General features: G+C 65.2%; 54 protein-coding genes, 1 tRNA gene and 1 riboswitch (2 of these 56 running past the window's edge). Of the genes, 26 read left to right on the forward strand and 29 right to left on the reverse strand.

From position 1 onward, the window contains the following. The 3 genes from KBY57_RS01255 to KBY57_RS01265 all read left to right on the forward strand — a co-directional run. A protein-coding gene (locus KBY57_RS01255) for a SpoIID/LytB domain-containing protein (RefSeq protein ID WP_254994072.1) crosses the window boundary here: on the forward strand, positions 1-24 show its 3' end. 921 nt of this gene lie to the left of the window's left edge; the window shows 24 of its 945 coding nt (coding positions 922-945); its start codon lies beyond the left edge, outside the window; its stop codon occupies positions 22-24. Beyond that, positions 14-871: an ATP adenylyltransferase gene (locus tag KBY57_RS01260; protein WP_254994073.1), complete on the forward strand. Its 858-nt coding sequence runs from the start codon at positions 14-16 to the stop codon at positions 869-871. Before KBY57_RS01255 ends, KBY57_RS01260 begins: the two co-directional genes overlap by 11 nt. A 111-nt stretch (positions 872-982) precedes the next feature. After that, positions 983-1,795 (forward strand): sigma-70 family RNA polymerase sigma factor, encoded by an 813-nt coding sequence (locus KBY57_RS01265; protein WP_254994074.1) that lies wholly within the window; start codon positions 983-985, stop codon positions 1,793-1,795. Here the strand turns inward: KBY57_RS01265 and KBY57_RS01270 are convergent. After that, complete coding sequence (locus KBY57_RS01270; RefSeq protein ID WP_254994269.1) at positions 1,743-1,937, reverse strand: sigma factor SigF; 195 nt, start codon at positions 1,935-1,937, stop codon at positions 1,743-1,745. The genes KBY57_RS01265 and KBY57_RS01270 overlap by 53 nt on opposite strands. 215 nt (positions 1,938-2,152) lie before the next feature. On the opposite strand from KBY57_RS01270, the gene KBY57_RS01275 reads away from it, so the two are divergent. Both KBY57_RS01275 and KBY57_RS01280 read left to right on the forward strand, forming a co-directional pair. Continuing rightward, complete coding sequence (locus KBY57_RS01275; protein ID WP_254994075.1) at positions 2,153-3,769, forward strand: DUF3370 family protein; 1,617 nt, start codon at positions 2,153-2,155, stop codon at positions 3,767-3,769. Positions 3,770-3,771: 2 nt separating this feature from the next. After that, positions 3,772-4,809 carry a J domain-containing protein gene (locus KBY57_RS01280; protein ID WP_254994076.1) on the forward strand — a complete coding sequence of 346 codons (1,038 nt, stop codon included), beginning with the start codon at positions 3,772-3,774 and terminating at the stop codon, positions 4,807-4,809. Positions 4,810-5,842: 1,033 nt separating this feature from the next. Here the strand turns inward: KBY57_RS01280 and KBY57_RS01285 are convergent. Continuing rightward, complete coding sequence (locus KBY57_RS01285; protein WP_254994077.1) at positions 5,843-6,337, reverse strand: allophycocyanin subunit alpha-B; 495 nt, start codon at positions 6,335-6,337, stop codon at positions 5,843-5,845. A 114-nt stretch (positions 6,338-6,451) separates the two neighbouring features. Here KBY57_RS01285 and rlmD point away from each other — a divergent pair, with 114 nt between their 5' ends. After that, a complete protein-coding gene (gene rlmD / locus KBY57_RS01290; RefSeq protein WP_254994078.1) occupies positions 6,452-7,897 on the forward strand; it encodes a 23S rRNA (uracil(1939)-C(5))-methyltransferase RlmD in 1,446 nt (481 codons plus the stop codon). Here the strand turns inward: rlmD and pheT are convergent. Beyond that, positions 7,882-10,335, reverse strand: coding sequence for a phenylalanine--tRNA ligase subunit beta (pheT, locus tag KBY57_RS01295; RefSeq protein WP_254994079.1), 2,454 nt, complete (start codon positions 10,333-10,335; stop codon positions 7,882-7,884). The genes rlmD and pheT overlap by 16 nt on opposite strands. 111 nt (positions 10,336-10,446) lie before the next feature. On the opposite strand from pheT, the gene rpmG reads away from it, so the two are divergent. The 3 genes from rpmG to KBY57_RS01310 all read left to right on the forward strand — a co-directional run bounded on the left by rpmG (position 10,447) and on the right by KBY57_RS01310 (position 13,047). After that, complete coding sequence (gene rpmG / locus KBY57_RS01300) at positions 10,447-10,641, forward strand: 50S ribosomal protein L33 (protein WP_094559626.1); 195 nt, start codon at positions 10,447-10,449, stop codon at positions 10,639-10,641. A gap of 140 nt (positions 10,642-10,781) precedes the next feature. After that, on the forward strand, positions 10,782-11,003 hold the full coding sequence (rpsR, locus tag KBY57_RS01305) for a 30S ribosomal protein S18 (protein ID WP_006041316.1): 222 nt from the start codon (positions 10,782-10,784) through the stop codon (positions 11,001-11,003). Between the two features lie 43 nt (positions 11,004-11,046). Further along, a complete protein-coding gene (locus tag KBY57_RS01310) occupies positions 11,047-13,047 on the forward strand; it encodes a ribonuclease catalytic domain-containing protein (RefSeq protein WP_315859763.1) in 2,001 nt (666 codons plus the stop codon). Here the strand turns inward: KBY57_RS01310 and KBY57_RS01315 are convergent. Continuing rightward, positions 13,044-14,873 carry an FAD-dependent oxidoreductase gene (locus tag KBY57_RS01315; RefSeq protein ID WP_254994080.1) on the reverse strand — a complete coding sequence of 610 codons (1,830 nt, stop codon included), beginning with the start codon at positions 14,871-14,873 and terminating at the stop codon, positions 13,044-13,046. The genes KBY57_RS01310 and KBY57_RS01315 overlap by 4 nt on opposite strands. 83 nt (positions 14,874-14,956) lie before the next feature. On the opposite strand from KBY57_RS01315, the gene KBY57_RS01320 reads away from it, so the two are divergent. Both KBY57_RS01320 and KBY57_RS01325 read left to right on the forward strand, forming a co-directional pair. Continuing rightward, positions 14,957-16,531, forward strand: coding sequence for a methionine--tRNA ligase (locus KBY57_RS01320; RefSeq protein WP_254994081.1), 1,575 nt, complete (start codon positions 14,957-14,959; stop codon positions 16,529-16,531). Positions 16,532-16,533: 2 nt separating this feature from the next. After that, on the forward strand, positions 16,534-17,706 hold the full coding sequence (locus KBY57_RS01325) for an LPS export ABC transporter periplasmic protein LptC (RefSeq protein ID WP_254994256.1): 1,173 nt from the start codon (positions 16,534-16,536) through the stop codon (positions 17,704-17,706). Here the strand turns inward: KBY57_RS01325 and KBY57_RS01330 are convergent. Beyond that, positions 17,606-18,307 carry a cofactor assembly of complex C subunit B gene (locus tag KBY57_RS01330; RefSeq protein ID WP_254994082.1) on the reverse strand — a complete coding sequence of 234 codons (702 nt, stop codon included), beginning with the start codon at positions 18,305-18,307 and terminating at the stop codon, positions 17,606-17,608. The two genes, KBY57_RS01325 and KBY57_RS01330, sit on opposite strands and share 101 nt — an antisense overlap. A 113-nt stretch (positions 18,308-18,420) precedes the next feature. Here KBY57_RS01330 and psb32 point away from each other — a divergent pair, with 113 nt between their 5' ends. The 6 genes from psb32 to KBY57_RS01360 all read left to right on the forward strand — a co-directional run bounded on the left by psb32 (position 18,421) and on the right by KBY57_RS01360 (position 22,539). Continuing rightward, positions 18,421-19,068, forward strand: a complete 648-nt coding sequence (gene psb32, locus KBY57_RS01335; protein ID WP_254994083.1) for a photosystem II repair protein Psb32 — start codon at positions 18,421-18,423, stop codon at positions 19,066-19,068. A gap of 4 nt (positions 19,069-19,072) precedes the next feature. Next, entirely contained in the window at positions 19,073-20,218 is a 1,146-nt protein-coding gene (pxcA, locus tag KBY57_RS01340; protein WP_254994084.1) for a proton extrusion protein PcxA, read from the forward strand. Then, on the forward strand, positions 20,205-20,768 hold the full coding sequence (gene cobU / locus KBY57_RS01345) for a bifunctional adenosylcobinamide kinase/adenosylcobinamide-phosphate guanylyltransferase (protein ID WP_254994085.1): 564 nt from the start codon (positions 20,205-20,207) through the stop codon (positions 20,766-20,768). The genes pxcA and cobU overlap by 14 nt, the downstream gene beginning before the upstream one ends. Before the next feature lie 2 nt (positions 20,769-20,770). Further along, entirely contained in the window at positions 20,771-21,280 is a 510-nt protein-coding gene (locus tag KBY57_RS01350) for a tRNA (cytidine(34)-2'-O)-methyltransferase (protein WP_254994257.1), read from the forward strand. A 165-nt stretch (positions 21,281-21,445) separates the two neighbouring features. Further along, positions 21,446-22,423, forward strand: coding sequence for a M23 family metallopeptidase (locus tag KBY57_RS01355; RefSeq protein WP_254994086.1), 978 nt, complete (start codon positions 21,446-21,448; stop codon positions 22,421-22,423). 42 nt (positions 22,424-22,465) lie between these two features. Further along, positions 22,466-22,539: transfer RNA gene (locus tag KBY57_RS01360), tRNA-Met, on the forward strand. 84 nt (positions 22,540-22,623) lie between these two features. Here the strand turns inward: KBY57_RS01360 and KBY57_RS01365 are convergent. Continuing rightward, positions 22,624-22,926, reverse strand: coding sequence for a hypothetical protein (locus KBY57_RS01365; RefSeq protein ID WP_254994087.1), 303 nt, complete (start codon positions 22,924-22,926; stop codon positions 22,624-22,626). A gap of 219 nt (positions 22,927-23,145) precedes the next feature. Between KBY57_RS01365 and KBY57_RS01370 the strand changes: the two genes are divergently transcribed. Next, entirely contained in the window at positions 23,146-23,736 is a 591-nt protein-coding gene (locus KBY57_RS01370; RefSeq protein WP_254994088.1) for a peroxiredoxin, read from the forward strand. Between the two features lie 72 nt (positions 23,737-23,808). Here KBY57_RS01370 and purQ read toward each other — a convergent pair whose 3' ends face one another. Both purQ and purS read right to left on the reverse strand, forming a co-directional pair. Next, the gene (gene purQ, locus KBY57_RS01375) at positions 23,809-24,462 is read right to left on the reverse strand and encodes a phosphoribosylformylglycinamidine synthase subunit PurQ (RefSeq protein ID WP_254994089.1); all 654 of its coding nucleotides are present in this window, start codon (positions 24,460-24,462) and stop codon (positions 23,809-23,811) included. Next, positions 24,459-24,731 carry a phosphoribosylformylglycinamidine synthase subunit PurS gene (gene purS, locus KBY57_RS01380; RefSeq protein WP_254994090.1) on the reverse strand — a complete coding sequence of 91 codons (273 nt, stop codon included), beginning with the start codon at positions 24,729-24,731 and terminating at the stop codon, positions 24,459-24,461. The genes purQ and purS overlap by 4 nt, the downstream gene beginning before the upstream one ends. Before the next feature lie 309 nt (positions 24,732-25,040). Between purS and KBY57_RS01385 the strand changes: the two genes are divergently transcribed. After that, a complete protein-coding gene (locus KBY57_RS01385; RefSeq protein ID WP_254994091.1) occupies positions 25,041-25,265 on the forward strand; it encodes a hypothetical protein in 225 nt (74 codons plus the stop codon). On the opposite strand, the gene cobW is transcribed toward KBY57_RS01385, so the two are convergent. The 3 genes from cobW to KBY57_RS01400 form a co-directional block, all read right to left on the reverse strand. Further along, a complete protein-coding gene (cobW, locus tag KBY57_RS01390; RefSeq protein ID WP_254994092.1) occupies positions 25,262-26,380 on the reverse strand; it encodes a cobalamin biosynthesis protein CobW in 1,119 nt (372 codons plus the stop codon). The two genes, KBY57_RS01385 and cobW, sit on opposite strands and share 4 nt — an antisense overlap. Position 26,381: 1 nt before the next feature. After that, complete coding sequence (locus tag KBY57_RS01395) at positions 26,382-27,023, reverse strand: HupE/UreJ family protein (RefSeq protein WP_254994093.1); 642 nt, start codon at positions 27,021-27,023, stop codon at positions 26,382-26,384. A gap of 15 nt (positions 27,024-27,038) precedes the next feature. Continuing rightward, a riboswitch (cobalamin riboswitch) is annotated at positions 27,039-27,221 on the reverse strand. Positions 27,222-27,231: 10 nt separating this feature from the next. Next, entirely contained in the window at positions 27,232-27,756 is a 525-nt protein-coding gene (locus tag KBY57_RS01400) for a pentapeptide repeat-containing protein (protein WP_254994094.1), read from the reverse strand. A 39-nt stretch (positions 27,757-27,795) separates the two neighbouring features. On the opposite strand from KBY57_RS01400, the gene KBY57_RS01405 reads away from it, so the two are divergent. From KBY57_RS01405 to ilvD, 3 genes are read left to right on the forward strand one after another with little or no spacing between them, the layout of a single operon-like run. Beyond that, on the forward strand, positions 27,796-28,440 hold the full coding sequence (locus KBY57_RS01405; protein WP_254994095.1) for a uracil phosphoribosyltransferase: 645 nt from the start codon (positions 27,796-27,798) through the stop codon (positions 28,438-28,440). Between the two features lie 51 nt (positions 28,441-28,491). Beyond that, entirely contained in the window at positions 28,492-28,800 is a 309-nt protein-coding gene (locus KBY57_RS01410) for a hypothetical protein (RefSeq protein ID WP_254994096.1), read from the forward strand. Between the two features lie 60 nt (positions 28,801-28,860). Continuing rightward, entirely contained in the window at positions 28,861-30,531 is a 1,671-nt protein-coding gene (ilvD, locus tag KBY57_RS01415; RefSeq protein ID WP_254994097.1) for a dihydroxy-acid dehydratase, read from the forward strand. A gap of 3 nt (positions 30,532-30,534) precedes the next feature. Here ilvD and KBY57_RS01420 read toward each other — a convergent pair whose 3' ends face one another. From KBY57_RS01420 to glpX, 7 genes are all read right to left on the reverse strand, one after another. Continuing rightward, positions 30,535-30,921: a hypothetical protein gene (locus tag KBY57_RS01420; RefSeq protein WP_254994098.1), complete on the reverse strand. Its 387-nt coding sequence runs from the start codon at positions 30,919-30,921 to the stop codon at positions 30,535-30,537. After that, positions 30,908-31,450 carry a CIA30 family protein gene (locus tag KBY57_RS01425; RefSeq protein WP_254994099.1) on the reverse strand — a complete coding sequence of 181 codons (543 nt, stop codon included), beginning with the start codon at positions 31,448-31,450 and terminating at the stop codon, positions 30,908-30,910. The genes KBY57_RS01420 and KBY57_RS01425 overlap by 14 nt, the downstream gene beginning before the upstream one ends. Further along, entirely contained in the window at positions 31,447-32,196 is a 750-nt protein-coding gene (gene pgl / locus KBY57_RS01430; protein ID WP_254994100.1) for a 6-phosphogluconolactonase, read from the reverse strand. The genes KBY57_RS01425 and pgl overlap by 4 nt, the downstream gene beginning before the upstream one ends. Beyond that, complete coding sequence (gene gndA / locus KBY57_RS01435; RefSeq protein WP_254994101.1) at positions 32,196-33,614, reverse strand: NADP-dependent phosphogluconate dehydrogenase; 1,419 nt, start codon at positions 33,612-33,614, stop codon at positions 32,196-32,198. Before gndA ends, pgl begins: the two co-directional genes overlap by 1 nt. A 182-nt stretch (positions 33,615-33,796) precedes the next feature. Beyond that, positions 33,797-35,092 (reverse strand): glucose-1-phosphate adenylyltransferase, encoded by a 1,296-nt coding sequence (locus KBY57_RS01440; protein ID WP_254994102.1) that lies wholly within the window; start codon positions 35,090-35,092, stop codon positions 33,797-33,799. 111 nt (positions 35,093-35,203) lie between these two features. Then, complete coding sequence (locus tag KBY57_RS01445; protein WP_254994103.1) at positions 35,204-36,514, reverse strand: glutamyl-tRNA reductase; 1,311 nt, start codon at positions 36,512-36,514, stop codon at positions 35,204-35,206. Between the two features lie 34 nt (positions 36,515-36,548). Beyond that, positions 36,549-37,529 carry a class II fructose-bisphosphatase gene (glpX, locus tag KBY57_RS01450; protein ID WP_254994258.1) on the reverse strand — a complete coding sequence of 327 codons (981 nt, stop codon included), beginning with the start codon at positions 37,527-37,529 and terminating at the stop codon, positions 36,549-36,551. Between the two features lie 215 nt (positions 37,530-37,744). Between glpX and rpe the strand changes: the two genes are divergently transcribed. Then, the gene (gene rpe / locus KBY57_RS01455; RefSeq protein WP_254987324.1) at positions 37,745-38,428 is read left to right on the forward strand and encodes a ribulose-phosphate 3-epimerase; all 684 of its coding nucleotides are present in this window, start codon (positions 37,745-37,747) and stop codon (positions 38,426-38,428) included. Between the two features lie 123 nt (positions 38,429-38,551). On the opposite strand, the gene ccsB is transcribed toward rpe, so the two are convergent. The 8 genes from ccsB to KBY57_RS01495 all read right to left on the reverse strand — a co-directional run bounded on the left by ccsB (position 38,552) and on the right by KBY57_RS01495 (position 47,537). Continuing rightward, positions 38,552-39,499: a c-type cytochrome biogenesis protein CcsB gene (ccsB, locus tag KBY57_RS01460; protein WP_254994104.1), complete on the reverse strand. Its 948-nt coding sequence runs from the start codon at positions 39,497-39,499 to the stop codon at positions 38,552-38,554. A gap of 40 nt (positions 39,500-39,539) precedes the next feature. Beyond that, positions 39,540-40,718: an LptF/LptG family permease gene (locus KBY57_RS01465; protein WP_254994105.1), complete on the reverse strand. Its 1,179-nt coding sequence runs from the start codon at positions 40,716-40,718 to the stop codon at positions 39,540-39,542. Continuing rightward, on the reverse strand, positions 40,715-41,443 hold the full coding sequence (lptB, locus tag KBY57_RS01470; protein WP_254994106.1) for an LPS export ABC transporter ATP-binding protein: 729 nt from the start codon (positions 41,441-41,443) through the stop codon (positions 40,715-40,717). The genes KBY57_RS01465 and lptB overlap by 4 nt, the downstream gene beginning before the upstream one ends. Further along, positions 41,440-41,904: an LptA/OstA family protein gene (locus KBY57_RS01475; RefSeq protein ID WP_254994107.1), complete on the reverse strand. Its 465-nt coding sequence runs from the start codon at positions 41,902-41,904 to the stop codon at positions 41,440-41,442. Before KBY57_RS01475 ends, lptB begins: the two co-directional genes overlap by 4 nt. 26 nt (positions 41,905-41,930) lie before the next feature. Further along, positions 41,931-42,302, reverse strand: a complete 372-nt coding sequence (locus KBY57_RS01480; protein WP_254994259.1) for a DUF309 domain-containing protein — start codon at positions 42,300-42,302, stop codon at positions 41,931-41,933. A gap of 33 nt (positions 42,303-42,335) precedes the next feature. Next, positions 42,336-44,144: a translational GTPase TypA gene (gene typA, locus KBY57_RS01485; RefSeq protein ID WP_254987319.1), complete on the reverse strand. Its 1,809-nt coding sequence runs from the start codon at positions 44,142-44,144 to the stop codon at positions 42,336-42,338. 118 nt (positions 44,145-44,262) lie between these two features. Continuing rightward, positions 44,263-46,815, reverse strand: coding sequence for a U32 family peptidase (locus KBY57_RS01490; protein ID WP_254994108.1), 2,553 nt, complete (start codon positions 46,813-46,815; stop codon positions 44,263-44,265). Next, positions 46,815-47,537 carry a D-alanyl-D-alanine carboxypeptidase family protein gene (locus KBY57_RS01495; protein WP_254994109.1) on the reverse strand — a complete coding sequence of 241 codons (723 nt, stop codon included), beginning with the start codon at positions 47,535-47,537 and terminating at the stop codon, positions 46,815-46,817. Before KBY57_RS01495 ends, KBY57_RS01490 begins: the two co-directional genes overlap by 1 nt. A gap of 202 nt (positions 47,538-47,739) precedes the next feature. Here KBY57_RS01495 and chlP point away from each other — a divergent pair, with 202 nt between their 5' ends. Beyond that, the gene (gene chlP / locus KBY57_RS01500) at positions 47,740-49,134 is read left to right on the forward strand and encodes a geranylgeranyl reductase (protein ID WP_254994110.1); all 1,395 of its coding nucleotides are present in this window, start codon (positions 47,740-47,742) and stop codon (positions 49,132-49,134) included. Positions 49,135-49,199: 65 nt separating this feature from the next. On the opposite strand, the gene glyS is transcribed toward chlP, so the two are convergent. After that, positions 49,200-51,365, reverse strand: a complete 2,166-nt coding sequence (gene glyS, locus KBY57_RS01505) for a glycine--tRNA ligase subunit beta (protein WP_254994111.1) — start codon at positions 51,363-51,365, stop codon at positions 49,200-49,202. Positions 51,366-51,458: 93 nt separating this feature from the next. Here glyS and sir point away from each other — a divergent pair, with 93 nt between their 5' ends. Together sir and KBY57_RS01515 are read left to right on the forward strand one after the other, a co-directional pair. Next, positions 51,459-53,258, forward strand: a complete 1,800-nt coding sequence (sir, locus tag KBY57_RS01510; protein ID WP_254994112.1) for a sulfite reductase, ferredoxin dependent — start codon at positions 51,459-51,461, stop codon at positions 53,256-53,258. Beyond that, positions 53,212-53,589: a hypothetical protein gene (locus KBY57_RS01515; RefSeq protein WP_254994113.1), complete on the forward strand. Its 378-nt coding sequence runs from the start codon at positions 53,212-53,214 to the stop codon at positions 53,587-53,589. Before sir ends, KBY57_RS01515 begins: the two co-directional genes overlap by 47 nt. Here KBY57_RS01515 and KBY57_RS01520 read toward each other — a convergent pair. Further along, positions 53,547-54,275 carry a M15 family metallopeptidase gene (locus tag KBY57_RS01520; protein WP_254994114.1) on the reverse strand — a complete coding sequence of 243 codons (729 nt, stop codon included), beginning with the start codon at positions 54,273-54,275 and terminating at the stop codon, positions 53,547-53,549. The genes KBY57_RS01515 and KBY57_RS01520 overlap by 43 nt on opposite strands. Positions 54,276-54,296: 21 nt before the next feature. Next, a protein-coding gene (gene recG, locus KBY57_RS01525; protein WP_254994115.1) for an ATP-dependent DNA helicase RecG crosses the window boundary here: on the reverse strand, positions 54,297-55,737 show its 3' portion. The gene runs 1,070 nt beyond the window's last position; only the last 1,441 of its 2,511 coding nucleotides appear in the window; the start codon falls outside the window, past its right edge; the stop codon is at positions 54,297-54,299.

Raw genomic sequence — 55,737 nt, forward strand, 5'->3', positions numbered from 1 at the left:
CGTCTCAAGGCCGGTGCGGGCTGAGCGCACCTGGCAGCGCGCCCTGGAGCGTTGCGGGGAGGCCCAGCGCTGTGGAGCCCTGGTGCCCCTGGCCACAGAGGTGGTGCAGGCCCCCGAGCTGGGACCCTTCGTGCTGCGCCGTCTGCTCAGCCGTACCCCCAAACACCTACGGGGTGGGGGACCCAAACCGAACCCCTTCCTCCCCTGGGAACCAGCCCTGGAGGTGGACCGTCTGGGATCCAGCCATGTGGTGCTGCTCAACAAATACCCCGTGCAACCGGGCCACCTGTTGCTGATTACCCAAGCTTGGCAGCCCCAGTCCGGCTGGCTGACAGCCGTCGACTGGCAGGCCGTGGCAGCGCTTGACGCGGATACGGGGGGGTTGTGGTTCTTCAACAGCTGCGCCGCCGCGGGTGCCAGCCAGCCCCATCGCCATCTTCAGGTGTTGCCACGCCATGCCGGAGAACCCAGTTGCCCGCTGGCCGCGCTGTTTGCGGCCGAACTGGAGCCCCCAGGGGAGTTGGTGCCTGGCGCCGCGCCGATGCCCTGGGCCTATCGGCTGAGCCGGCGACTCGATCCCCTAGGCAACAGCGATCTGGAGGGCCTGTACCGGGAGCATGCGGCGCAGCTGGGCCTGGGTAGCCCCCAGCACGACCCCCAGCCCCTCCATCCCTACAACCTGCTCTTCGACGATCACTGGTTGCTAACGGTGCGGCGCCGCCAGGAGCACTGTGCGGGCTTCAGCCTCAACGCCCTGGCCTTTGCGGGCTATTTGCTGTGCACCGAGCGCTCGGATCTCACGTGGCTGGCACGGGAAGGGCCCTGGGCCTTGCTGCAGGCGGTGGCCAGTGCGCCGCTGCCGATCCGTTGAACGCTGATCCGTTGAGCGCCGTTCCGTAATTTCTCGGTTGCCAAAGCCGTTGCGGCTGGGGCTGGTTGGAAAGGAAGGGGTTGCGGCCCCTTGCCGAACGACCACTGACCCATGACCGACCGCTCCAAGTTCCCAATCCGCCCCACCGGCAACCTGTCACGTCGGGCCCTGCAACAGCGCAACCAGCGGGTGAACCACTACCGCGAACTGGTCACGCCCATCGCTGTCCACTACGGACGCCGTTGCCCAGAACCCCTCGACGATCTAGTTCAGGTGGGCCTGCTCGGCCTGCTTCGGGCGGCGGAGCTCTACCAGCCCCAGACCACCACCCCCTTTGAAGCCTTTGCCAGGCCGCACATCCGGGGCGCGATCCTCCACTACCTGCGGGATTCAGCCCTGGCGGTGCGCCTGCCGCGCCGTCAGATGGAGCTGCACGACAAGCTGCGGCACCTCAAAGCCAGCTGGTGTGCCCAGCATGGCCAGGAGCCCAGTGCCAACGATCTGCGCACGGCTCTCGAGCTCAGCCCAACCCAGTGGCACGATCTGCTGCGGGGTCAGGCGATGGGACGCCCCATGGCCTTTGAGCCCGGAGGGGATGAACCTTTGAGCCTTTGCCGACTCGGCAGCGGCTGCGCTGATGATGAATCCCGCCTGGACCATGAGCCAGAGGAGCAGCGGGAGCACCTGCAGCAGCAACTTCTGAGCCTGGAGCCTGGCGTGCGGCAGGTGATTCAGAAGGTGGTGCTGTCGGGTTGGACCTATCGGCGCACGGCGGCCTGGTTGCAGGTGAGTCCGATGACCGTTCAGCGTCGGCTGAAGCGGGGCTTGGCATTGCTGCGGGCGGCGCTCACCCCGACCGCAGCAGTTGACATCAGCTCTCGGCGGAGGCCGCATCCCGCTGCATCTGTTGCTCCAGCGTGCTGATCGCCGCGTTGACGGCGGCCAGTTGGCGCTCCACACCATCACGCCAGAACTGCAGCATGCGCAGCTTGCGTTGCTGGTGACGCCTCCAGCTGTCGCGACCGCCTTCGTCGCCGATGCCGCAGCAGCCCAGGGGGGGAAGCATGAGAAAGTGGAAGAGTGCCCGAAGGTTCTAGCGAGCTGCGCCGGTCACCCGAGTGTCGTGTTTCCTCTCCAGCAATGGCCTTGAAACACGTCTGGGCAAGGCTCTGTTTCCCGCTTGCGAGAGGCCTTCCGCGTCCATTGGGAAGGCATTCCATCGATTCCTCAGTTCAGTTGTTTCAGCGCTCCAGCGTGGGGGCAGTCGGTCACGGAGCTCTGATGCGTCCGTTCCCCTTGTTGATGGCGGCTGCCCTGGGAGCGCCCATGGTGCTGCTTCAGGTGCAGCCCGCCTCCGCCTATGTGGCGCTGATGGCTGGACAGCAGGCCCGCCCCCTGAATGGCACCTTCAACAAAGTGCCGGTGCTGCATTCCAACCAACCCGAGGAAGTGGAGGGCGCCGGCATCCTGATCAACACGGCACCGGGCTATGCCTATGCCGCCGAAACCGGCCAACCCCTGCGCAACGCTGAATACACCTTCAACGGGGAGTTCGGCGTGCACATGCACCACAAATACTTCCCCCCCAACCGTGGCCAGATTTCAGCCTCGGTGCGGCGTCCCGAACTCACCCTTGGTCTGATTCTGATCAACCCGGGGGCGCGTCCTGTGCACATCCGTTTTGAGAATGGAGCGGTGCGCAACAGCTTTGAAGCCCCCTACCTCCAGCAGTACAAGATGGGGGTGAGGCCGTTGGGGCCAAGGCCGTGGAACACAGGCCCGGGTGATGCCACAGCGATACAGGTTCTGCGGGGCCGTCTCGATTCCAAACTCAGCCAAGAGATCACCATTCCGGCACGCAGCCGCATCGTGCTGTTCCAGACCCAACTGCCTGCCTTGGGGATCGCCAATGCCCTGCTGAAGGGACGCAGTGATGGGCCCTTCCAAATGGCGGTGGTGGCAGCCAAAAACCCCCAAAGCGATTGGGATCTGCTGGCTGTACTCGACCGGGGCCGCTTAGCCCCAGGCCGCGTTTATCTCAACAGGATCGCTGATATCAATGGGCGGCGTGTGTTCTCCCGGGTGGGTGGTGTTGCCATTGGTGATGCCTATCTGGCCAACCTCAACCATGATCTGAGCCAGCAGGGGCCATTGCATGTGCCCCTCACCAGCACCCACCGCCACAACTTCGGCACCCGAGAGGTTCAGGTCAATCCCCTGGTGAGTCGCATGGTCGACTCCTCCTTGGACAACGTCGGCACCTACGGCGTCCGTTTTGACGTCGATCTCAACCTCAAGGGTTCCGGCCCCTACGAGCTGGTGCTGAGCCATCCCTCCAGCACCGGCAGCAGTAAGCCCTTCACCGCGTTTCGGGGATCCTTACAGGTGCGTACTGAGGATGGGTTGCAGGAAATGCACGCAGGCCTACGCTCCGGTCAGAGTGTGGCCCTCACCACCTTGAACCTGCGCCCTGGAGTTTCCAATCCGGTGCGTGTAAGCCTGGTTTATCCCGCGGACGCCACACCCGGCCATTTGCTCAGTGTGGTGCCTGCAAGCCAACTCGCCATGGTGCAAAACCAGGAGCGCCAGCTCGAGATAGCCCGCAGCAGCGCAGCCACCACCGCTCCGGCCCGGATTCCGATCCCCCCCGCTGTCCCCGATCCCACGGATGGTGATGCGGATCCAGCTCAGAGGATGGCCCCACTTGTCCTGCAGCCTCCCCTCCCGGCCCTTCCGCCGTTACGGTCCAATCCGCCACCACCACCACCCCCGGCAATCCTGTCACCGCGTTCCGGCGCTGGGGCCACGTCACCAGCTCTGAGTCCGTCGCTGGTGGATCGCTACCAGCAGGCGCTTGAGGCGCAACAACAGATGATGCGCGGCTTGATGGACCGTTAGGGATGGCTTCCCCGGGTGATCCCCAACGCCGTCGGTTCAGCCTGGAGCTACCGGTTGAGCTGCTGGGGAAAATTGACGGCCTCAAGGCGGAGTGGGGCCTGCGCAGCCGCGGTGACATTGTCGAGCGCCTGCTGCAAGAACTCTTCCCCAGCAATGAGGATGGGGAAAACGACTTAACGGCTGATCAGGCTTCTGCCACGGGCACGCTCGCCTCGGGCGATGCCGATCATGAGTCGACATTCAACGAGCAGGGTGCGTTGGTGCTCGTCAGCCGAGGTTCGGGGGGCGAGCTGTGCCTCGATCTGGAAGACATCGACTTCGCCGTTGGAGAGACGATGCGCGTCAGCGCTCCACCGCGTTCGGGCGGGATCGACCTGCCGGGGTTTGTGAGGCGTCAGTCGGATCAACTCAAGCGCAGTCTTCAGCCCCGCCAGCAGACGGTCGAAGCGTCCGTCGAACCCCTGCCGCATGTGGGTGGAGAGATGGTGGAGAGGGCCCTGGTGCGGGCCCGCAACCACTGGATCGAGCTCTACGGAAAGGATGCCAATGACGCCGTGCTGGAGGCGGCGATGGTCTGGTTGGCCCAAGACATCTGGGCCCAGAGTGATCAAAGTGACAACAGACCATTCACTTGGTCGTTGGCCTGCGAGGTGGTGGCCAACACGGCGCCCAGTTGGGGGCACGAGCCTGCCAGTTTTGAACGGGTGATGGTGATGGCCGGTCTGCTGGAAGATCCTTTCAGCACGTCCACCCTGGAGGTGCGACTGCCCACCCTGATCCGTCGCTTTGTGCATCGCTTCCGCAAGCGACGCAAAGGCACATCGTTCCAGACCCTTGAGCACACCATGACCCTGCACGGGGCGCTCAAGCTGTTGCAGTTACCCACCGCTCCAGGCCATCGACTCACCCTGGCTGAGATCCGTGAGGCCTATCGCGACCTGGCGATGAGCCATCATCCCGATTCCGGCGGCAGCGAAGAGACGATGCGCCGGCTGAATGAGGCCTATCAACTCCTCAAGGAGCTGTACCGCAATCATTAATGCGTCTCCTATGGCTCACTAGAGCCACATGCCAAGACTCTAGACGGGTCTTGCATGAGACGTCTGAGAGCATTAGCAGCGCCACTCGCGTCACCACTCGCTCCGCTGCGCCATGCTCATTGGCGCAGCCTTCCCGTCCACGACGCAGGCTTGGTCTTGCTACAAGACTCAAATAGGCCTACAGAGCTCCCTTCAGCTGCGCTGCTCAGCCTGCTCGCGCGGGTCTCGCCGCATTGATCACCCACCATTGAATTGGGCATCTCATCTGTGTTTTATTCTGAGTCTTAGAAACAGACTCAGATCGGATAGCCAAATTCGCGCTCGCCCCGGGGTCGTCGTGCTGCGTGGAGCTGGCTGATTCGATTGGCGAACAGATGCTGATCTCGAATACTGTCGCTTGAGACTTGAATATTTCAGTGATTCTGCCTGGGTTAACTAACCCTGTTAGCAGTCCTTCGCAGACAGCCAGCTGGTGTTTCGGGGTTCGCGGCTGCAGCCCCCAGGGCCTGTCCAGGATGGGGGCAGTACCCTGGCCAGTGGGTCCAGCCAGTGCTATGCCCCTGTACTGATGGGCTTTTTGGGTATCGAGTATCTGTGTCTAATGCAGGTACGCAAGTTGGTTGGCAACCAGAACGACAGGCGCGACGACCACGGCATCGCAGGCGCGACCAACAGTCACAGGCAGTGAAGACGAGACTTGATACAGGACTAGGCGCGAGACATAGTTGCAATAAATGAGACAGTTTTGAGGGTTGTCGGATCGTGGTTTGAAACTTTGAATCCGGCGAGGTGCGATTTGGCGGCTTAATGGGAAGCGTGATGGCGAGCCGACCACGCATCACAACACCACTCGTCCTCGCCGATCAGGCACGCATCAGTCGGCGCAGGAGTATATGCAGTGATGGGTGGATCGACGACAGCATTCGCTTCGACCACCGTCTCACCAATCCCATTCGGGATTCTCACCGGGTCCAATAAAAAGCCCCGGTTGAGACGGATGCTCAACCGGGGCAGAAGGGAAGCGGGGGTGGGTTCAGGTGCTGGTTTGCATGCCCTGGATCAGATAGTCAAAGTAAGGGCCGGCCATTGCTGCTTGCTCGGTGCTGAGCAGGCCAATCGCGGCGTCCTTCATGGTGCGCATCGCTTCAACCATGCCCGGCATCGGCACGCCGAGACTGTTGTACATCTCGCGGGCACCCACCAGACCGATCTGCTGAATCATCTCGGTGCTGCCAGCCAAAACGCCGTAGGTGACAAGGCGCAGATACCAGCTGTAATCCCGCAGGCACTGGGCCCGCTGCTTTTGGCCGTAGGCGTTGCCGCCAGGGGCCACATAGTCGGGGTTGCGCTGGAATAGCTGCTTGGCCGCTTCGTCAACGATCTTTTTTTCGTTGTCGGTGAGCACCCGCACAACAGCAAGGCGCTCGGCCCCGCCGCTGAGGAACTCCACCATGGAGCGCAGCTCGCCGCCGCTGGGATAGCGCAGCTGATCATCTGCCTGGAGGATCAGATCCCGAACGACGCTCATCGCAGCGGCCACACGCGAGCAACACTGTATCGACCCCGCAGCAGGAACTCCCTCCCTGGCTGCAACGTGTAACGCCCCTTTGCACGGCGTAGGGTGAAGGATTGGCGGGTGGGCGTGGCGTCGAGCAGCAGCATCAACAGCAACAGCAGCAACAGCACCCCCGACCCGGCCACCGGCAGCCGGGTCACGGTGTCGATCACCGGCCTGTCCCACGATGGTCAGGGGGTGGCCAGGCTGTCCGATCGGGTGCTGTTTGTCGCCGGCGCCCTGCCAGGCGAACAGGTGCAGGTGCGCTTGACCCACAAGGCACGCCGCCACTGGTTGGCAGAGCTGGAGCAGGTGCTGGTGTCGGCTCCGGATCGGCGCCGCCCGCCTTGCATCCTGGCCGAGCATTGCGGTGGCTGCAGCCTGCAACACCTTGAGGATGCTGGCCAGCAGCACTGGAAACACCAGAAGGTGGTGGATGCCATCCGTCGCATTGCCCACCTCGACCATCCTGTGGCCCCCCTGTTGGCGGCCCCCGAGGGCCTGGGGTACCGCAACCGGGCAATCATTCCGCTGGAGCGCTGTGAAGACGGCCGCCTGCGTGCGGGTTTCTACCGCCGTGGCACCCACCGGATCGTCAACATGAACCACTGTCCGGTGCTCGATCCGCGCCTGGATGCCTTGATCGCGCCGTTGAAAGCCGATCTGGAGTCCAGCGACTGGCCCGTCGATCGCGATTGCCAGGAGGGTGGTGGCCTGCGCCATCTGGCGTTGCGTCTGGGCAGCCACAGCGGCGAGCTGCTGATCACCCTGGTGAGCAGTCACGACGAGCTCGACGGCCTGGAGATCCTGGCGGCCCAGTGGATGCAGCGCTGGCCCGCGCTGGTGGGTGTTTGCCTCAACCTGCAACCACTCCCCACCAATACCCTGCTGGGCCCTGAGACCCGGGTGGTGGTGGGACGCGGCTGGGTGGAGGAGCGGTTCTGCGATCTCAGCCTGCGCATCTCAGCCGACACCTTTTTCCAGGTGCACACCCAGCAAGCGCAACGGGTGGTGCCGCTCGTGTTGGCAGCCCTCGACGGCCTACCGGCCGGCGTGATGGTGGATGCGTATTGCGGCATCGGCACTTACAGCCTGCCGGTGGCGGCGGCAGGGTGGCAGGTGCATGGCATCGAACTCGGCCCCGAGGCGGTGCATCAAGCCAAGACCAACGCCAAGGAGAACGGACTCGGAGAACGGGCGTCCTTTGAGGCGGGGGTGGTTTCCGCGTGCCTTGGAGAGCACCTCGCCCACTGCGACGTGCTGTTCCTCGACCCGCCCCGCAAAGGTCTCGAACCCGCCACCCTCCAGGCCATCGTGGCGAATCCTCCGGCCCATCTCCTCTATCTCAGCTGCGATCCCGCCACCCTCGCCCGGGACTTGGCCCAGTTGGTGGAGAGCTGCCACTACCAGCTGGCGAGTCTTCAGCCGATCGATTTCTTCCCCCAGACCAGCCACGTTGAAACGTTGGCCGTGTTGCACCGTGGGGCACCACCGCAGGGTGCAGCAGCCGGTGCGGATCAGGCCCTCAGTTGAGCCCCCAGCTGCTGTTCCAGGGCGGAGCGAATGGCGGTATGGGCCCGCTCCACGTCCTCGTCGGTCAGGGTGCGCTTGGGGTCGCGGTAGCGCAGGCGGAAGGCCTGGCTGCATTGGCCGGCGGCCAGCTGGTCGCCGGAATAGCGATCCACCAGCTCGGCCTGCTCCAGCAGGGGCTTGCCGGCCTTGCGAATCACCTGCAGCAGGTCGGCCGAGCGGATCTCAGCCGGCACCACCACGGCCAGATCGCGCTCTGAGGCGGGCACGGTGGCGTAGGGAGCAAAGGCGGGTTGCCTGCGGTTGCGACGCGTGGCGGCGGTGAGCAGGGCCGCCAGCTCCAGTTCAAACACGTAGGTGGCCTCCGGCAGGTCGAGCGCTTCGGCCTGCTCAGGATGCAGCTGACCAAACCAACCCTGGGGCCGGCCCTCCACCACCAGTTCGGCCGCCCGGCCCGGATGCAGCAAGGGGTGGCTCGTCAGAGGCCGATCCTCGATGGGAATCGCCGAGGCCACCAATGCCTGCTGCACCACGCCGCGGGCCTGGTGGTAGCTGGGCGCTTGAGGTTTGCCACTGCTGCTCCAGCGCTCACCGCGGCGCTCCCCGCAGATCACCCCCACCAGCAGCTGGCGATCGGGTTGGGCGGCCGCCGTGCTGAACACCTGGCCGATCTCGAAGGCCCAGAAGCCGGATTGGCCGCTTTGCAGATTGCGGCGCGCTGCCGCCAGCAGCTCTCCGTGCAAGTTGTCGCGCAGGTGGCCGTAGTCGGCCAGCAGGGGGTTGGCCAGGGGGATGCGCCCTGCAGCGGCGGCAACAAGGGAGAAGCTGCAGGCTTCCTGCAGCCCAGCCCCGCAAAGCTGACGGCGCAAGCGGCGCTCCACCTGTTGGGCTGGGTCCAAACCGCCGGGTTCGAGGGGATCGGGCAGATGGCAGGCGAATTGGTCGTAACCAACCAGGCGAGCCACTTCCTCAATCAGATCGACTTCCCGCTGCAGGTCCATCGAACGGGAGGGCGGCACGGTCACCAGCCAACCCTCGTCGTCGGCATCGGCCTCAAGGCTGCAGCCCAGGGCGGTGAGGGTTTGCAGGATGCGGTCATCGCTGAGGTCGCAGAGCGCGTCTCCTTCATGCACGGGCCCCAGCAGGTTGTGAAGAGCATCCCGCCTTAACTGCAGGGGCTTGGTGGCCAGCTGCGGGCTCTGATGCAGCCAGCGCCCGATCACCGTGGCGCCGCAGAGCTGCTGCAGCAGTGCCACGGCGCGGTTGGCCGCTGCCAGGGTGCTGTCCCGGGGCAAGCCCTTCTCAAAGCGACTGCTGGCCTCGGTGCGCAGTCCGACGCTGCGGGCTGAGCGGCGCACGGCCTGGGGTGCAAACACCGCGGCTTCCAGCCAGATGGCGCCGGTGCCCTCACCGACCGCTTCCTCGGCACCACCCATCACGCCGGCCAGGGCGATGGGCCGACCGCTGTAGGTCACCACAAGGGCCTCGGGGCTGAGCTGGTGCTCGCTGCCATCCAGGGCCGTGAACGGTTCCCCGTCGTGGGCTTGTCTGAGGCCCAGGGCGTTGGGCTGGGGGGCGGATGTGGCACTGATGGCCGCCAGCTGCTGGCTGTCAAAGGCATGCAGGGGCTGCCCTGTTTCCAACATCACCAGATTGGTGATGTCGACGACGTTGTTGATCGGGCGTACGCCGGCCTTTTCGAGGCGCTGTTGCAGCCAGCGGGGCGACGGAGCCACATGGAGGCCCTCCAGGGCCGTCACGCTGAACAATCCGCCGGCTTCTATCGCGGCTTTATCCGCTGCGGCCACGGGCAACGGCTGGCTGTCAAGGGCGGCGCCAGCCGGCTCAGGGGTGTGGGTCTGTCCGCCAACGAGGGCCGCCACCTCCCGGGCGATGCCCAGCATGGAGAGCCCGTCGGGGCGGTTGGCGGTGATGGCCAACTCCAGCACTTGGTCGTCGAGGCCGAGGCACGGGCCCACGGGGCTACCGACCGGTGGCACCTGCTCCAGCAGCTGATCGAGCTCGGCGATGCCATCGGCATCGCTGCTCAGGCCTAGTTCCGCCAGGGAGCAGATCATGCCGCTGCTGGCCACGCCACGCAGTTCGGCGGGCTTGATCGTCAGGTTGACGGCAGGCAGGGTGGACCCCACCAGGGCCACCGGCACGTGGATGCCAGCCCGCACGTTGGCGGCTCCGCAGACGATCTGCAGCGCTTCAGCGGCACCGACATCCACCTGGCAGACGCTGAGTTTGTCGGCGTTGGGATGGCCTTGCCGGTCGCGCACGTAGCCCACCACGACCCCCTGGGCCTGGGCCGCCAGGTCGTCGATGGCGTCCACCTCAAAGCCAGCCATCGAAAGCCGCTCGGCCAGCACCTCAACAGCGAGGGCCTGCTCAGGGCCGGTCACCAGCTCCTGCAACCATTGGAGCGAGACCCGCATCAGCCCTTCCCTTCAAGAAGGGGGATCCTAGAGATCAACAGGTAGCGGAACTGCCAGAAGGTATGGTGGCAACTTGTCCTTTCGCATCGCACCAGCGGCGCAACGTCCTTCATGGCTAAAAACAAGGGCGTCCGGATCGTGATCACTCTCGAGTGCACGGAATGCCGGTCCAACCCCGCCAAGCGGTCTCCAGGTGTGTCCCGCTACACCACCGAGAAGAACCGCCGCAACACCACCGAACGGCTCGAGCTGAAGAAGTTCTGCCCCCATTGCAACGCCTCGACGACGCACAAGGAAATCAAGTGATCTTCAACTGACCTGGCCCTCTAGCGCTCCGTTTACTCGGCTGCGCTTGCACCAGCGTCAACTTGAAACCGATTTCCTTCGTCTCCGTCGCGCCTCTGCACGGTTAGGTACCAGTTCGTTTTTTCTCTCCGTTCGATCCCATGTCCAGCTCCTTCTTTAAAAAGCGTCTGTCGCCGATCAAGCCCGGCGATCCGATCGATTACAAGGACGTCGATCTGCTCAAGAAATTCATCACCGAGCGCGGCAAGATCCTGCCCCGCCGTCTCACTGGCCTCACCGCCAAGCAGCAGCGGGATCTCACCAATGCGGTCAAGCGGGCTCGCATCGTGGCCCTGCTGCCCTTTGTGAATCCGGAAGGCTGAGGCGCGACCGCTGGCCGCAGCAACCTTCCAAACCGGCGATCTGGTGGGCCTCAGCGACGAGCGCGGCCCCCAGCTTGCTGTTGTTCTCAGCGTTCAATCCAACAAGGCTTCGCTGGCGATCGGTGCATCCGGTCGTCAACAGATTCAACCGCTGCGCCAGCTGCAACTGCTCGGTGCGTCCCCAGGCGATGGCGCGACGCCCCTGCGTTTGGAGCAACCGCCGTGGCACATCACGGAAGACGCGTTAACGGCAGCCGCGCCCTCCAGGCGTGATGTTGCTGCGGCCTGGTTGTTGATGCAGGTGGATGGGCAGCCGTTGGCCCTACCCGATTGGGTGGATCTGGTGTGCTCCCGCCGCGACGGCCTCACCGTGGCGGCCTGCTGGCGTTGGTGCCACGGACCGCAGACCCTGTTTCGCTTGCGCCAGGGCCAGGTGGAAGCCCGCGGCCTCAACGATTTGCGGCAGCTCCGCCGAGAGCGGCGTCATCAGCAACTGCAGGCCGAGGCGGAGCTGCGCTGGCACCAAGCCCTGCGCCTCCGCCAGCCCCTGGATCCCCAAGGTCTGGCCAGCGAGCACCAGCAGCAACTCGAGCTCCTGGAGCGCTGGGCCGGGGGCGACTGCACCAGCCCCTTGCCGACGCAGCTCAAACAGGCCCTCCACGCGGCCCAGTGCACGGCTGACACCGGCTCGATCCGCCATCTGCTGGTTGACCTGGGCCTGTGGCAGGCCCATCACCTGCCGTCGCTGCGCGCCACCACCTGGGAGCAAGGCTTTTCGGCGGAGCTGTTGGCGGAGGCTGATCGACTGCTGGAGATGGCCGATGCTGATCGCCCCGGCGACATCGACCGTGTGGATCTGATGGGCCAGCGCAGCGTCACCATCGACGATGCCGACACCCGCGACATCGACGACGGCCTGGCGTTGGAAACCACCCCAACCGGGCAGCAGCGCATCTGGATCCACGTGGCGGATCCCGGCCGCCTGATTGAAGCCCATTCGCCCTTGGATCAGGAGGCACGACGCCGGGGCAGCAGCCTCTACCTGGCCGGTGGCATCCTGCCGATGTTCCCCGAGCAGCTTGGAACCGGCCCGATGAGTCTGAGAGCTGGCTGCCGCAGTGCCGCCTGGAGCCTCTGGGTGGAGCTCGATGCCGAGGGTGCCATCGCCGCATCCGGCGTGCAGCGCAGCTGGGTGAAGCCCACCTACCGGCTCTCCTACGGAGATGCCGACGACCTGATCGACCTGGCGCCCCCCCAGGAGCGCGATCTAGCCGATTTGCACGGCTTGTTGCAGCGACGCCGCCAGTGGCGGGTGCGTCAAGGCGCCCTGCTGCTCGACCAACCGGAGGGGCGCATCCAGGCTGCTGGTGAGGAGCCATTGCTCGAGATCACTGAACCCAGCCCGGCTCGGCTGCTCGTGGCCGAGGCCATGATCCTGGCGGGTGCGGTGGTGGCCGAAATCGGCCGTGAGCACAACCTCGCCCTGCCCTACCGGAGCCAGTTGCCGGCTGCCTTGCCCCCGGAGGCGGAGCTGGCCGCCCTGCCAGCCGGACCCGTGCGTCATGCGGCCATCAAGCGCTGCCTGAGCCGCGGGCACACCGGCACCCAGCCGAGTGGCCACTTCAGCCTGGGGCTTCCCGCCTATGTGCAGGCCACCTCGCCGATCCGCCGCTACGCCGACCTGGTGGTGCAACGTCAACTGCTAGCCCTGCAGCAGCAACGCCAGCCCCTGGAGTCCGAGGCCCTTCAGGCCCTCCTGACCGACCTTGAGGGTCCGCTGCGGCAGGGGCAGCAGATCAGTCGGGAAGACCAGCGCCACTGGCAACAGGTGTGGTTCGATGCCCATCGCAGCGACCACTGGCCGGCCACCTTCCTGCGCTGGCTACGGCCCCAGGATCGCCTCGGCCTGGTGCATGTCGAGAGCCTGGCGATGGATCTGGCCGCCGACTGCCCGGCCGGGTCCGATCCGGGCGATCTGCTGCAGCTGCGGGTTCATACGGTGGATCCGCTGCGGGATCAGCTGCGCCTGCTGGCCAGCGGCTAATCCCCCGCCAGCCGCGAGGCCCGCAGCCATGGGCCCCAGGGATTGAGGCAACCCACCAACGTGGTGGTTGTGGGCCGCTCCAGATCCTGAAGCCAACGGTTCAGCCCTGGTTCCAGGGTGATCAATGGCCAAGCGGTGCTGCCTGTGCTGAATAGAAAGCCCCCCTGGCCGTCGGGTTGCACCGTGCCGCGCCAGGCTGCTTCACCAGACTCGGCTGCACCTGCCCTGGGATCGTTGGCTCGCGCCACACGGCGCTGCAGCTGTCCATCGCCCTGGAGCAGATCTGGAGACTCCAGCAACAGCAGCTGGCGATCGGCCCAGTCGCCCGCATGCCAGGGCGTATCCCAGAGCGGCAGCACCGCTGCCGGGGACAGCCGATCGTGGATGAGCCGCTCCTGCAGCTCGCGCACTGGCAGATCGCAGGGGGGAAGGCCCCGCTGCACCGCCAGGGCGGCCGCTGCGCCGGCCGCCTGACCGATGTTGAGGATCAGCGGCTGCAGGCGTGTGGCGCCATTGGCCATGTGGCTGACGCTGAAGCATTTGTCGGCCGCCAGCAGGTTGTCGAAATCGGCACTCAGCAGGGCCCGGTAGGGGACGGTGAAGGGGGTGCCGCTCCAGCGGCCACCCCAGCGGATGCTTTTGGTTGCCAGGGGCCAATCGGGGCCTGGGTAGTGGTGGTCGTTGGCGTAGTTGCCCACCGCCACGGCATCGAGTGCGCCGGTGCCATCCCAGGGCAAGGGGCCTTGGGATTCGCCGCCACCCAGCGGCAGCAGATGTTGTTCCAGCACCACCGTGTGCCCCACCAGGCGGCGGCCTTCGCGCCAGTAGGGCATCAGGGCCAGGGGTGAGGGCCCGCTCACGGCGCTGGCGCCAAGCCCCCCCGCTGTTGGAAAGCAGGCGGCTGGCTTGAGCCAGCCTTCGGAGGCCTGCTCCAGGGCATGGGCAAAGGCGAGGCTGTGGGCCTGCATCGCCGCTCCGATCGGCCCATCAGCGGCCTCGAGCTCCAGCAGCTCCAGGCCATGGCCATGCCAATCGTTGCCGTGGAGCGGCCAATTGAGCATCACCAGCCCGCCGGGCAGACGGCCGTAGCTGATGGTGCGCTCCAGGCCAAAGGCCTGGTCGGCCTGCTCGAACGGGGGCGGCAAGGTTGCGGGGCCAGCGGTCTGGAGCCCGGGCATGGTGCCGGCACCGGCCTCATCCGCCAGTTGCCCCATCACCACCCAGGTGGGGGATTGCAGCGGATGCTCCGCAAAAAAAGGGTCCTGATCGAGACGTGCCTGGAGCGGGGCACTGGGCTCCTGCCACAGCTCCTGCGCTTCCCAACCCTGTCGGTAGCTGGCATCGCAGATCGGCAGCAGGTCGCCGCGATCGCTGCCATCGATCACCACTTGCAGCTGAATGCGATGCGCCTCTCCTGCGATCTCCACATCGAGCGCCGTGAGACGCCGACCCTGGCGATGGGCACCGGTCACCCGTGCCCCCGCGGACCAGTGCAGCAGCGGCTCTGCCGAACACCACTCGCGCAGGAGGGTTTCGGCGGTGGCGGGGCGGTAGCCGAAACAGCTCACCCAATTGTGGTCGAGTCCTTCGGGCTCCCGCCGCTGCAGTTCGCGCAGAAAGGCTCCCCACAGCCCGGTTTGCCAGGGCGTGAGCTCATTGCCATCGGGAGCGCAGACGCCGGCTGCGCTCACCATGCCCCCCAGCCAGGGCCCAGGCGTGAGCAGCAACACGGTGGCACCGCCGCGGGCGGCCTGCAGGGCAGCGGCCACCCCACCGGTGCCGCCGCCCCACACCAGCACGTCAACCTGCGCGGGGGGGATCGCCATGGCTACCGGCACGGGGGATGGTGCAGCCCAGCGTGGCAGGGTGGGTCGCGGTCGCGGCGCCGCGAGCCCCCCTTCCCGGTCGCATGTCTTACACCCTCACCACACCCCTCTATTACGTCAACGATCGCGCCCATCTCGGCAGTGCTTACACCACGCTGGCCTGCGATGCGGTGGCCCGCTACCAGCGGCTCAAGGGGGAGCAGGTGCTGTTCATCACGGGTTGTGACGAGCACGGGCAGAAGATTCAACGCACCGCTGAAGCCGCGGGGCTGAGTCCCCAGGCCCACTGCGATGCCGTGAGCGAGGGCTACCGCGCCCTCTGGAACCGCTGGCAGATCAGCAACGACCGGTTTGTGCGCACCACCGACCCTCGCCATCAGGCGCTGGTTGAGCAGTTTTTTGCCCGGGTCGAGGCCAACGGCGATGTGGTGGAAGGCCGCCAACAGGGCTGGTACTGCGTGGCCTGTGAGGAGTTCAAGGACGACGCCCCGGGAAGTGAAGACCCGGAATGCGCCATTCACCGCAAACCACTGGAGTGGCGCGATGAGGTGAATCTGTTTTTTCGCCTCTCCCGCTATCAGAGCCAGATCGAGGAGCTGATCCGCAGCCCTGGTTTCATCGCTCCGGCCAGTCGACAGAAAGAGGTTGAAAACTTTGTTGCCCAGGGCCTGCGTGACTTTTCCATCTCCCGGATCGATCTGCCCTGGGGGATCCCGGTGCCTGGCCATGACGGCCACACCTTTTACGTGTGGTTTGACGCCCTGCTGGGCTATCTCACGGCCCTGATGCCCCAAGAGGATCCGGTCAACCTGGAGCTGGTCACCCAGTGCGGCTGGCCGGCCCAGCTGCATGTGATTGGCAAGGACATTCTGCGTTTCCACGCGGTCTACTGGCCGGCGATGCTGCTGTCGGCGGGGCTCCCGCTGCCGGAGCGGGTGTTTGGCCATGGCTTCCTGACCCGGGAGGGTCAGAAGATGGGCAAGTCCCTCGGCAACGTGCTCGATCCGGAGGTGTTGCTCGAGCGCTGTGGGCGTGATGCGGTGCGCTGGTATCTGCTGCGCGATATCCCCTTCGGCGACGACGGCGACTTTCAGCAGCAACGCTTCACCGATCTGGTCAACAACGACCTGGCCAACACGATCGGCAACCTGCTGAACCGCACCTCATCGATGGCGCGGCGCTGGTTTGCTGATGCGGTGCCCCCCGCCGGGCCTGCCGCCCAACCCGACCACCCCCTGGCCGTGGCGGCCCTGGCCGCCGGTGAGACGGTGAACACCGCCTTGGATGCCCTGGATTTCCGCGCTGCCGCTGAAGCCAGCTTGCAGTTGGCCATCACGGCCAACGGCTTCCTCAACGACCAGGCCCCCTGGAAGCAGATGAAACTGGAGGGCCAGGAGACCGCCGTGGCGGCGGATCTCTATGCGGTGTTGGAAGCCACCCGCTGGGTGGCGGTGCTGTTGGCCCCCCTGTTGCCCGAACTCTCCGAGCGGATGCTGGTGCAGCTTGGTCAGCAGCCCTTTGAGAGTGGCGTTGGCACCACCGTGACCGCGCCGTCGCCGTGGCGTGCGGCTCAGCGGTGGGGCGCGTTGGAGCCTGGACTGGCCTTGATCGAACCCCAGCCGGTGATGCAGCGGCTCGAGCTCGAGACTCCCCTGTGACGATGCGTCCCCACCAGCGGCTGCCGCAGTTCCTACTGGCCGTGTGCCTGGCGGGCCTTGCGATGCCCACCCTGCTGGCGGGCTGCCAGGCGCCCGCCACCAAAGAGGAACCGGCCCAACCGTTTGTGTTCCGCTCCCTCAACCTGCGGCAGAAAGATCCCAGTGACCGCCCCCTATGGGAGATCAGCAGTCCTGAGGCCCGCTACGACCTCAGCCGCCGGGTGGCCCAGGCCCGGGACCTGCGCGGCACGATCTATGCCAAGGGCAAGCCGCTTTACACGATCACGGCAAGCAGCGGCACGGTGATCAATGACGGCGAGGTGGTGCAGCTGGAAGGGCCGACCCGGCTGGTTCGGGTGGGGCCCAAGCCTCTGGTGGTCACGGCCACCCGCGTGCGCTGGTATCCGCGCCAGGAGCGGATGGAAATCGATCGGAGCCCTCGCGCCAGCCAGGGGGATCTCCGCCTCACCGCCCGGAGGGCCCGCATCTGGATCCAGCAGGACAAGCTCGAGTTGCGGGGGCAGCCGCTGCTGGAGCGCTCCGGCGAAGGCACCTGGACCCTGGCCCTCACCGCCGCCGACTGGTTCCTTGGCACTGGCGAGCTGGTCGGCCGCGGACCGGTTCGGGGTGAGCGGCGCCTCACCGGCAGTGGTCTGCAGACCCTCACCTCCCCCGCGCTGACTGGCAACTCCTTGCGCCAGGTGATCGACCTGCAGGCTCCAGTCCAGGTGCTCGATCCAGGCCGCAAGGCGCGGTTGGATGCCAGTGCAACCCGGCTGGAGTTGGCTGTAGAGCGGATCAGCAGCCCCCACCCTTTCCGTGCCCAGCTCGACCAGTCCAGGCTTAGTGGGCAGGGTTTTGAGGCCCTTGGTGGCAGCCAAACCCTGGTGATTCCCCAGGCGTGCCGGCTCCAGCAACCCACCGATTCCCTGGTGGCCAATCGCTGCACCTGGAACTGGCAGACCAATCAGGTGACGGCGCAGGGTTCGGTGGAGCTGCGCCGCTCGGCCTTCCAGCAGGTCACCCGAGCCCAGCAACTGCAAGGCGTGGCAACCAAGCAGGGGCAGGTGGTGTTCAGCAGTCCGGGGAGTCGGGTGGAGAGCCGGTTGACGGTGCCGCCGGCCCGTCGAGACGCGCGCAAGCAGGCTCCGAAAGCCCCACCATTCGCGCTGTGATGCGTTGGGCCCAGCCCTCCAGCCACACCAGATCACTGCGGCTGAAACAGCGGGGTGACCAGCCCCCCAACACCACCAGGCCCTGCTCCCCCAGGGGTTGCACGATCACCGAGGGCAGGCCCGGCAGCAGGCTGGCGAATTCGTCGCGGCCCGGGTAGAGGCGCAGATCCACCAGGGAGATGGCGCTGCCCTTCGCCTGCGTGCGCGCACAGATCACCCCGGGTGTGAAGCTGCTGTCGGCCAGCAGGCCGCGCCGCAGCAGGCAGCGCCCCTGCCACAGCACGACAACCACAGCCGCCGGACTGGCGGTGAGCAGCATCTGGCTGCCCCAGCCCAGCTCTTCGGCCAGCTCGGGTGGCAGGTTCTCGGCCAGTTCCAACCCTTGGCGCCCGTCCAAGGGCACCCGGCTTGCTGCTTCGGGCACGGCCCGGGTCCACAACACCCCAACCAACATCAACCCCACCGCCAGGAAGCTGGCCAGCACGGCGGCTCGCTCCAGGGCCGGATCTGTGTTGGCAGCAGTGGTTTGGTTGAGCACCACCAGGGCCAGGGCGCCGATACCTGACCCCAGACAGATCCGCGCAGGCAGGGAGGCGGCCATGAACAGCAAACAGGAGGCGACAGCAGGGCCCGTTAGCGGCAAACTAGGGCCACGCTGGGTCGATTTCGTTGGCGCCCTCACTGCAAAAGAGCCGCTGGCTCTTCCTTCATGGGTTGTTTGCTGCCCTCCTCGGAGGTTTTCTCTGCCTTGCGCCAGCTCCCGCCCTGGCCATCGCGGCGAGTGGCCTTCCCGACACGCCTCCCCAGGAGCGCATCCTGGATACAGCCGATGTGCTGAGCCGTGCAGCCATCGGCGAGCTCGGCAAAACCCTGGAGAGCTTTTCCGCCGATCGCGTGGATGCCCACCTGATCACGGTGAATCGCCTGGATTACGGCCTCAGCCTGACCCAGCTCGGCACCCAGGTGCTGCAGCGCTGGGCGGAGACCGGCGCCAACTCCCTGCAGCTGCTGTTTCTGATCGACAGTCAGACCAACAGCGCGGCGGTGGTGGCCTCGCCGAATCTCAATGATCAGCTGGATCCAAGTCTGCTGCGGAGCACGGCACGCACCACGATGGCCCAGCCGATTCGCGAGGGCGGTCGCTATCGCCAGGGCAGTCTCGACGCCATGAACCGTCTGTTGACGGTGCTTGACGGCGGCGACGATCCGGGTGAACCGGCCACGGCCGAGGTGGTGACCCAGCCCACCAACATTCCCACCAAGGAGGAAACAGCATCCAGCAATGCCTTCACCTGGGTGGTGGTGCTGTTGGTGGTGGGCACCCTGGTGCCGATGCTCACCTGGTGGGTTTTTTCACGCTGACCCCATGGCACCTACCAATTGGATGGGGGCTTTCGGTCGCGCCCAGGCCCTCGATCTCAGTCACGATCTCGAGCGGGGTTACGAATCGGCCCTGTTGATCCAGAGCATCGAGCTGGAGCACTACAACGATCGCCCTGTGAGGCCTGAACTCGACCTGCGCATTCCGCGGGCGGCCCAGGCCCAGCTGCTGCGCCGCTTCCGGGCGGCCCTGGAGGTGTGTCGTCAGTCGCTCCTCACCCTGGAGCCCAACCGGGGGGAGCTGGCGGGTCAGGAGATTCGTCAGTTTCAGCTGATTGAAACCGTGGTGGCCCGCTACGGCGCCAAACGGGAGCCACTGCCTGCGATCAGCCGCTCTCCGGAGGTGCTGCCCCGCAGCCTGATCGGCGTGGTCGACCAGGTGCGGCGGCAACTCGACCCGGAAGCGGAAGCCAATGTGGTGGCCGGCTTCCGCCGCCGGCGCGACTCCACCTTGGTGTCGCTGCGTGTGTTGCTGTTGCTGATCCTGGTGCCGGTGCTGGTGCAGCAGATCAGCCGCACCTATGTGGTGTCACCGCTGGTCGATCGGTTTGCCCCCGATAACGCCTTTCTCACCTACCCCAAACCCAAGCTGGAAGAGCAGGCCGTTGAAAAGCTGAGGGTCTTCCAGGCGGAGATTGAATTTGACGCCCTGCTGAACGGCAACCCCTTGCCGAGCCGGGAGGAATTACAGGACCAGTTGGCCAGTCGCGCCCAGGAGCTCAAGGAGGAGGCCGATCTAGAGAGCACCCACGCCATCAAGAACGTGTTGGCTGACCTGGGCGGCTTGGTGGGCTTTGTGCTGGTCTGCCTGTTCGGTCGTCGCGATCTGCAGGTGCTGCGAGGCTTCCTGGACGAGCTGGTCTATGGCCTCAGCGATAGCGCCAAGGCTTTCGCGATCATTCTGTTTACCGACATCTTCGTGGGCTTCCATAGTCCGGAGGGCTGGACGGTGTTGCTCGATGGTGTTGCCCACCATCTCGGATTGCCTGCCCGCGAGAACTTCATCATGTTGTTCATCGCCACATTCCCGGTGGTGCTGGCCACGGTGTTCAAGTACTGGATCTTCCGCTACCTCAACCGCGTTTCTCCGTCTTCTGTGGCCACCCTGCACAACATGAATGGTGGCGGCTGAGTCTTGCCCGAGCTTTGCGCTGGTGCTGGGTCCGGCCCGCAGTGGCAAAAGCCGCTGGGCCGAACACCTGGCCCATCAAACCGGCCTGCCCGTCTCCTACCTGGCGACTGGCCCTCGCCCTGCAGCCAGCGATCCAGCCTGGAATGCCCGCATCTCGGCCCATCGCGACCGACGGCCTTCTGGTTGGACGACTCTGGAGGTGGGTGCCGAGCTCTGCTCAGCCCTTGGGGCCCTACAGCCCCCTGGCCTGGCCCTGGTGGATTCCCTCGGGACCTGGGTGGCGGCCGGCCTTGACCATGATGCTGAGAGCTGGAGAGAGCAATGCACCGCCCTCTCGGCCAGCCTCAGCGCCTGTGCGGTACCCGTGGTGCTCGTCAGTGAGCAGACGGGCTGGGGGGTCGTTCCCGCCACGGCCATCGGTGGGTTGTTCCGGGATCGCCTCGGTGCCCTGGAGCAGCAACTGGTTCCCCTCTGCGATGCCGTGTGGTTGGTGGTGGCTGGCCGGGCCCTCGATCTGAGGGCCCACAGTGTGGCCGTGCCCGCGGGATGACCATGCCGCAGATCGTGCTGTACCAACCGGAGATCCCCCCCAATACGGGCAATGTGGCCCGCACCTGCGCGGCGACGGGTACTCCCCTGCACCTGGTGGAACCCCTGGGGTTCTCGATCGATGATCGCCAGCTCAAGCGAGCCGGCCTCGACTATTGGCCGCTCGTGCCGTTGCAGCGCCATGCCAGCTGGACCGCGTTCGCCGATCACCGCGAGGCCCTGGGGGGACGGCTGATCGCCTTCAGCAGCCATGCACGCCAGTCCTATCTCGACTGGCGCTTCGGTCCCGACGACTGGCTGCTGTTCGGCCGGGAGAGTGATGGGTTGCCCAGCGAGGTGCTGGGCTCCGCCGATGTTGCCCTCACGATTCCGATGGCCCGGGCGGCGCGCGCGGATCGCTGCGGGGTACGCAGCCTCAACCTGTCGGTGGCGGTGGCGGTGGTGCTGTTTGAGTGCCTGCGGCAACAGGATCTCCTGACGTTGCCGGGATCAGAGGCCATCAAAGGGATCTAGGGCCTTTGAGCGTCCCTGTTGTCGCCAACGTCACTTGTGGCCTTGGGTTCCGTCCGCTACTGTCTGGCCGGCTCGGGGGTGGCGGCTTCTCCACGAGCTTTGTCCGATGGGAAGAACTGCATGAAGCCTTTGCAAACGAGTCTGCGAATCCTGATCCCCTGTGCTGTGGCCGTTCCGGCCGTGGTCGTCGCTCTGGCCCCCGCTGACATCGACAAGGCTTCCATCGACATCGAGATCGCCGCTCTGCCTTCACCCAGCACAGACAAGATCTGGGTCAAGGTGCGGCAACCGATCAGTGTTGAAGAACTCTCCAGCAGTTTGAAGCTCGACGAAGAGCGCCTCGCCAGGCTCAATGACGTCAACGAGGATCACCGGTTTCGACAAGGCGATTGGCTGGTGGTGCCCAGCCAGCAGACCCGTCAGATCAAGCAGCTGGTTTCGATTGACACCAGTGAGTTGCGTCGCACCCCACCGCTGCAATCCCTGCCCCCCATCGAAGACCGCGCTGTGGTTCGCTTCGGGGACACGGTGCTCAAGATCGCCCAGCGCTACGGCCTGACCCTGCAGGATCTACTCCGCCTCAATCCAGGTCTGGAAACTGCTCGGTTGGTGGTTGGCAGTCAGGTGCGCCTCGCCCAGTCGGCTCCTGGCCGCACCCGAATGACCCTTGGTCTCAAGCCCACCAGCAGCGGTGGAGTCAGTTGGCCCGAATTGCCTGGTTTCGACGAGCTCAACAAGCCCTTTGAGGGCCCGAGCTCAGCGCAAGGCTGGATCTGGCCCACCAAGGGGGTGTTCAGTTCCGGCTACGGCTGGCGTTGGGGGCGGATGCACAAGGGCATCGATGTTGCCAACAACGTCGGCACGCCGATCGTGGCAGCCAAGGCAGGTCGTGTCGTCTTCTCCGGCTGGCACGACGGCGGTTATGGCTACCTGGTCACCCTCGCCCACCCCGATGGCAGCCGCTCTCTGTATGCCCACAACAGTCGCTTGATGGTGCGGGTGGGTCAGGAGGTGGAACAGGGCAGTTTGATTTCCCACATGGGCAGCACCGGTCGCAGCACCGGCCCGCACCTCCACTTCGAGATTCATCCCCCCAGCGCGGGTGCCGCCAACCCGCTCCAATTCCTGCCGCCCAGGGCCTGACAGGGGTTGGGGGGGTGGGGCCTGATAAAGTCAGGTCACCGCGGCTCGGTAGCTCAGCTGGTTAGAGCGTGGGATTCATAACCCCAAGGTCGGGAGTTCAAGTCTCCCCCGAGCCATCTGCGCGTTTGCGCTTTCAACCCCGCCTTAGCGGGGTTTTTTGTTGACGACGTGCAAGCACGCCATCGGGCCATCGGATCCCTTCAGCGCAGCTCGACGGCATTGAGCCGGGCCAGGAAGGAAGCGGACTCTTCAACGGTCTGTTCAGCCTGCAGCTGGACGGGCTGGGGTGCGGCAGCGGCGGCGGCACGGCGTGCCCGGGCATAGCCCTGGGAGCGCCCCTCGATGGCGCGGATCAGCGACTTGCTGCGGTTTACTTCGCCAATGCTCTGCCCCTCCTTGGGGCGTACCAGCGGGTTGCCCTTCAATTCGGTGCGCAGCTGATTCAGCAGCCGAAAGTGACCAGTGGTGTTGTATTTCCGCAGCACAGTTGGCTCCCAGGCCATGGTTGCTCTTCTCTTTGAAACAGGACTGCTGCCAGCCTATGGCCGCAGCGCCCGACCAGCCGTGATAAATTGTTGAGGTTGCAACTGGAAGTCGGTCCGACTTTGGCCTGACCTGTGCTTTCTCGCTTTGCCTGCCAGGCCTCTGGATTCAGGAAGCGAGAGCATCAGAAGCGGTCGGTCAGTTCCAGCGATGTTCAATCCTTTCTCACCCCATCCAGCATGTCCCGGCTCGTTGGCCTGCAGGCTCCCGATTTCACCGCCACCGCCGTGGTGGACCAGGAATTCAAGGAGATCACCCTCTCCCACTACCGCGGCAAGTACGTGGTGCTGTTCTTCTATCCCCTCGACTTCACCTTCGTGTGCCCCACGGAGATCACCGCCTTCTCCGACCGTTACGGCGATTTCTTCAGCCGCAATTGCGAAGTGCTGGGCGTCTCGGTGGACAGCCAGTTCAGCCACCTGGCCTGGGTGCAGACCGACCGTAAGAACGGTGGTATCGGCGACATCGCCTATCCCCTGGTGGCCGACCTCAAGAAGGACATCGCTCGCGCCTACGAGGTGCTCGATGAGGAAGCCGGCGTGGCCCTGCGCGGTCTCTTCATCATCGATCCCGATGGTGTGATCATGCAGAGCACCATCAACAACCTGCCCGTGGGCCGCAGCGTCGACGAGACCCTGCGTCTGCTGCAGGCCTTCCAGCACATCCGCAACAACCCCGACGAGGTCTGCCCGGCCAACTGGACCCCCGGCGACAAGACCATGAATCCTGATCCCGTCAAGAGCAAGGAGTTCTTCGCCGCTGTCAACTGACTCGTTCAGATCGGGTGCGGAGCTTCAGCACCCGCAGGGGGCCTACGGTCCCCCTTTTTTATTGGCCTTCGCTCAGCGTTTGAGGCTCGCCAGCAACCGGTGGCCATCCAGGCCCCCGGTGACGGGATCGCAGGCCCGCTCGGGGTGGGGCATCAGGCCGAGCACGTTGCCGGTGGCATTGGTCAGGCCGGCCACATCCCCCACCGATCCGTTCGGATTGCTGGCGTAGCGAAGCACCACCTGGCCGTTGGCTTCCAATTCCGCCAGTTGTTGGGGGTCGCATTGATAGCGCCCTTCCCCGTGGGCAATCGGCAGCACGATCTGCTCATCGTGGGCGTAGCCCTGCAACCAGCGGCACAATCCGGGCTGCACGCGTAAACCCGTGGGCTCGCACAGGAAGTGGAGTTTGGCGTTGCGGGTCAGGGCTCCGGGCAAAAGGCCCAACTCCGTAAGCACCTGGAATCCGTTGCAGATGCCGAGCACGGCGCCGCCGGCCTGGGCAAACTCCCGCAGCGACTCCAGCACGGGCGCAAAGCGGGCGATGGCGCCGCAGCGCAGGTAGTCGCCATAGCTGAAACCGCCAGGAATCACCACAGCGTCGAGGCCGCTGAGATCCCGGTCTTCATGCCAGAGGAAGCGGGTTGGCAGCCCCACGCAGCCCTCCAGGGCCCAGCGCACGTCCCGGTCGCAGTTGGAGCCAGGAAACACCACGATCCCCACCGTCATGGCTGCTGCTCCCCGTTGCTATCCAGCAGCTCCAGGCACCAGTTCTCGATCACCGGGTTGGCCAACAGCCGATCACTGAGCAATTCCAACTGGCTCTGGGCGAGCTGGCGATCGGGGGCCTCGAGCTCCAATTCGATTGATTTGCCGATGCGCAGCTGGCGGATGCCTTCCACCCCCAATCGAGCGGCAGCGGCCCTGGTGGCTTCTCCAGCCGGATCAAGCACCGATGGCCTGAGCGAAACCTGAACGCGAGCGCGGAAAACGGGCACCTGAGGAGCTGGAGGTTTGTTAAATCTTGGCAGCCCGCTGGTCCCTCACCCGCGCTGCTGGCCAGCTTGAAGGCAGCTCTCTGTCCTTTGGCCGTGTCCCGGCTTAGCAGCCCATCTCCGGGCTGCATGCATCGCTACCTGCACCGCGGCCTGTCAGCGCACGGACTGGTGGCGCTGTGGGTTGTTGTGGGCTGAGCAGGAGCCCTCTTCCACCCCGCGGCCAGCCTGGCCGGCCCTTCGGTCCGTGAAGCGCCGGTGGCCGTGCCCCTTCGGTGCAGGGTTGGGGATGGGCCATGCCTGGGCTGCGCCATGGAGGTGGAGCAGGTTGGAGCCAGCTGGACCCTTGTGGTGGGCAAGCGCCGCATTGGCTTCCGCCACGACGGCTCGGGCGTGGTGCGCATGCAGAACCCGCAACCCGGGCTCCAGAGTGGATCCACAGGCGGAGGCTGGATCCCCGTGGAAACCTCCTGGATCGCCGGCCCCGCCCTCTGCTGGAACAGCGTCTGCGCCCAGGGTGATATTCCCCTCGACTAAGCGGGCTTGGTATTGCGCTGGTTGGCCTGCTGCAGGGAGGCTTCGATCGCCCCCTGGTCGAGTTGAAATCCCAGCACCACCAGTTCGAGCCCAGGGCCATGGGTGGCGACGTCGGTTGGGGCAGCGCCCCCCTGGTCAAACCAGCACTCCAGGCGGGGGCCCACCGCCTGAATCTGTAGGGGACGGGCCTTGCCCGGCAGCCAAAGCCGGCCCTTGAGGCGGATCACAGCGCTCTGGCGTAGCAGCTGCGCCAGCTGTTGCTCCAAAGCCTGGCGCCCAAACGTGCCAGGAAGCTCCAGGGCCAGCGCTTCAATCGCTACATGGCTGTGATCGTGGTGCTCATGGTCGTGATGCTCATGGTCGTGGTGGCCATGGTCGTGATGGTGCCCTTCGTGATCATCCGAGTGATCGTTGCTGGCCCGGCGTTCCAGGCCCAGGATGAGCTCAGGGTCGACGTTTCCGAGTGCAACCGGGAGCACAACGGCCCCTGGCCTTAGCAGGGGGCTGAGGCGCTGGTGCACGGCCTCCATGGCCTCTGAGGCGAGGCATTCGGCACGGCTCATCAGCACCAGATCAGCCGCCTCCAGTTGCTCCGCAAACAACGCATCAATGGCTGTGGCGTGGTCGAGGCTGGGGTCGGCCAGGCGCTGCGCTTCGAGGGCTGCAGGATCGGCCACCACGCTGCCGGCAGCCAACGCCTCACCATCAACCATGGCCACCACCCCGTGGAGTCGGATCCGCGTGCGGATCTCGGGCCAGTGCAGGGCGGCAATCAAGGGCTCGGGCAGGGCCAGACCACTGGTCTCAACCACGATTCCATCGAGCTTGTCTGCCCGTTCCAGAAGCCGCTCCATGGTGGGAAGAAAGTCTTCCTGCACGGTGCAGCAGAGGCAGCCATTGGCCAACTCCACCAGCCGGCTCTCCACCTCGTCGTCGGGGCAGAAGCCACAGCTGCGCAGCAGGTCCCCATCGATGCCGACCTCGCCGAATTCATTGACCAGCACAGCCAACCTCTGGCCGCTGTGCAGCAACAAATGGCGCAACAAGGTTGTTTTCCCGGCACCCAGAAATCCGGTCACCACGGTGACCGGAAGGCGTCCGCTTGGGTTGGCCATCTCAGGCCGCCAGCCCGGCCAACGCCCAGGTGCCGCCACAGCCGATCAGGGCCAAGGCCAGCCAGCGCAGGGCGGTGGGGGAGAGCCGAGACACGGCAGGCCGCAGCACCACCAGAGACATCACCAACAGGGCTGCCTGGGAGAGCAGCAATCCAAAGCCGTAGGCCGTGAGCGGCATGGTGCTCCAGCCGAACACCGGGCCGCTCAGCACGTAGCCGTGCAGGGCCATCGCCGGCAACAGCGTTAGGGCTGGCAGGCGGCGCAGCAGCACCAAAGCCTCCACCACAAGGGTGGCTGCCACAAGGATCTCGGCCCCCGGCAAGCCAGGCCAGATGAGGCCGGAGGAACTGCCCAGCAGACCCACCACCAGCAGGCCCAGGGCCCAGCGCAGGCGACGCTGCAGACCCACCAGGGAGAGCGCGAGCAGGAAGAGCAGGTGGTCTGGCCCCAACACCGGGTGGGCCAGACCGCTCAAGATCCCGTTCGCCACAGTCGGCCGCAGGGCGCTGAGATCGGCAACGTGGTGAGCCAACGCCGGAGTTGCGCTCCAGAACGGGATGAGGAGCAGGGACGCCAGCACTCCAAGGCCCAATGCCTTTGTGGCCTGGGGCGAGCCGAAACGATGCAAATCCAGAGGTGTCATGGGGCCGGTCCGCGCCGTAGGTCAATCAACACCGGCGGGCGTTCTGACTGGGCGGCTGGTCGAGACCAGTTCCCGGGAGGGGACGGATCGATCAAAAGCGCGCCTTCACAGCTGCGGGACAGCGCCGGATTTGCACCGGACTTTCCCCCTTACCTCCGGTGGCTGTTCCCCACCGGAACCGGAGCGCTAATCGTATCCGGCTGAAGCCCTACCGGCACGCCAGGCTGTCCCGGGTCGCCACCCCCGTCACCGGGTTGACCCCAGCGGCGCGTTTGCACAGTGCCTTCTGTTCCGGCAGATCAAGCACCGCATCGGTGAAGTCGGCGCCTTCAATGCTGGCGCCCTTGAAGTGGCTCTGCATCAGCATGGCGTTGCGGAACAAGGCTCCGCGAAGGTCCGCATCTTCGAAATGGCTGGAAAAGGCCACCGCGTCCTCCAGGTTGGCCTCCCGCAGATCGGCGCCCTGCAGGTCGCTGCTGTTGAACACCGCACCGCGCAGATCTGCCGCGCTCAGATCAAAACCCACCAGCGACGCTTTGAGAAATTCCTGCTGCTGCAGGTTGCGGCCGTGCATATCGGGCTGGAGATCCTGAAGTGAACGCTGGCTCCGCAGCTCCGGAGCCGTAATGGCCGAGGCCGGTGCCACCCCCAGGCTCCACACGAGCACCAGGGTGAGGGACGCCACAACCCAGCGGGACCAAAGGCTCTCAGTTCGGGAGGAATGGGAGCCCATGGGCGCGCACTTACGGTGAGCCATCAAGTTATGTCAACCATGGCGATGGCCTTGCGGGTTGTAGTCCCGCCCCACCCCCTGATCGCCCACTGGCTGGGCGTGCTGCGGGATCGCCACACACCCCCTGCCCTCTACGCCACGGCCACCGCAGAGCTTGGGCGATGGCTCACCTATGAGGCCTTGCGTGATTGGCTGCCCCACCGGCGCCTGGTGCTCGATACCCACCTCGGTCCTTGTGAGGCCGATCTGGTCGATCCGGCGATTCCCTTGCTGGCCCTGCCCCAGCTCACGGCGGGCCTAGGCCTCTGGCAAGGGGCCCAAACCGTGATTCCCGCGGCCCAGGTGCGGCATCTGTGGGACCACGGCGGAGTCCTGACCGGTCTGGATGGCCCGATTGAATCCCGCTGTGGGGTGCTGGTGTTCACAGCTGAACTGGCGGACGGGACGTCGTTAATCCAGCTGCTCGATCAACTGGCCACCCGCGGCGTGAGCGGCGATCGGCTGCGGGTGGTCACCGCTCTTGCTTCGGGGCCCGGTCTCAAGGCGGTGGGAGAACGCCATGGCGCCCTCACCCTCTACACGGCGGGGATCGATCCAGACCTCAATGAACCAGGCCAGATCGTGCCTGGTATCGGCCCGGTGGCAGAGCGCCTTTTTGGCGGCACGGTGGTTGCGACCCCGTGATGGAAACCAGTGCCGCCCATGCCTAGGCTTGCATCAGAGCATTCAGCACCCATGGGCGATCGCAACGGCTGTTCCACCCCAGGGGGAGGCGGATCGGCCCTCAGCGTCATGGCCGGGGCCGTGATCGGTGCCGCTGGCTTGGCCTGGTGGTTGCTGTCAGAGGCTGAACGGCGCCGCCAGCAGCCTCGCCAGCCACGTTCCCTGCGGCTCTCGACCCTGCGGACTCCTGTGCCCGCCGAAGTTGGCACCGGCACGTCCAGCGAGCCGCACGAGCGCGACCTGCACGATCGCGTCCACGAGCTCAACCAGGCCATCGACGACGTGCGCCGTCAGCTGGAATCCATGAACACCCAGGCCTGAGGCCACCCACGGGCGGATCAGGGCCGGTGGGTAGGTTTTCCGTCAGAGACACCGCAGCCCATGCTTCGCTCCGCCGCGATCACCCAGGGGATCCAGCGCTCCCCCAACCGCGCCATGCTGCGGGCTGTGGGATTCGGTGACGGCGACTTCAGCAAGCCGATCATCGGCATCGCCAACGGTTACAGCACGATCACGCCCTGCAACCTGGGGCTCAACGACCTCGCCCAGCGGGCGGAAGAGGCCGCCCACGCTGCCGGGGCGATGCCCCAGCTGTTCGGCACCATCACGGTGAGCGACGGCATTTCGATGGGCACCGAGGGGATGAAGTATTCCCTGGTGAGCAGGGAGGTGATCGCTGATTCGATCGAAACGGCTTGCAACGGCCAGAGCATGGATGCCCTGCTCGCGATCGGTGGCTGTGACAAGAACATGCCCGGCGCCATGTTGGCCATGGCCCGTATGAACATCCCCGCCATTTTTGTGTATGGCGGCACGATCAAGCCCGGCAAACTCGGCGCCTGCGACCTCACCGTGGTGAGCGCCTTTGAAGCGGTGGGCCAATACAGCGGCGGTCGCATTGACGAGCAGGAGCTCACGGCGATCGAGAAGAACGCCTGTCCGGGTGCCGGCAGCTGCGGCGGCATGTTTACCGCCAACACGATGAGCGCCGCCTTTGAGGTGCTGGGCCTGAGCCTGCCCTACAGCTCCACCATGGCGGCCGAAGATCCCGAAAAGGCCGACAGCGCCGCCCGCAGCGCCGAGGTGCTTGCGGAGGCCATCAAGGCCAACATCTGCCCGCGGGATCTGCTCACCCGTGATGCTTTTGAGAATGCCATCAGCGTGATCATGGCGGTGGGCGGCTCCACCAACTCCGTGCTGCACCTGTTGGCCGTAGCTCGCACCGCCGGGGTGGATCTGACGATCGACGACTTCGAAACGATTCGCCAGCGGGTGCCCGTGATCTGCGACCTCAAGCCCAGCGGCCGCTACGTCACCGTCGATCTGCACAACGCCGGTGGCATTCCCCAGGTGATGAAGCTGCTGCTGGATGCCGGGCTGCTGCACGGCGACTGCAAAACCATCGAGGGCAAGACCCTCAAGCAGGTGCTGGCCGATGTGCCGTCTGTACCCCCCGCCGGTCAGGACGTGATCCGCCCCCTCAGCAATCCGCTCTACGCCAAGGGTCACCTGGCGATCCTGAAGGGCAACCTGGCCGAAGAGGGTGCGGTGGCCAAGATCAGCGGTGTCAAGAACCCTGTGATCACTGGCCCGGCCAGGGTGTTCGAGGGCGAGGAGACCTGCCTGGCCGCCATCCTCGACAAGCAAATCAATCCCGGTGATGTGGTGGTGGTGCGCCAGGAGGGGCCCGTCGGCGGGCCCGGCATGCGCGAGATGCTCAGCCCCACCGCCGCGATCGTTGGCCAGGGGATGCTGGATTCGGTGGCCCTGATCACCGACGGTCGTTTTTCCGGCGGCTCCTTTGGCCTGGTGGTGGGTCATGTGGCCCCCGAGGCCGCCGTGGGCGGCACCATTGGCCTGGTGCACGAGGGCGACAGCATCACCGTGGATGCCAACCAGTTGCTGATCCAGCTCAACGTGAGCGACGATGAGATCGCTCGGCGCCGTGCGGCCTGGACCAGGCCCGAACCCCGATACAAAACGGGAGTGCTTGGCAAATACGCCCGGCAGGTGAGCTCCAGCAGCCTGGGAGCCGTCACCGATCAACCCTGACCCTCAGTCGACGGGAATCAACAGGGCCCTGAGCCGCCTCGCCAGGGCCTCCAGGGGCGCACCATCTGCAGGCCGCTCGCAGCGCAGACCCGATTCAGCCTCCATCCACACCGGATGGCTCCCCTGCCACAACAGTGGGCGATCAGGCCCCTGACACCACGCCAACGTGAGGTTGAGATCGCCACCACTGCGGTAGATCTCCAGCTCCAGATCGCCATCGGTCCAACGCTCGCCATCGGGATGGCGTGCCTCCAGCCGCAGGCAGCAATCGTTACAGCTCTCCGCTTCACCCACCAGCAGCACCGCATGCCGCAGCGGTTTGCGGCAGAGGTCGGCCGCGGCGGCCACCAACTGCTGCAGGTTGCTGTTGACCAGCTCAGGGGTAGCCACGGATGGCGTGCAGTTCCAGGTGGATCGGGCCGGCTCGAAAGCCTGCATTCAGCCCCCCATCATCGGCGAAACGGGAATGCAACAGTTGCAGCCGTGTGATCCGGCTTGCATCAAAACGCACTGGCAGGCCGACGGGTTTGGCGCGCACGGAGGCTGTCAGGTCTGCGAAAGGAATCCGCACCAGCGTCATTCCCGAGTTTGCCGTGCCGAATTCGACCACCCAACGCAGGCCACCAGGAATCAAATTGGTGAGCCCGCCCAAGCCGTCGGCACAGGCCAACGCCAGCTTGAACCGGCGTCCATCGCCCACCAGCTCCAGCTCCAGGCCACTGCAGCTGGAGAGATCCAAGGGCGGTGAAAACAGGGGCGAGCGGCAGCTGATGAAGCCACCCCCCTCAGCAATCAAGGTGCCTTCAAACACCAGGCCCGTGGGGCCGATGTGGCAGGCGCCCTGGCTGCGTCCGCCCATCACGGTGTCGTTGAGGGCATGCCAGCCGCTGAAACCGTCGCCTGCTGCAATCGGAATCATCGTTGCAGCCCTGCAGCTGCATCCCGATCGGCCAGGATCATCACCTCATCAGCCGGTTGAACGAGCTTGGCTGGGGTGCGCTCGGGCGACTCCAAGGGGTCCAGCAAGCGCTGCAAGGCCTGCACCTTGCCAGCACCACTCACCAAGAACAGCACCCGACGCGCCGCCGAGAGCGTGGGGGCGGTGAGGGTGACGCGAGGCAGCCCCTTGCCCTCCCCCAGGGTGACCGCCCGATCCGTGACGGTTGGTGCGGCCGTTCCTGGAAACAGGGAGGCGGTGTGACCATCGTCACCGAGCCCGAGCAAGACCAGATCGAGGGCCGGTGGTGTGCCCCCGCACAGTTGCTGCACCAGTGCGGCATAGGCCTCAGCACCCTCCTGCGGGCTGCTGAGCTCCGTGGGCACCGGATGAAGACAGGCGTGGCTGCCGGGTGATTCCGCCATCAGGGTTTCCCGCAACATGCGGGCGTTGCTGGAAGGGTCGCTGCTGCTCACCCAACGCTCATCACCCAGCAAGACATCCACCCGATCCCAGGGCAGATGTTGTTGGCCCAGTTGCCTGTAGGTGGCCCGGGGAGTCTCACCGCCAGCCAGGGCGATCTGGACCCGATCCCGCTCCGCCAGCACCAGATCCAAGGCCGAAGCGATCGCCTGGGCCGTCTGCCGAGCCAGGTCTTCGGCCGATTCGGCCACGATCAGCCGATAGCGGGTTGGGGAATTGCTGGAGGAGGGGGGGTGTGACTGCATCAGTCGAGCCATTCGGTGTGGAAGCTGCCGGGCTTATCGACCCGCTCGTAGGTGTGGGAGCCGAAGCAGTCGCGCATCGCCTGCACCAGGTTCTGGGGCAGGCGGCCACTGCGGTAGCTGTCGATGTAGTCGAGGGTGCTGCTCAGGCAGGGCACGGGGATGCCCGCCAGGGCTGCTCCAGCCACCACCTGACGCAGGCCAGGGAGGCGGCGGTTGATCTGCTCGGCAAACCAGGGGTCAAGCATCAGATTGGACAGGCTGGGGTTGGCGCCATAGGCGTTCTGAATCCGCTGCAACAGCCGTGCCCGAATGATGCAGCCCCCTTTCCAGATCTGACCGATGGCCGAAAAGTTGAGGTTGTAGTTGTGCAGCTTTGAGGCTTCCTGCAGCAGGGCCATGCCCTGGCCGTAGCTGACGATGCAGGCGGCGATGCAGGCATCCCGCAGGGGGGCCATGCCGTCGCCGGGAGTTCCGAGCGCGAAGGTATGGGGCGCAGGTGCGGGCAACAGTGCTCCTGCCGCCAGCCGTTCGGAGCGCAAGGAGCTCAGCACCCGTGCGTTGAGGGCCGCGTAAATAGTGGGGACAGGAACGCCCATCTCCAGCGCACTCACCACGGTCCAGAGTCCTGTGCCCTTTTGGCCGGCGGCATCCACAATGGCTTCCACCAGATCGGCGCCGCTGTCAGGGTCTTTGGTGCGCAGGCACACCTCGGTGATCTCCACCAGGAAGGAGGCCAGCTCTTCGGTGTCGTTCCAACCGGCGAGCACATCCGCCATCTGATCGCCGTTCATACCGGCCACGCGCTTCATCAGGTCGTAGGCCTCGGCCAGGATCTGCTCGATGCCGTATTCGATGCCGTTGTGCACCGTCTTGACGAAGTGGCCAGCACCACCCGGGCCGATGTAGGTGACACAGGGGCCATCATTGACCTGGGCGGCCATCTTGCGCACCAAAGGCTCGATGGCGTCGTAGGCAGCCTTGGTGCCACCTGGCATCATGCTCGGCCCCTCGAGAGCCCCCTTGGCTCCGCCGGACACCCCCATGCCGATGTAACCGAAGCTCTTGCTCTCCAGCTCCGCCACCCGCCGTTCCGTATCGGCATAGAGGGAGTTGCCACCGTCGATCAGCAGATCGCCCTCCTCCAGGAAGGGAGAGATGGATGCGATGGTGTCATCCACCGGTTGACCGGCTTTGACCATCATCAGGATCCGCCTGGGTCGCTCCAGGCTCGCCACAAACTCCTGAAGGGTGGCTGCTCCGATGATGTCCTTGCCGGCGCCACGGCCAGCCAAGAATCCCTCGGTTTTGGCGTAGGTGCGGTTGTAAACGACGGAGGAGTATCCATTGCGCTCCGCGTTGAGCACAAGATTTTCTCCCATCACACCAAGACCAATCAGGCCGAAATGTGCCTTACCCATGGCTGAGACTGAAACCATTCGCCATTAGTGTGGCGAGGCAGCTCAGCCATCCCGTGCAACCGTCACAACTTGGTGGCAACGTGTCAGCAACTCCTGGCTTTAAACCCGAGGTGCCAACCGTTGCCCGTGCGCCGCTGCCGAGCTGAGCCATGTTTTACGCCTAGGGCCATCTGCGCTGGGCTTCAGATCACCGTGCCATCGGCGATGGTGCCATTTTTGACCACGACCACGATGCCGTTGCGGATATAGAAATTGAGCTCAGGCCGATCGGCCTCCTCAACGTGGTCCTTGTTGACGATGGTGACGTTGTTGCCGATGCGAACATTCTTATCAAGAATCGCGCGCTTCACCGTCGTGCCCTTGCCCACGCCCAGTGGAATTCCACCGCGCTCTCGCAACATCAACCGTTCCTCGGAAGACTCGATATAATCGGCACCCATCACCAGAGTGTCCTGGAGCACCACTTCATCTTCGACTCGGGAGCGCACACCGAGGACGCAGTGGTGAATGCTGCAGGCCTTGAGCAAGGATCCTTCTCCGATGATCGAGGCCGTCACCTGGGCGTCCTGCATCTTGCTAGGGGGCAGATAGCGGGGACGGGTGTAGATCGGAAACTTCTCGTCGTAGAAGGAGAAGGCAGGGTTCGGTTGATCCGTCAGGGCCAGATTCGCCTCATAGAAGGCACCAATGGTACCGATGTCCTCCCAATAGTCGTCGAAGAGGTAGCTCTGGAGCCGGTCGCCCCGGGCCAGGGAGGCTGGAATGATCTCCTTGCCGAAATCGGTGGCGGAGGGGTTGCTGGTCAGCAGATCAAACAGGGTCTCCCGGCTGAACACATAGATCCCCATCGAGGCCAGGTATGGGCGCTTGGCCGCTTCCTCGGGGGAGAGGCCCAGGGCCTGGGTATCCACCCGCATGGCTTCAAGGGCCTGCCCCTTCGGCTTTTCTCGAAATTCTTGGATGCGACCATCGGCCGTGGTGCGCATCAGGCCAAACCCTTCGGCCTGGGCCTGATCCACAGGCAAGGCGCCCACGCTCAGCTGGGCGCCGGTGTCGATGTGATGCTGCACAAAGCGGCTGTAGTCCATCCGGTAGAGCTGGTCACCGGAAAGGATCAGGTAGTGATCCACATCCCACTCGTGGAACAACCATTGGTATTTGCGCACGGCATCGGCCGTGCCTTCAAACCAACTCGGGCTTTCAGGCGTTTGCTGGGCCGCCAAGACTTCAACAAATCCCTGGCCAAATCCAGCCGAAAGGTTGTAGCTCATCGTCAGGTGACGATTCAGCGAAGCACTGTTGAACTGCGTTAAAACATAAATTTTGTTGATCTCGGAATTAATGCAGTTACTGATCGGAATATCAATCAAACGGTATTTGCCAGCCAGGGGTACGGCTGGCTTGGCACGCATTTTGGTGAGCGGGTAGAGACGTGTGCCGGCACCGCCTCCCAAAATGATTGCCAGTACACGTTTCATAACCTTTGTTGCCGGCGTCTTTTGACGCTGACCGTACTGGAGCGGCCCGCCTCAGCGCGACCCTTTGGATGATCGCCAGCACGAACTGTTGCAGAGCGGGCGGGTCAGTGATCAGGCCTCTGGAGGCTGTTCGCGAAGCTCAAACAGCTCTTCGAGTATCCGCATGGCGCTGTGGCGCTGCTGGCGGGGCTGGGGGGCCCGCAAATTTGTGACGGGGGTGTGCAGGATCTTGTTGATGATGCCTTTGCTGAGTGCCTCCACCACCTTTCGTTCGCGGGCGGAGAGGTCTGGGCCCATGCGGCTGAGGGCCTTCTGCAGCTCCTGTTCGCGGATGTCTTCGAGCTGTCGGCGCAGCCGGTTGACCACAGGCACGGCTTCCAGACCATCCCACCACTCGAGGAACAGCCTGGCTTCCTCCTCCAGCAGCCCCTGGGCTTCGGCGGCCATCTCTCGCCGGGCTTCCTGGTTGCGGTTCACCACCTCCTGCAGGTCGTCCACGTCGTAGGACTGCACACCTGGCAGTCCATCCGTGTCTGCAGCGATGTTGCGGGGCACGCCGATGTCAATCAACATCAGGCTGGAGCGCCGGTTCAGGCCACTCAGCCGCTCCGCCGTGATGATCGGCGTATCAGCGGCCGTGCTGGTGAACACCAGAGAACAGGTGCTGAGGCAATGGTCGAGGTCGCCCAAGGGACGGCACTGCACCGGCAGGGAGGGAAAGTCTGCAGCGAGCAGTTCAGCCTTGCTGACCGTGCGGTTGAGCAGCACCACTCCGCGGCAGCCCTTGGCCTGCAGGTGCTGCAGCAGCAGGCGGGCCATGCGGCCCGCACCCACCACTGCCACCTGCTCTTGATCCAGGGGCACCAAATCATCGACACCGCGACCCTGCCCAACTTTCAGCTGGGCCAGCTCCACTGCTGCTGAGCTGATGGAGACCGCACCAGTGCCCAGATTCGTTTCGGTGCGAACCCGCTTGCCGGTGCTCACCGCCTGGTTGAGCAGGCGGTTGAGAATCGGCCCCACGGAGCGGTGCTCCTGCCCGAGGCGCACCATCTTTTTCACCTGGGACAGGATCTGCCCCTCACCAAGCACCAGCGAGTCGAGGCCGGCGGAAACCCGCAGCAGGTGACCGATCGCCTCTTCGTGGTGGTAGGTGAAGAGGTGGGGTGACAGCTCTTCGACCGCCAACCCGGAGATGTTGCTGAGAAAGGATCCGACCGCAGAAATCCCCTGATCCGGATGGCGGAGCAGGGTGTAAATCTCCAGGCGATTGCAGGTGCTGAGGATCGAGGCCTCCAGCACCTGCTCATCAGCCCGCAGCTGTTGAAGCGAGGCCTCCATGCTCTGTTCCGGGATGCTGAGGCGCTCCCGGATCTCTACTGGAGCCGTGCGATGACTGAGGCCGACAACGGCGATGTGCATGGAGGCTGGCTCGTTTGCTCGTGCGGCGGGGGAGTCAGCTGAGCGCGATGCTCTTCGCCCCATCCTTGATGTGGATGGTATTGGTGAAACGGGCGGTGTTGTCCAGGGTGCTGATCACCAGTGAGCTGGTGCGGGTGCAGTCCTTCTCGAACTTCACGCCGTGGAACAGCAGGCCATCGGTGATGCCACTCCCGGCGAACACCACGTTCTCACCGGAGGCCAGTTCCTCGGCCTCGTAGATCTTGTCGACGTCGGTGATGCCCATCTCGTTGAGGCGGGCGATGTTGCCCTCCTTGGTGTAGTCAGCCCACTCGGAGGTTTGGGCGATGGCGGGGTCATACACCAGCTGACCCTGGAAGTGGCCGCCCAGGGCGCGCATGGCGGCGGCGGAGATCACACCCTCGGGAGCGGCGCCGATGCCCATCAGGCAGTGGGTACCGGTGCCGGCGAAACCGCAGGCAATGGCGGCCTGCACGTCACCGTCGGAAATCGGCTGCACGCGGGCGCCAGTGGCGCGAATCTCGGCGATGAGGTCTTTGTGGCGAGCACGGTCCATCACCACGATGGTGAGCTCGCTCGCAGCCAGGCCAAGGCACTCGCTCAGGATCTTGATGTTTTCGGTGGCCGACTTGCGGATGTCCACCTTGCCCTTGGCTGCCGGGGGGGCCGCCAGCTTCTTCATGTAGAAGTCGGGGGCGTTGAACAGACCGCCGCGGTCGGCGGCGGCGAGCACGGCCATCGAGCCGCGCTGGCTGTTGGCGCAAAGGTTGGTGCCTTCGCAGGGATCGACGGCGAAATCCACGCCGGGGCCGGTGCCACTGCCGACCTCTTCACCGATGTAAAGCATGGGAGCCTCGTCGCGCTCGCCTTCTCCGATCACGATGCGTCCTTGCATCTGGATCTGGCCCATGCGCTTGCGCATGGCTTCTACAGCCGCAGCGTCGGCCTCATCTTTTTTGCCCAAGCCGGTCAGTTCGGCGGAGGCGATGGCGGCTTGCTCAACGACCTCAAGAATTTCCTGGATGAGGGTGCGATCCACGGTGATCCGGCAGGGGAATGGGCTTCAGGGAATGGCGTTGGCCAGGCGGGACAAGGGGTCAGAGTCCTGCTGCCGCTAGGCCTTTCGGAGATGAAGCGGCTGCAACTGTATCAGTGAAAGCCGCCCCTTCCACAGGACGCCCAAACCGTCGCTCCTTAGAATCCCGCCACTCTTCTTGCGGTGACCCCAGCATGAGCACTAAGCCCCTGGTGATCTCCCCGTCGATTCTGTCCGCCGACTTCTCCCGTCTCGGTGATGACGTGCGTGCCGTCGACCAGGCCGGTGCCGACTGGATCCACATCGATGTGATGGATGGCCGTTTCGTGCCCAACATCACCATTGGGCCCCTGATTGTCGAAGCCCTGCGTCCGGTCACCAGCAAAACCCTCGACGTTCACCTGATGATCGTTGAGCCCGAGAAATATGTCGCCGACTTCGCCAAAGCCGGGGCTGACATCATCTCCGTTCAGGTCGAAGCCTGCCCCCACCTGCACCGCAACCTGGCCCAAATCAAGGATCTAGGCAAGCTCGCCGGTGCAGTGCTGAACCCCAGCACACCCCTCGACACCCTCGAGTACTGCCTTGAGCTGTGCGACCTCGTGCTGATCATGAGCGTCAACCCTGGTTTTGGCGGTCAGAGCTTCATCGACAACCAGGTGCAGAAGATTCGTGATCTGCGCCGCCTGTGCGATGAGCGCGGTCTCGATCCCTGGATTGAGGTGGATGGCGGCATCAAGGCCGAAAACGCCTGGAAGGTCATTGAGGCCGGAGCCAACGCCATCGTCAGTGGATCGGGCGTGTTCAACCAGCCCAACTACGCCGAAGCGATCACCGGCATCCGCAACAGCAAGCGTCCCGTGGCTGTGGCGGCTTGAGCAGCTGGGATTTGTCGAGCGCCGCTCACCAAACCCTGCCCCCCTCATCGAGGGGGGCTTTTTGCTGGCTTGGGGTCCTGCTTTCCGAGGGTTTGCTGCGACGCGAAACGCGCGCGAAAAGCCTCAGCTCTCGAAGAACCAGCCGTAGCTGTGCAGGCCGATGCCAAGCAGGTTGACGCCGATGTAGCAGACCACGATCACCACCAGGCCAGCGGCTGCCACCAAGGCTGGCTTACGGCCCTGCCAGCCCCGGATCAAGCGGGTGTGCAGGTAGGCGGCATAGACAAGCCAGCAGATCAGGGCCCAGGTTTCCTTCGGGTCCCAGCTCCACCAGCTGCCCCAGGCCTCATTGGCCCACACCGCCCCACTGACCAACCCCACCGAGAGCAACAGAAAGCCCACGGTGATGGTGCGGTAGCTGAGCGAATCGAGTTGCTCAGCGATCGGCATGGCCACGCTGCTGAGCTGGAGTGGTGGAGAAGCGTTGCCCGCTCCTTCCGTGGCCGTGGCCAGTTGGGCTTGGCGGTAGCCACCGCTGCCGATGGAGCTGCTGCGCAGCTCCAAGGTGTTGTGACGATCCGTAAACAGCACGGCCAGGGACAAGAGCGAACCAACCAGCAGAGCGGCGTAGCTCAGCATGATCACGCTGACGTGCATCACCAGCCAGCTGGAGCGCAGCGCAGGCACCAGTGGGGACGCTTCTTGCAGCCGATCGGGCAGGGCAAAGCTCGCGAACGCCACACAACCCAGGGCCATCGGCGTAGCCGCTGCCGGCACGAGCGGTGAGGGCCAGCTGCGTTCCACCAGCAACTGGGTGAGGGTGCACCCCCAGGCCAGGAAGCAGAGCGACTCGTAGAGGTTGCTGATTGGGAAGTGACCGGACTCCCACCAGCGCAGCACCAGCTGGGCGGTGAGGCAGAGGTTGGCCGCCGCCACCAGCAGCCGCACCACCCCACTGTTTCGGCCACCACTCAACGACCAGAATGCCAGGGGCAGGACCAGCAGCAACAGGGCAAACGCCGTCAGGCCCAGGCCAAGCACCGGATCGTTCAACAGGGCGGGCACGGGCATCGCAGAAACCAGTGCCCAGTTTGGCGAATCACCGGCAACCTCAGCGGCTGGCCTGGCGCAACAGATACATGCCGGCACCCAGACCAATCACCACGGGCAGCCAGGCTGAAAAATAAGGCATGAGGATGCCCTTTACCCCGAGGGAACTGAACACGAAGGCCACGAGGTAGTAGCCGAAGATCAACAGCACACTGAGCCCAAACCCCTGGCTGCGGCTTCGGCGTGAGTGGGGTCGCACCCCCAGACTGCTGCCGATCAAGCCAAAGACCAGACACACGGCGGGGAAGGCGAATTTCTCCTGAATCCGCACCCTCAGCTTGCGGGCACCCTGCAGATCACTGGCCTCGCGCAGCAGCCGTTCGGCGGTCCGGGCCTGACCGATCGTCATGGAGTTGGAATCCTTGGGCAGCTTGGCCACCTGCAAGGGCTGACTGCCGAGTGGGTAGAGGTAGCGGTCGAAATTCGCTGACGTTGTGGAGCTGTTCGATCCCTCGGTGACACCAAACACATGGCCATCAAGGAATTCCCACTGGGCGTCGGGCTCGCTCCAACGGGCCCGATCGGCACTGAGCAGCACGCGTTGATCCTGCCGCGACAGATCGAGCAGGGTGACCCGCTCCATCACGCCTTTGTTGAAGCGCTGGGCATAGAAAAAATGGGTCAGGCCCCGCTCGGTGCTGCCATCGGCAGCCTGAATCTCCCCGTATTTGGAGAACATCACGTTGTCCTTCTGCTCCCCGGCCACCGCCCGTCCGATGGCGCGGTTGAGGGTGTTTTTGGCCTCCAGCAGGGTGCGCGGCACGATGGCCTCGTTGAAGGTGAAGGTGAGCAGGGTCATCACCAGAGCGACGGCCACCGCCGGCATCACCATCCGCCAGGTGGCCACCCCCACGCTGCGCAGGGCGGTCAGCTCACTATTGCCCGAGAGCTTGGAGTAGGTGAGCAGGGTGGCCATCAGGGTGGCCATCGGGAAGGAGAGCACCAGAAACGACGGCAGCTCAAGCAGCAGCACCCGCAGCGCCACGTCGAGGGGCAGACCGGATTCGGCCACCCTCCGCACCAGTTCAAACACCGCTCCCACCGACAGGGAGACCGCTGTGAAGGCCGCGATGCCAAACACCAGCGGGCCGATCAACTCAGACAGCAGCCAGCGGTCGATCAGGGGCAGCCGGCCCCAGGGACGCAACAGCTGGCGGCGGAAGCGAAGGGTCCAGCTCATAGACGGAATGACTCGCCGAGATAATGACGACGCACCAAGGGGTCGGATCCCACCTCTTCGGAGCTGCCCGAAGCCAGGATGGAACCTTCGGAGAGGATGTAGGCCCGATCGGTGATGGCCAGGGTCTCACGCACGTTGTGGTCGGTGATCAACAGACCCATCCCCCGGTTCCGCAGCTGGTCGATCAACTGCTGCAGATCTGACACGGCGATGGGGTCGACCCCGGCGAAGGGCTCATCGAGCAGGAGGTAGCGCGGACCTTCCACCCCCACCGCCAGGGCCCGGGCCACCTCACAGCGGCGGCGCTCTCCACCGGAGAGCTGGTAGCCCTTGCGGTGCTGAAAGGCCGTGAGGTGGAAATCCTCAATCAAGCCCTCAAGGCGCTCGCGACGCAGGTCAACCGGAGTGCCACTTTCCTGCAAGGCCAGGCTGAGGTTGTCACGCACGCTCAACTGACGAAACACGCTTGGCTCCTGGGGGAGGTAGCCGATGCCGAGCCGGGCCCGTTGGGGCATCGGCAACTGTTCAATTTCCAGGCCATCCAAGGACACCCGGCCGGAATCTGGACGCAGCAGACCTGTGACCAGTCCGAAGGTGGTGGTCTTGCCGGCGCCGTTGGGGCCCAGCAGGCCCACCACCTCACCGGGCTCGAGCTGCAGGGACACATGGTTCACCAACAACCGGCCGCTGATGGCCAGCACCACATCAACCAAATCCAGGCTCATGGCTGGGAACCCGGCTGCGGCTGCGGGGCATTGAGTCGGTAGTGGGTGATCACCTGGTCGCCCGGCGCTGGTTCAGCCACGATCCGCTCCCGTTCCACCAGAACCACCAGGCGCTCAGCCCGGATGCTGTGACCGGTGTCCTGCACCACATCGACATCGCCGCTGAGCACCACCCGCCCCTCGCGGCTGAAATATTGCGCCTGGCGTGCGGTGGCTACAACCCGTTGATCCGGATAGACGATGCGCACGTTGCCCGTGGCAGTGACGACGCCGGTGCTGTTGTCGGCTTTCTGCAGGTCGGACTCGATCGTGACCAGACCGCTGGTGGGGGTGATGACCCCAGGAGCGCTAGGCGGGAGATCGGCAGCTACCGCGGATGCAGCCAAGGTCGCGCCGGCGAGGCACGCCATCAGGCGGGCCACCCCCGGGAGGGGCCAGGGGCGCAGAAGGGATACGAGCAACAGCTGGGGCCCAAGAGGCTCTTGCATCAATCTACAGAGCAGTGCTGCGCTTGCGCCGCAGGCAATCTCGGACATTCCAGCCCCTCCAGCGAGCGCTCCTCCTGCAGGGCCCGCAGCCGCTGGCTGGCGCACTCCCGCAGGGCGGTGAGGTTTAGGCCCAGCGCCCAATCTGCAACGCCCTGCAGCCTGCCCAGCCCTTCGCCCATGAGGATCGTGGCTCCCCGCAGGTTGCCGCGCTCGAGGTGCAGCTCTGCCACGGCGATCTGCAGGATGCCCTGGAGCACCGGCCGCATGGCTCCCGCCGTCTCATGCCAGAGGGCTTCGAAGCCGTCGTGGCAGGCGTACCAGTCGCTGGCATTGAACAGGGCGATGGCCTCCGCGAGACGCGGATCGGCCATCAACGCCTGTTCTTCGAGGTCGAGGGGCACCGATCAGCGCTTGGCTGCCTTTTTGGACGGCAGTTTGCGCAGACGGATCGATTCAGGGGTGACCTCCAACATCTCGTCAGGTCCGATGTACTCGAGGGCCCGCTCCAGGGTCATCTGGATCGGAGCCTGCAGAGTGTCGAGCACCTCAGCGCCTGCGGAGCGGATGTTTGTTACCTGCTTGGCCTTGCAGACGTTGAGTTCGAGGTCGGGCGGACGGTTGTGCTCTCCCACGATCATCCCCTTGTACACCTTGGTGCCTGGCGTGATGAAAAACTGGCCCCGGTCTTCCGCACCCTTGAGTGCATAGAAGGTGGCGGTACCCTCTTCAAACGCAATGAGCACACCGTTGCGACGGTTGTCCATGTCGCCCTGCATCGGGCGGTAATCGAGGAAGGAGTGGCTCATGATCCCCTCACCCCGTGTGGCGCGGATGAACTCGCCGCGGAAGCCGATCAGGCCGCGGGCCGGCACCACAAACTCCAGCTGGGTGCGGCCGTCGTTGGTGTTCTCCATGTTCTGCATCTCGGCCTTGCGCACGCCGAGCTTTTCGATGCAGGCGCCCACCGACTCCTCCGGCACATCGAGCACCAGGGTTTCGTAGGGCTCGGAAGGGGTGCCGTCGATGGTGCGGAAGATCACCTGGGGCTGGGACACCTGGAACTCGTAGCCCTCGCGGCGCATCGTTTCGATCAGGATGCCGAGGTGCAGCTCACCGCGGCCGCTGACGGCCCAGCGGTCGGGTGAATCGGTGTCTTCGACCCGCAGCGCCACGTTGGTGAGCAGCTCTTTCTGCAGGCGATCACGCACCTGGCGGCTGGTCACAAACTTGCCTTCCTTGCCGGCAAAAGGAGAGTCGTTGATGACAAAGGTCATCTGCAGGGTGGGTTCATCCACCCGGATCAGGGGCAGGGCTTCTGGGTGATCCGGGCAGGCGATCGTCTCGCCGATGTTCACCTCGTCAAAGCCGGCCACGGCCACCAGGTCGCCAGCGCGCGCTTCTTCAATCTCGACGCGCTGCAGGCCCTGGAAGCCGAGCAGTTTGCTGATGCGGCTACGTTTGATGCTGCCGTCATCGCGGATCAGGGCGGCGGGCTGGCCAGCCTTGATCGTGCCGTTGTGGATGCGGCCGATCATGATCCGGCCGAGAAAATCCGAGTAATCGAGAGTGGTCACCTGCAGTTGCAGGGGCTTCTCGGGATCCCCGACCGGCGGCGGAACGTGCCGCAGGATGGCTTCGAACAGCGGCAACATGTTGTCGCTTTCGGTTTTCATGTCTGGCTTGGCGTAGCCGCCCATGCCACTACCAAACAGATAGGGGAAATCGCACTGGTCGTCGTCGGCGCCCAGTTCCAGGAACAGATCAAGCACCTTGTCGACCGCCACCTCAGGGTCGACCCGAGCCCGGTCAATCTTGTTGACGAACACGATCGGCCGCAGGCCCTTCTCCAGAGCCTTCTTGAGCACAAAACGGGTCTGGGGCATCGGGCCCTCGTTGGCATCCACGATCAGCAGACAGCCATCCACCATGCCCAGCACCCGCTCCACCTCACCGCCAAAGTCGGCGTGGCCAGGGGTGTCGACGATGTTGATGCGAATCCCGTCGTAATCGACAGCCGTGTTCTTCGACAGGATGGTGATGCCGCGTTCGCGCTCCAGATCATTGGAGTCCATCACACAGGTGGGAACCGCCTCTCCTTCGCGGAAAATGCCCGACTGGGTGAGCAGGGCATCCACCAGCGTGGTTTTGCCGTGGTCAACGTGGGCGATGATCGCAATGTTGCGAATGGGCGTGCCTGTGTGTGCGCCGCTCATATAAATAAGGTCCTACTGAGTACTTGATGGCCGTACGTTTTAAGTACGTTGACTTGAAGTTTATGTAGACGGAACGGGATGCGGAACGTTTACGAAGACTCGAAGCCAGCTCTCAACTCTATCCCACGCCCTTGCCGCTTCTGAGGCTGCCGCGGGTCACACCGAGGCGGCTGTCGAGCTGCTCCCGCTGCCACAGGCTGCGGCCGCTGATCTCGCCGCGCAGCGCAGCCGCGTATTGCTCGACCCGCTGACGGGCTTGGGCCGACGATTCCTGCAGCAGTTCGAGTCGGAGGTGGCGCACTCCGCCACGCTGCAGCTGGGGGAGGGCCTCGGCGGCAGTTTGGGCTTTGCCGTTAAACAGCGTGTTGCGGCAACCGAGATCGGCCAGCAGGGGGTGCTCGCTGCCGCTGCGATCCCGCAGCACCACGGTGTGCTGCTCACAGGGGCGACCGCAATCGGTGTGGTCGTGGCCCTCCGAAAGGAAGGCGCAGAACAGGCAATGCTCCATGTGGAACAGGGGCATGTGCTGATGCACCGTCACCTCCACCCGCTCAGGGGGGCAGCCCTGGAGCAAAGCCAACAACTGCGGCAGATCCAGGTCGTAGCTGGCGGTGATCCGCTGCAGGCCCCAGCGTTCAAGAAACCAAGCCGCGGTGAGCGGATTGGCAACGTTCAGAGAAAAGTCACCGCTGCAGGGGGCCAGGGGTGTGAGGGCTTCCAATTGATCGGCATTGCGCACCAGGTAGCCATCGGGGCGAGCCCGCAGCAGCGGCTCGAGCGTCCAGCGTTCATCCGGTCGGGTGATGCGCGGACCCGCAAGCCAGATGCCCTGGGGCCAGCAGCCCCGGCCGATCGCCACTGCCTCCCGCAGCTCAGCGGGTTGGTCGAGGTCGGCGATCACCGCCGCCACCGGTTGATCTCGCAGGGCTCGCAGCTGCTCCAGCGTGCGAACCAGCACAATCAACGCGGGGCCTTGATCCACACCCGCCGGAGTTATTTCGCGAGGCTCGACGGCAGCCAGCTGCTGCAGAACAGACTTGAGATCGGCGCAGGGTTCAGACGGCTCGCCCGATCCAGCCAGCCCGGGATTGCGCTCCAGCGCCGCCAGCTGATCCACCAGCTCACGCCGCAGCTGGTTGAGCTGGGCCATGGGCAGAAACAGATCGCCATCGAGCGCGAGCTCCAGGCCCTGCAGGGTCCAACAGGTGCCGCCGAGCCGGCCAAGCTGGGCCTCAAGACGCTCCCGGTTGAGAGGCTGACCGGTGGCGGGCTGCAGCGCTGAGGCAGAGCGCAGCACGAGGCCGCCGGTGCAATCGGGCGGCAGGCCCTCGGCTGTGAGCACCCGCACCTCGAGGGGTTGACCCACCTGACCGCTCACTTGAAGGTGCAGCAGCCGGCTTCGCTCCGGCACTGTCTGGCTGGCCAGCCGCTGCCAATGGCGCTCCAGGCTGGGGTCACTGGTGAGCCAGCAGGGGCTGCCGGGCCGGAAGCCAAGGCCGTCGACCCGGCCAGGCCCCAGCCGAATCGCCAGGCGCTGGCCCGGCCGCTGCTGCACCGCCATCACCCGGCCCCCCACCTCCAACGGGGCCTCCAGTGGTGCGGCACCAGCAGCTTCAAACACGAGCCCATCGCCGGGCTTGAGGGCCTCGCGGGTGTCCACGATCCACCATCCCCCCTGGGGATCCCAGTGCTCGAACACGCCGATCCGGGGCCCCCGCTTCTTGCTCCAACGGCCATGCACCAGGGCCCGGTGGTTGATTCCCGCCAACCAACCGGTGGAGAGCCCCCGAGAGAAGCTCAGTTCCAGGGAGCGGCGTTGCTCGGAGGGCATGGCGCCTGGGTTGCTGCCCGCGGCGAGCCGATCGAGGTTCTGGCGGTAGGCATCGGTGACGGCCGCCACGTAGCTGGCGTCCTTCAGGCGCCCCTCGATCTTGAGGCTGGCAATCCCGATCGCCTGGAGTTGGGGCAGCAGCTCCCAGGCCGCCAGATCCTGGGGTGAGAGCAGATAGCGCTGGTCGTGCAGGTCGCGCTCCTCGCCATCCACAATCAGCTGATAGGGCAGGCGGCAGGCCTGGGCGCATTCACCCCGATTGGCACTGCGCTGGCCGAGGGCTTCGCTGGTGAGGCATTGGCCCGAATAGGCCACGCACAGGGCCCCGTGCACGAAAACCTCCAGCGGCATGGCCAGCTGGCGCTGCTGAAGCTGGTGCTGCAGACGCCCGAGATCGGCGAGGGTCAGCTCGCGGGCCAGCACCACCCGCTCACACCCCAGCGCGGCGGCCTGGGCCACGCCGGCGGCGCTTGTGATCGACATCTGAGTCGATCCATGGATTGCCAATTGCGGCGCCACGGCTTGGGCCAGACGGGCCAGGCCGATGTCCTGAACAATCAGCGCATCCACCCCCGCCGCTGCAGCCGACTGCACCAACGCGGCGGCTTCGTCCAGTTCGTCGCTGAACACCAGCACGTTGACGGTGAGGAAACCTTTGACCCCGCGCTGGTGCAGCCAGTGCATCACCTCCGCCAGTTCGGTGAGCCGAAAGTTGGCCGCACGCATGCGGGCGTTGAATGCTTCCACACCGAAATAAACGGCATCGGCACCGTTGGCCACCGCGGCCCGCAGCGCCTCCCAGTTGCCCGCCGGTGCCAGCAGTTCGGGAACGGGCACCATCAGCGGGCCAACCGCTGGGCCGGCTCAAACACCTGGAGTGCCTCGGCGCTGCCTTCAAAGCGCCAGTGCCAGGGCTCATAGCTCACCCCCTGGGCGTTGCCGCGGGGAAAGGAGAGCGTGAAGTGATATCGGGCCGCATGGGCTTGGAGCCAGGCAAACGCCTCGGTTTGGTCGAAGGCGGGGGAGAGGTTGGTGGCCGGAGCGCGACCGTCACCCAGATCGACCGCATAGCCGGTGCTGTGCTCGGAAAAGCCTGGAGGAGCACTGACCATCGCCCGCTCGCGGGCACTTTGATTGCGCTCGGATTTCACGTCGAAAAACAGTTCGTTCTGGAGCGTGATCGAGCGGAAGGCACTCAGCACCACCAGCTCGACCCCACGGCTGGCCGCATCCCGCTGCATGGCCAGGAGGGCGGCGGCGGCGTCTCGGTGCAACGTCAGGCCTGGAGCCACCGTTACCTGGTCGGAGGGGGGCAGTTCCGTATAGGGGAAATGGCCCAGCAGCCTCCCATCGGGGCCCGTGCGGGCATTCAGGCCCTTGACCGGCTGCGGCGCCAACAGACCCTGCAGGGGCTGGGGCCGCCACAACAGCAGCACAACCAAACCCAGCAGGAGCGACCCGGTGACCACCGTGAGCCGAAAGAGCCACCGGTTGGCCGGGGCTCCTGGGCGCGCAGAGCGGCGCGCAACAGGAATGTCGTCCAGGCCGCCGGCCTGGGACAACCCATCCTGGCCAGGGGGGCGCCTCTTGGGGCTACTAAGGGGATTGCGACGGGTCACGCGGGTCCCCTGCCTGGCACCAATCAACAGCCCTGGGAATGGGAGCAGTAAAGATCCTAGGCGGGGCGTGCGGATTGGCCATCAACAGGCCGCTCAACAGTGTTAGCTTCCCAGCCACATCCCTTCCTGGCGGAGCGGTTTTCCGATGTTGCGTGTGGCAGTGGTGGGTGGCGGCCCCAGTGGTTCCTGTGCGGCCGAAGTGCTTGCCAAGGCCGGCATCAAAACCTGGATCTTTGAGCGCAAGCTCGACAATGCCAAGCCCTGTGGCGGGGCGATTCCCCTCTGCATGGTCAGCGAGTTCGACCTGCCGGAGTCGATCATCGACCGCAAGGTCCGCAACATGAAAATGATCTCCCCCTCCAACCGGGAGGTGGACATCAACCTCGATAACGCTGACGAGTACATCGGCATGTGCCGGCGGGAGGTGATGGACTCCTTCCTGCGCGACCGCGCCGCTGATCTGGGCGCTCACCTTGTGAACGGTCTGGTCACCAAGATCGACACGGGCGCCAACCGCCAGGGCCCGTACACCCTCACCTACTCCGATTACGCCTCAGGTGAGGCCACCGGCGAAACCAAGACCCTCGAAGTGGATCTGATCGTGGGCGCCGATGGCGCCAACAGCCGCGTGGCCAAGGCCATGGATGCCGGCGACTACAACGTGGCCATCGCCTTCCAGGAGCGGATCAAACTCCCGCCCGAGGAGATGAAGTACTACGAGACCCTCGCCGAGATGTACGTCGGCACAGACGTCTCTCCCGATTTCTACGCCTGGGTCTTCCCCAAGTACGACCACGTGGCCGTGGGCACCGGCACGATGCAACAGAACCAGGGGCTGATCAAAAGCCTGCAGGAAGGCATCCGTGAGCGGGCCAAGAAGCGCCTGGTCAACGGCGAAGTGATCAAGGTGGAAGCCCATCCCATTCCTGAGCATCCCCGCCCGAGGCGGGTGGTGGGCCGCATGGCCCTGGTGGGTGATGCCGCCGGCTATGTGACCAAGAGCTCGGGCGAAGGCATCTACTTCGCAGCCAAGAGCGGCCGAATGTGTGCTGAGCAGATCGTTGAGGCCAGCGCCGGTGGCACCAAGGTGCCCAGCGAGGCAGACCTCAAGAAGTACCTCAAGAAGTGGGATCGCCAGTACGGCGCCACCTACAAGGTGCTGGAGCTTCTGCAAAACATCTTTTACCGCAACGATGCGGCCCGGGAAGCCTTCGTGGAGATGTGCGATGACAAAGACGTGCAGCGCCTCACCTTCGACAGCTACCTCTACAAGCGGGTGGTGATGATGAATCCCTGGCAGCAACTGAAGCTCACCTTGCTCACCCTGGGTTCGGTGCTTCGTGGCAACGCTCTGGCGCCCCAGGGCTACAAGCCTGTCGACAGCGCCGTGCGGGATGAGGCTGAAGTCAACGCCATGCTTGCCGTGAGCACGATCAAGGGCGGCATCAAGGTGCGTAACCAAGCCAGCAAGCCTGATCAGGCATCCAGTACTAAGGCCGATCAGGAGCCCGAGCGGGAACCCGTTCTGGCCGGCCAGTAGGACCTACGGCCCATCCACCTGAGGGGCTCGGCCAACAGGCAGCCCCTCAAAGGTGTCTGTGGCCCTCAACCGCTGATGCGGCTGAAATCGGCCAGCACGTTGGCCTGATTGCGCAGCACCGCCAAAAGATTGAGCCGGTTTTCGCGCACCGCGGGATCCTCGGCCAGCACCATGACGCTCTGATCACCGTCAAAGAAGGCCGCCAGGGCATCCGATCCGGCTGAGAGACCACGAGCCAGCTGTGCGTAGCGGTCGCTCGATGGGCGTGAAGCGATCGGCTCAAGTTCGTTGAGCACTGCGAGCATGCCGACCTCACTCGACTTCTCGAACAGGGCCGGTTGGACCACCCCTGCGGGGCTTAGAACCGTGGTGCCGAGATCTGCCTGCTCCGCCAGGCGGGCAGCGCGGGTCACGACCGCCTGCACGGCGGCCAGCTCACCCCGCTCCCTCAGCTCGGCCAACAGAGCCACCCGTTGGCGGGCATCCTCAGGATCCCCTAGCACCCGCCCCAGCGGCACCGAGGAGCCCGCTGCAGCCTGCACCAGGTCGCTATCGAAGCCCTCCTCCTCGAGCAGGCTCACCAGCCGTTGGCGCAGGAATTCGGCCAGCTCAGCGGCCAGGGCCTCCCCATCGACACCGCAGTGGGGCAGCAACTGGGCCCAATGCAGGGCGGAGCGGTGCAGCAGAGACAGCAGATCGAGCCGCCAGGCGCGATCCCAGAGGATCTGCAGGAGCCCCTGGGCGGCCCGCCGCAGGGCATAGGGATCGGAGGAGCCTGTGGGGCGCTCCCCCTTGGCGTAGATGCTCAGCAGCAGCTCCAGCCGCTCAGCCAGGGCCACAACCGCCCCGGCAGCAGAAGTGGGCAAGGCATCAGCGGCGCCGCGGGGCAGGTAATGCTCCAAAACGGCCAGGCCAACCTCGCGGGGCTCCCCCTCCGCCACCAGATATTTGCCGCCCATCACACCCTGCAGCTCGGGGAATTCCCCCACCATCTGGCTAACCAGATCGTGTTTGCAGAGATGGGCGGCACGGCGGGCATGGTCGCCACAGCCAGCGGGTAGGTCTAGTTGTTCCAGCAGCACGTCGGTGCACCACTCCAGACGCTCGGTGCGGTCGAGCAGGGATCCGAGACCTGCGGCGAAGGTGACGCGGGAGAGCTGATCACGGCGATCGATGCTGGGCACGGCCCGGTCGGCCCGCACAAAAAACTCAGCGTCAGCCAGGCGAGCCTTCAGCACCCGCTCATTGCCGCGAGCCACGGTGGCGGCCGCCTCGGGAAGCGCGTTGCTGATGAAAAGGAACCGGGGAAGCAGGCTGTCGCGGGCATCGAGGGCCAGGGGATCGCTGGCGCGGCCTTGGCGATAGAGGGGCACATAGCGCTGGTGGGCCCGCATCACGGTGCTGAGCACTTCGGCTGGCAGGGCCAGGTAGTGGGCATCGAACTGGCCTTCCAGCAGCGATGGGGATTCGACCAGGTCGATCAGCTCCTCAAACAGCTCCTCGGGGAGATCCGCATCGGCAGCCTGGGCGGCCGCCGCCGTGGTGACGGCCTGGTGAATCAGGGCACCGCGATGCCCGCGATCCACAGTCACGCCGGCCACCGCCAAAGCGGCTACGTACCCCTCCGCATTGGGAATGGACACCGCATTGGTGTGTAGGCGATGCCCCCGGCTGATGTTGCCCGCCGCCACCAGCGGGTCGCTGCCAGGCAGGGTCACGGCGAGCGGAGTGGCATCCAGCAGGGCCACGAGCCAGCGCACCGGCCTGGAGAAGCGGATCTCCCCCTCCCCCCAGCGCATGAAACGTCGCCCCTGAAGCGCTTCGATCCATTGCGGAATCTGGCCCGCCAGCACCTCCGCTGCGGGTCGCCCAACCTCGCGGCAACGGGCAAACACAAACGGTCCTTTTGGGGTGTCGCGAATCTCCAGAGCTTCAGCGGCCACTCCACAGCGTTTGGCAAACCCCAGGGCCGCTGCCGTGGGTTTGCCATCGATCCAGGCCTGGGCTTTAGGGGGGCCCTTGCGATCTTCCTCCAGATCTGGCTGGCGCTCCGGCAGCCCGGCCGCCGTGATCACCAAGCGGCGCGGCGTACTCGTGCAACGAATTTCATCAAAGCCAAGCCTCAACCCATCGAGATCCTTCCGCACCAGTTGCTCCAGCTGGGGCAGGGCCAGCCGGGCAAAGTCGGCGGGAAGTTCCTCAGTGCCGATTTCGAGCAAAAAGGTCGACAAGGGTGGCAGGCGAGACAGCGCGACTGTATTGAACGCTGTTCGCTAACTTCGGTGTCGTGCCGAGCCTTGAGCCAGGACCCGATGCCCCAAGTCATGCACGGCTCCGATGCCAAGGCCCCTTCAGACAAGGCCCCTTCAGACAAGGCCCCTTCAGACAAGGCCCAGTCAGACAAGGCCCCGTCAAAATTTGAACAGCTCAAGGCCGGTAGCGGTCACCTGAAGGAACCGCTGCTCACCGAACTTGGCAACGACGCCCTGAATTTCACGGACAGCGCCGTCCAGATCCTGAAGTTCCACGGCAGCTACCAGCAGGACAACCGCGAAAATCGCGTCAGAGGCCAAGACAAGGACTGGCAGATGATGTTGCGCCTGCGCAACCCGGGTGGGCGGGTTCCGGCGCCGCTCTATCTCGCCATTGACGAGCTCTCTGATCGCCTGGGTAACGGCACCCTGCGGGCCACCACCCGCCAAGCCTTCCAGATGCACGGCGTCCGCAAGGACAACCTCAAAGAGGTGATCGGCACGATCGTGCGTCATCTCGGCTCCACCCTGGCGGCCTGCGGTGACATCAACCGCAATGTGATGGCACCTGCGGCCCCGTTTGAGAAGGGCGGCTACCCCGCGGCCCGCCAACTCGCCGACGAGATCGCCGACCTGCTCGCCCCCCAGGCAGCTGAAGGCTCCTACCTCGACCTCTGGGTGGATGGTGAGCTCAGCTACCGGATCAAGCCCAGCGCTGCCGTCGCCAAAGTGAAGGCACGCCAGAACGAGGGCGGTGTGTTCAGCGGCGACGCCGCTGAACCCCTCTATGGCGGCACCTATCTGCCGCGCAAGTTCAAGGTGGCTGTCACCGTGCCCGGCGACAACTCGGTGGACCTACTGACCCAGGACATCGGCCTGGTGCTGTTCTGCGATCCCCAGGGCCAGCCCCAGGGCTGCAACGTGTACGTGGGCGGTGGCATGGGCCGTACCCACAACAAAGAAGAAACGTTCGCCCGCACCGCCGATCCCCTGGGCTACGTGGCCGCCGAACACGTGCTGGATCTGCTCCAGTCGATCGTGGCGCTGCAGCGCGACCATGGCGACCGGGAGCAGCGCCGCCATGCGCGCATGAAATACCTGATCCACGACCGTGGTGTCGCCTGGTTCCGCCAGGTGCTCCAGGCCCATTACTTCGCCCATCCGATCAAAGGCATGCGGCTGGAGCCCAAGTCCAAGCTCGAGGATTACCTCGGCTGGCACCGCCAAAGCCGTGGCTTGTGGTTTGTCGGCCTTCCTGTGCTCTGTGGCCGCCTCTCCGGCACCATCAAGAGCGGCCTGCGCCGGATCATCGACACCTACAAGCTCGAGGTGCGCCTCACCCCCAACCAAGACCTGCTGCTCTGCAACATCGGTGTAGCCCAGCGCTCCAGCGTGCGCGATGAGCTGGCGGCTCTTGGTTTTGAATCGCCCGAGAGTCCCGCCCCCTTGGCGCGCCATGCCCTGGCCTGCCCGGCGCTGCCCCTTTGCGGCCTGGCGGTGACAGAAGCCGAGCGCATCCTGCCCGAGGTGCTGGAGCGGCTCGAGGCGCTGTTCCAACGGCTCGGCATTTCGAAATCGGTGCTGGTGCGCATCACCGGCTGCCCCAACGGCTGCGCCCGCCCCTACATGGCCGAGATCGGCCTGGTGGGGAGCGGCGTCGATCAATACCAACTCTGGCTGGGTGGCACTCCCAACCTCAGCCGCCTGGCGGAGCCCTATCTCGAGAAGATGCCCCTGGAGGCCCTGGAAGCCACGCTTGAGCCCCTGCTGCAGGCCTGGCAGAGCGCCGGTGGGCGGCGAAGCCTCGGTGATTTCGTGGTCAAGAGTGGCCGCGACTCGGTGCAGGAGTGGCTCAGCGCGGGGGCTGGGTGATCAGGCCCCTGCTCGCCGTGGCACTGGGATCGGCGCTGCTTGCCCCAGTCGCCTGGAGCCAGGGCCGCCGCCAACCGGAACCGCCCCCTCCAGGCCCACCCTCTACGACCCCGATCGCACCACCTGCGATGTGGAGCGCATCCGAAGGGCGTTTCAGCAGCAGCTGCAGCCCTATGCCGACCAGAGCCCAGCCGTGCTCGCCCGGCTGCGGGAGCTGCAACTCGAAATGACCCGCCGCAGCCTGAAGCGCTGCGTTGAGCGGGAGTTGCTGACCGCCCAGCAGGCCGATCAGCTGGCCAGGGAGCTGGCGGCCTCGCCAATCCGGCCATAACGGGCCTGTTCTTCGCTACGGCGCCAGGCCCAGAGTTGATCGCCCCAGCTGAAGTGCCACCACTCGTTGGGATGCTGCACGAAGCCTGCTCCGGCCATCACCCGGGCTAAGCATTGGCGACGCCCATGCCAGAGGGCCTCAGCACCATTGGGATCCGCCAGGGCTGCCTCCGCGTAGAACTCCGGCTCCGATACAGGGCCAATCGCATCGATCTCGCCCCCCATCGCCAGCGGCATCCCTGAGCCATCCGCCAAGGTGAGGTCGACGGCCGCCCCGGTGCTGTGGGGTGGCGGTGTGGCCGGATCATCGCTCGGTGGGGCCCAGAAGCGCCCCACCTCGGTGACCACACGGTCGCGCGCAGGGGAGGGCTGATCGGGGTTGACACCAGCACGGGCGCACTCCTCCAGCACGGCATGGCGCACCATGAAGCGCTGCACGGCCAGGGGCCGCCAGGCATCAAAGATCGCCAGGCGGCACTGGGGCTGGGACTGCCGGAGGGCGTGCTCGGCCTGGAGTAGCCGCTCCACCACACTGCTGCGCAGCTGGAAAGGATTCCCGTGGGCCCCATAGGGCGCTCCGAGGCTGACGTAGGGATGGGGCTGCAGCCGCCACAACTGCGGTGGTAGATCCACCAGTGGCTCCCCGGCCTCCACGATCGGAATCGGACTCCAGGGTCGCAGGCTCATAGCAGGAGGGGGAGGGGGTGATCAGTTGAGCCGAGCCGCCTGATCCATCTGGCGGCGGCGCTGCTCTGCCAGGGCCTGGGCCAGCCCCGGATGCTGCTGCAGGTCGGGGTCGGTGGCGGTGATCTGCCTGGCCAGGTCGCGGGCCTCCTCAAGCACCGCTCCGTCTTCGGTGAGGCTGGCCAAGGCCAGATCGGGCAAGCCACTCTGGCGGGTGCCGAGCACCTGGCCCGGGCCCCGCAGCCGCAGGTCCATCTCGGCGATCTCAAAGCCATCACTGGAGCGCACCAGCACCTCCAGCCGTTGGCGCGCCAACACATTGCTGCTGTCGTTGATCAGCAGACAGTGGGACGCGGCTGCCCCCCGGCCGACGCGGCCGCGCAACTGGTGCAGCTGGGCCAAGCCGAATCGCTCGGCGTGTTCGATCACCATCACGCTCGCCTCGGGCACATCCACACCCACCTCCACCACCGTGGTGCTGACCAGCACCTGACAGTCGCCACGGGCAAAGGCGCCAATGGCGGCCTGCTTGTCGGCACTGCTGAGCCGTCCGTGCAGCAGACCCACGCTGAGCTCGGGAAATTCCTCCTCACTCAGTTGCCGGTGCACCTCCACGGCGGAGCGCAGCTCGAGTTTCTCCGAGTCTTCCACAAGAGGCAGCACCACATAGGCCCGCTGGCCCAGGGCCACCTGCTCACGGATCAGGCCATAGGCCTGCTGGCGCTGGCTGCCCTTGATCAGCTGGGTGCGGATGGGCTGTCGGCCTGGCGGCAGGGCATCGATCTGGCTGACATCCAGATCGCCATGCAGCGAGAGCGCCAACGTGCGCGGGATCGGGGTGGCCGTCATCGTGAGCAGATGGGGCTGCAGACCCTTGGCCAGCAGGCGGTTGCGCTGGCGCACCCCGAAGCGGTGCTGCTCATCCACCACCACCAGGCCCAGGCGATCAAACTGCACTGGGTCTTCAAGCAGGGCGTGGGTGCCCACCAGCAGCTGAAGCTGGCCATTGGCGAGGTCCTGGAGCAACTGCCGGCGCCGCGGGGCTGGGGTGGAGCCGGTGAGCAGGGCTGAGGTGACGTGCAGCTGGGGCAACCATTCCGCCAGCTTGCGGTAGTGCTGTTCCGCCAACACCTCGGTGGGGGCCATCAACGCCCCCTGGCAGCCGGCTTCGATGGCGGTGAGCAGGGAGGCCAGGGCGACGACGGTTTTGCCGCTACCCACATCCCCCTGCACCAGCCGAGCCATGGGCTGGGGTCGGGCCAGATCGGCGCGGATTTCTGCCAGCACCCGCTCCTGGGCGCCGGTGAGCGCAAAGGGCAGGATTGCCAGGAAGCGTTGCACCAGGCCCTCACCCCCGGCGGGCAGGGCCAGGGGCGGGGCAGGGCGCTGGCTGAGCTGGCGCCGCCGCTGGGCCAGGCCCAGTTGCAGCAGCAGAAACTCATCGAACACCAGCCGGCGGCGGCTG

Source organism: Cyanobium sp. Aljojuca 7D2, from assembly GCF_024346415.1.
Classification (GTDB): domain Bacteria; phylum Cyanobacteriota; class Cyanobacteriia; order PCC-6307; family Cyanobiaceae; genus Cyanobium_A.

What these genes read in the sequence shown, in the direction of transcription:
- KBY57_RS01265 (WP_254994074.1), top strand. Translation starts at nt 983, where the DNA reads ATGACCGACCGCTCCAAGTTCCCAATCCGCCCCACCGGCAACCTGTCA.
- KBY57_RS01270 (WP_254994269.1), bottom strand. Translation starts at nt 1,937, where the DNA reads ATGCTTCCCCCCCTGGGCTGCTGCGGCATCGGCGACGAAGGCGGTCGC.
- KBY57_RS01275 (WP_254994075.1), top strand. Translation starts at nt 2,153, where the DNA reads ATGCGTCCGTTCCCCTTGTTGATGGCGGCTGCCCTGGGAGCGCCCATG.
- KBY57_RS01280 (WP_254994076.1), top strand. Translation starts at nt 3,772, where the DNA reads ATGGCTTCCCCGGGTGATCCCCAACGCCGTCGGTTCAGCCTGGAGCTA.
- KBY57_RS01285 (WP_254994077.1), bottom strand. Translation starts at nt 6,337, where the DNA reads ATGAGCGTCGTTCGGGATCTGATCCTCCAGGCAGATGATCAGCTGCGC.
- pheT (WP_254994079.1), bottom strand. Translation starts at nt 10,335, where the DNA reads ATGCGGGTCTCGCTCCAATGGTTGCAGGAGCTGGTGACCGGCCCTGAG.
- rpmG (WP_094559626.1), top strand. Translation starts at nt 10,447, where the DNA reads ATGGCTAAAAACAAGGGCGTCCGGATCGTGATCACTCTCGAGTGCACG.
- rpsR (WP_006041316.1), top strand. Translation starts at nt 10,782, where the DNA reads ATGTCCAGCTCCTTCTTTAAAAAGCGTCTGTCGCCGATCAAGCCCGGC.
- KBY57_RS01315 (WP_254994080.1), bottom strand. Translation starts at nt 14,873, where the DNA reads ATGGCGATCCCCCCCGCGCAGGTTGACGTGCTGGTGTGGGGCGGCGGC.
- KBY57_RS01320 (WP_254994081.1), top strand. Translation starts at nt 14,957, where the DNA reads ATGTCTTACACCCTCACCACACCCCTCTATTACGTCAACGATCGCGCC.
- KBY57_RS01325 (WP_254994256.1), top strand. Translation starts at nt 16,534, where the DNA reads ATGCGTCCCCACCAGCGGCTGCCGCAGTTCCTACTGGCCGTGTGCCTG.
- KBY57_RS01330 (WP_254994082.1), bottom strand. Translation starts at nt 18,307, where the DNA reads ATGGCCGCCTCCCTGCCTGCGCGGATCTGTCTGGGGTCAGGTATCGGC.
- pxcA (WP_254994084.1), top strand. Translation starts at nt 19,073, where the DNA reads ATGGCACCTACCAATTGGATGGGGGCTTTCGGTCGCGCCCAGGCCCTC.
- cobU (WP_254994085.1), top strand. Translation starts at nt 20,205, where the DNA reads ATGGTGGCGGCTGAGTCTTGCCCGAGCTTTGCGCTGGTGCTGGGTCCG.
- KBY57_RS01350 (WP_254994257.1), top strand. Translation starts at nt 20,771, where the DNA reads ATGCCGCAGATCGTGCTGTACCAACCGGAGATCCCCCCCAATACGGGC.
- KBY57_RS01365 (WP_254994087.1), bottom strand. Translation starts at nt 22,926, where the DNA reads ATGGCCTGGGAGCCAACTGTGCTGCGGAAATACAACACCACTGGTCAC.
- KBY57_RS01370 (WP_254994088.1), top strand. Translation starts at nt 23,146, where the DNA reads ATGTCCCGGCTCGTTGGCCTGCAGGCTCCCGATTTCACCGCCACCGCC.
- purQ (WP_254994089.1), bottom strand. Translation starts at nt 24,462, where the DNA reads ATGACGGTGGGGATCGTGGTGTTTCCTGGCTCCAACTGCGACCGGGAC.
- KBY57_RS01385 (WP_254994091.1), top strand. Translation starts at nt 25,041, where the DNA reads ATGGAGGTGGAGCAGGTTGGAGCCAGCTGGACCCTTGTGGTGGGCAAG.
- cobW (WP_254994092.1), bottom strand. Translation starts at nt 26,380, where the DNA reads ATGGCCAACCCAAGCGGACGCCTTCCGGTCACCGTGGTGACCGGATTT.
- KBY57_RS01395 (WP_254994093.1), bottom strand. Translation starts at nt 27,023, where the DNA reads ATGACACCTCTGGATTTGCATCGTTTCGGCTCGCCCCAGGCCACAAAG.
- KBY57_RS01400 (WP_254994094.1), bottom strand. Translation starts at nt 27,756, where the DNA reads ATGGGCTCCCATTCCTCCCGAACTGAGAGCCTTTGGTCCCGCTGGGTT.
- KBY57_RS01405 (WP_254994095.1), top strand. Translation starts at nt 27,796, where the DNA reads ATGGCGATGGCCTTGCGGGTTGTAGTCCCGCCCCACCCCCTGATCGCC.
- KBY57_RS01410 (WP_254994096.1), top strand. Translation starts at nt 28,492, where the DNA reads ATGGGCGATCGCAACGGCTGTTCCACCCCAGGGGGAGGCGGATCGGCC.
- ilvD (WP_254994097.1), top strand. Translation starts at nt 28,861, where the DNA reads ATGCTTCGCTCCGCCGCGATCACCCAGGGGATCCAGCGCTCCCCCAAC.
- KBY57_RS01425 (WP_254994099.1), bottom strand. Translation starts at nt 31,450, where the DNA reads ATGATTCCGATTGCAGCAGGCGACGGTTTCAGCGGCTGGCATGCCCTC.
- pgl (WP_254994100.1), bottom strand. Translation starts at nt 32,196, where the DNA reads ATGCAGTCACACCCCCCCTCCTCCAGCAATTCCCCAACCCGCTATCGG.
- gndA (WP_254994101.1), bottom strand. Translation starts at nt 33,614, where the DNA reads ATGGGTAAGGCACATTTCGGCCTGATTGGTCTTGGTGTGATGGGAGAA.
- KBY57_RS01440 (WP_254994102.1), bottom strand. Translation starts at nt 35,092, where the DNA reads ATGAAACGTGTACTGGCAATCATTTTGGGAGGCGGTGCCGGCACACGT.
- KBY57_RS01445 (WP_254994103.1), bottom strand. Translation starts at nt 36,514, where the DNA reads ATGCACATCGCCGTTGTCGGCCTCAGTCATCGCACGGCTCCAGTAGAG.
- rpe (WP_254987324.1), top strand. Translation starts at nt 37,745, where the DNA reads ATGAGCACTAAGCCCCTGGTGATCTCCCCGTCGATTCTGTCCGCCGAC.
- ccsB (WP_254994104.1), bottom strand. Translation starts at nt 39,499, where the DNA reads ATGCCCGTGCCCGCCCTGTTGAACGATCCGGTGCTTGGCCTGGGCCTG.
- KBY57_RS01465 (WP_254994105.1), bottom strand. Translation starts at nt 40,718, where the DNA reads ATGAGCTGGACCCTTCGCTTCCGCCGCCAGCTGTTGCGTCCCTGGGGC.
- lptB (WP_254994106.1), bottom strand. Translation starts at nt 41,443, where the DNA reads ATGAGCCTGGATTTGGTTGATGTGGTGCTGGCCATCAGCGGCCGGTTG.
- KBY57_RS01480 (WP_254994259.1), bottom strand. Translation starts at nt 42,302, where the DNA reads ATGGCCGATCCGCGTCTCGCGGAGGCCATCGCCCTGTTCAATGCCAGC.
- typA (WP_254987319.1), bottom strand. Translation starts at nt 44,144, where the DNA reads ATGAGCGGCGCACACACAGGCACGCCCATTCGCAACATTGCGATCATC.
- KBY57_RS01490 (WP_254994108.1), bottom strand. Translation starts at nt 46,815, where the DNA reads ATGGTGCCCGTTCCCGAACTGCTGGCACCGGCGGGCAACTGGGAGGCG.
- chlP (WP_254994110.1), top strand. Translation starts at nt 47,740, where the DNA reads ATGTTGCGTGTGGCAGTGGTGGGTGGCGGCCCCAGTGGTTCCTGTGCG.
- sir (WP_254994112.1), top strand. Translation starts at nt 51,459, where the DNA reads ATGCACGGCTCCGATGCCAAGGCCCCTTCAGACAAGGCCCCTTCAGAC.
- KBY57_RS01520 (WP_254994114.1), bottom strand. Translation starts at nt 54,275, where the DNA reads ATGAGCCTGCGACCCTGGAGTCCGATTCCGATCGTGGAGGCCGGGGAG.